Consider the following 57,671-nt stretch of genomic DNA (forward strand, 5'->3'; position numbering starts at 1 on the left):
CAAAACTCTGGCGCAGCTTTACCCCGCGCTGCAGAGCATCTATGAATTCCTGTGGCTGATTGGCGAGGCGATCTTCTTCTATCTGCCGGTCGGGATCTGCTGGTCGGCGGTGCGCAAAATGGGCGGCACGCCGATCCTCGGCATTGTGCTCGGCGTAACGCTAGTCTCTCCGCAGTTAATGAACGCTTACTTACTTGGGCAACAGGTGCCGGAAGTGTGGAACTTCGGCCTGTTTACCATCGCTAAAGTGGGTTATCAGGCGCAGGTTATTCCCGCCCTGCTGGCCGGTCTCGCACTCGGCTTTATTGAAACGCGCCTGAAACGCATCGTCCCGGATTACCTCTATCTGGTGGTCGTGCCGGTCTGCTCACTGATTCTGGCCGTGTTCCTCGCCCACGCGTTTATCGGTCCGTTTGGCCGCATGATTGGCGACGGCGTGGCCTTCGCGGTGCGTCACCTGATGACCGGCAGCTTCGCCCCGATTGGCGCCGCGCTGTTTGGCTTCCTCTATGCGCCGCTGGTGATTACCGGTGTGCATCAGACTACGCTCGCCATCGACATGCAGATGATTCAGAGCCTCGGTGGTACGCCGGTCTGGCCGATTATCGCCCTGTCGAACATTGCTCAGGCGTCGGCGGTCACTGGGATTATCCTGGTCAGCCGTAAACACAACGAGCGTGAAATCTCGGTGCCGGCAGCCATCTCCGCCTATCTCGGCGTGACCGAACCGGCGATGTACGGTATCAACCTGAAATACCGCTTCCCGATGCTGTGCGCGATGATCGGCTCAGGTCTGGCGGGGTTGCTGTGTGGGCTGAACGGCGTGATGGCGAACGGCATCGGCGTCGGTGGCCTGCCGGGTATCCTCTCTATTCAGCCGTCCTACTGGCAGATGTTCGCCCTGGCCATGGCGGTGGCGATTATCGTCCCGATGGCGCTGACCACGGTTATCTATCAGCGTAAGTTCCGTCAGGGCACGCTGCAGATTGTTTAACGTCTTCTTTCGGGGCGCAGTTGCGCCCCTTCGCATTTGCAGGAACGCATTATGAATACCCTTCCGCACTGGTGGCAAAACGGCGTCATCTATCAGATTTACCCAAAGAGTTTTCAGGACACCACCGGGCGTGGTACCGGTGATTTACGCGGCGTCACGCAGCGTCTGGACTATCTGAAAACCCTCGGCGTGGACGCCCTCTGGCTGACACCATTCTATATTTCCCCGCAGATCGATAACGGCTACGACGTGGCGAACTACACTGCCATCGATCCGGCCTACGGCACGCTGGATGATTTTGACGAACTGGTGAAACAGGCCCATGCGCGCGGCATCCGTCTGGTGCTCGACATGGTGCTCAACCACACCTCCACGCAGCACGCGTGGTTCCGTGAATCTCTCAATAAAGAGAGCCCGTACCGTGAGTTCTATATCTGGCGCGACGGTACGCCGGACGCGCTGCCGAACAACTGGCGCTCCAAATTTGGTGGCAACGCCTGGCGCTGGCACGCCGAGAGCGAGCAGTATTATCTGCACCTTTTCGCCCCCGAGCAGGCGGATCTGAACTGGGAAAACCTGCAGGTCCGCAGCGAGTTGAAAAAAGTGTGCGAGTTCTGGGCCGATCGCGGCGTGGACGGCCTGCGTCTCGACGTGATTAACCTGATCTCCAAGGACCAGGATTTCCCGGACGATAACCTCGGCGATGGCCGCCGTTTCTATACTGACGGCCCGCGCGCCCATGAATATTTGCAGGAGATGAGCCGGGATGTGTTCACCCCGCGCAACCTGATGACCGTGGGCGAGATGTCCTCCACCTCGCTGGAAAATTGCCAGCAATACGCCGCGCTCGACGGGCGCGAACTGTCGATGACTTTTAACTTCCATCACCTGAAAGTCGATTACCCGAACGGCGAAAAGTGGACACTCGCGAAGCCCGATTACGTGGCGCTGAAAACCCTGTTCAGCCACTGGCAGCAAGGGATGCATGGCGTTGCGTGGAACGCTCTGTTCTGGTGTAACCACGATCAGCCGCGCATCGTTTCGCGCTTTGGCGACGAGGGGGAATACCGCACCACCTCCGCCAAAATGCTGGCAATGGTGCTGCACGGCATGCAGGGCACACCGTACATCTATCAGGGTGAAGAGATCGGCATGACCAACCCGCACTTCGCCCGTATCACCGATTATCGCGATGTGGAAAGCCACAACATGTTCGCCGAACAGCGGGCAAAGGGGCGCGATGCAGAGGAACTTCTGGCGATTCTGGCGAGTAAATCCCGCGACAACAGCCGCACGCCGATGCAGTGGGATGCCACCCCGAACGGCGGTTTTACCACCGGCGAGCCGTGGATCGATCTGTGCGATAACGTCGCAACCCTCAACGTTGACGCGGCGCTCAGCGATCCCGACTCCGTGTTTTATACCTATCAGTCGCTGATCGCTCTGCGCAAATCGCTGCCGCTGCTGACCTGGGGCGACTATCAGGATCTGCTGCCGACGCATCCTTCCCTGTGGTGCTATCGCCGCCAGTGGCAGGGGCAGACGCTGATCGTGGTCGCTAACCTGAGTCATGAATGCCAGGCGTGGCAGCCGGACGCCCTCAGCGGCGACTGGCGCGTAGTGCTCAGCAACTACGCCGAAGTCGCCAGCCAACCCGCCGCGATGACACTGCGTCCGTTTGAGGCGGTGTGGTGGCTGCAGGCGTAGTACAAAATGCCGGGCAGCGCTGCGTTTGCCCGGCAATATTTTACTGTTTTTGTTGAATATTTAATCAGATTTTTCCTGCCCGGATTTACAATCGCTGTAGTGCCCGCCGTTTGTACTCTCGTCTTTTTACTTTGTTCTGAATCAAAAAAATCGCAAACATGTTTGATGCAAATCACTACATATAGAACTTAAAATGCACGCCGACCCAACATATTGTATTTATCGTCTACTATTCCAACAAGACAACGGCGACGACGCCGGCCGGAATTGTGGATAACAAGCGTCGGGAACGAGGGAAGTGACTGAGGCATCGGGACTTGCGTCCTGTGCAGCCTTCCCCACCTCTGTGGATAACCTGTTTTTAATGGAGTGATCATGACACCGCATGTGATGAAACGAGATGGCTGTAAAGTGCCGTTTAAATCAGAGCGCATCAAAGAAGCGATTCTGCGTGCAGCTAAAGCAGCGGGAGTCGATGACGCAGATTACTGCGCCACCGTCGCAGAAATCGTCAGTAGCCAGATGAATGAGCGCAGTCAGGTGGATATCAACGAGATCCAGACTGCGGTAGAAAACCAGCTGATGTCCGGCCCGTACAAGCAGCTGGCGCGCGCCTACATTGAGTACCGTCACGACCGTGACATCCAACGTGAAAAGCGTGGTCGCCTGAATCAGGAGATCCGTGGCCTGGTCGAGCAGACCAACTCTGCGCTACTGAATGAAAACGCCAACAAAGACAGCAAAGTGATCCCGACCCAGCGCGACCTGCTGGCCGGTATTGTCGCCAAGCACTATGCCCGTCAGCATCTGCTGCCGCGCGACGTGGTGCAGGCGCATGAACGCGGTGAGATCCACTACCACGATCTCGATTACTCCCCGTTCTTCCCGATGTTCAACTGTATGCTGATCGACCTGAAAGGCATGCTGACCCACGGCTTTAAAATGGGCAACGCCGAGATTGAGCCGCCAAAATCCATCTCTACTGCCACGGCGGTAACGGCGCAAATCATCGCCCAGGTCGCCAGCCATATTTACGGCGGCACCACCATTAACCGCATCGACGAAGTGCTGGCACCGTTTGTCACCGAGAGCTTTAACAAGCATCGCAAAGTGGCGCAAGAGTGGCAGATCCCGGACGCGGACGGCTATGCCCGCTCCCGCACCGAGAAAGAGTGCTACGACGCGTTCCAGTCCCTGGAATACGAAGTGAACACCCTGCACACCGCCAACGGCCAGACGCCGTTCGTGACTTTCGGTTTTGGTCTGGGGACCAGCTGGGAGTCGCGTCTGATTCAGCAGTCGATTTTGCGCAATCGTATTTCGGGCCTCGGCAAAAACCGCAAAACCGCGGTGTTCCCAAAACTGGTCTTCGCCATTCGCGATGGCCTGAATCACAAGTTTGGTGATGCGAACTACGACATCAAACAGCTGGCGCTGGAATGCGCGAGCAAGCGCATGTATCCGGATATTCTGAACTACGACCAGGTGGTGAAAGTCACGGGTTCGTTCAAAACCCCGATGGGCTGCCGCAGCTTCCTCGGCGTGTATGAAAATGAAAACGGCGAGCAGGTGCATGAAGGCCGCAACAACATCGGCGTGATCAGCCTCAACCTGCCGCGCATCGCGCTGGAAGCGAAGGGTGACGAAGCCGCGTTCTGGAGCCTGCTCGACGAACGTCTGCAGCTGGCGCGTAAAGCGCTGATGACCCGTATTGCACGTCTGGAAGGGGTGAAAGCGCGCGTGGCGCCGATCCTCTATATGGAAGGTGCCTGTGGCGTGCGCCTGAAAGCGGACGACGACGTTTCTGAAATCTTCAAGAACGGCCGCGCGTCAATTTCGCTGGGGTATATCGGCATCCATGAAACCATCAACGCCCTATTTGGCAATCAGCACATGTATGACAGCGAAGCCCTGCGCGCGAAAGGCATCGCTATCGTTCAGCGCCTGCGCGATGCGGTCGACCAGTGGAAAGACGAAACGGGCTACGGCTTTAGCCTCTACAGCACGCCGAGCGAAAACCTGTGCGACCGCTTCTGCCGTCTGGATACCGCCGAGTTTGGCGTGGTGAACGGCGTGACCGACAAAGGCTACTACACCAACAGCTTCCACCTCGACGTGGAGAAAAAGGTCAATCCGTACGACAAGATCGACTTTGAAGCGGCCTACCCGCCGGTGGCGAACGGTGGCTTTATCTGTTACGGCGAGTACCCGAACATTCAGCACAACCTGAAAGCGCTGGAAGACGTGTGGGATTACAGCTATCAGCACGTGCCGTATTACGGCACCAACACGCCGATCGACGAGTGCTACGAGTGCGGTTTCACCGGTGAATTCGAATGTACCAGCAAGGGCTTTACCTGTCCGAAATGCGGTAACCACGACGCCGCGCGTGTCTCCGTGACCCGCCGTGTCTGTGGTTATCTCGGCAGCCCGGACGCACGTCCGTTCAACGCCGGTAAGCAGGAAGAAGTGAAGCGCCGCGTGAAACATTTGGGGAATGGCCAGATCGGGTAATCCTCTGCCGCGCTGATGCCGGGTGAGCAAGAGCAGCCAGCGCGGGCATTGCGATAATTGAGAAGCGAAAATGAATTATCACCAGTATTACCCCGTCGACATCGTTAACGGCCCTGGCACCCGCTGCACGCTGTTTGTGTCCGGATGCGTTCACGAATGCCCTGGCTGCTACAACAAAAGCACCTGGCGTCTGAACTCGGGCCTGCCGTTTGACGACGAGATGGAAAACCGGATTATCAGGGATCTGAACGACACGCGTATCCCGCGCCAGGGGATCTCCCTCTCCGGCGGCGATCCGCTCCATCCGCAGAACGTGCCGCACATTCTGAAACTGGTGAAACGCATTCGAGAAGAGTGCGCGGGGAAGGATATCTGGGTGTGGACCGGCTACAAGCTGGATGAGCTAAACGACGCTCAGATGGAAATCGTCGACCTGATTAACGTGCTGGTGGATGGTAAGTTCGTGCAGGATTTGAAAGACCCGGCGCTGATTTGGCGCGGCAGCAGCAACCAGGTTGTACATCATTTACGATAAACCGTGGGCGGAGACGTTTTCCGCCCATCGCCTCAAAAACGACTCAAACTCTCCATCGCCACCGTTTTGAATTCTGCAAAATCACGGCAGCCGCACAGGCGCGTCATCGCCCGCTCGCGCAGGAAGGTGACGAAAATATCGTAAATCGCCATCGCCTCTTCGTATTCGCTTTTGCTGATCGCCAGCAGGAAAATCACGTGCGCCGTTTCGTCGCCCCACTTTATTCCCTGCGGAGCCAGTACGGTGTAGACCACGGTTTTTTGCGCCAGCAGCCCGAGGGAGTGCGGCAGCGCAATACCGTCGCCGAGCATGGTGCTGACGATGGCTTCACGTTCAACCACCGAGTCGAGAAACTCCGCGTCGACAAATCCTTCCTCACGCAGTTGCCCGCACAGTTCCTGGAACAACGTTTGCTGATCACTGTTTGAATCAATCACGCGGAAATGGTCGGCGTCGAAGTATTTTTCCAGCATCCACGGACGGGTGCGATCCACCAGCACCAGCTTGCCGATCTGCTCCAGCTGATAGTCGGTCGGGAACGGCGCGATCTGTACCACCGGTTTCGCTTTTTCACTGATGCGGGCGGTGGAGATCACGAAATCCTCGCTGATGCTTTCCGCCAGCTCGTACTCGCGCAGGGTGACGGTGCGCGTCACTTCCACCTGCGGGTATTTGCGCTGCAGCACCGCTTCAATCATGCGCGCCATCGCATTCCCGGCATCGCACACCAGCAGGACGCGCGGCTGACGCTGATAGCCGACGTTGTAATGCCTCTCCAGCCCGACGCCGATGTGCAGCACCAGAAAACCAATCTCGTTTTCGCTGATCACGTACGGCGTGTATTTCCCCCAGCCCGAGACCGCAGCCAGGGTCATATCCCACGCCATCGGATAGTGCTGTTTGATGTTATCCAGCAGCGGATTGGGGATCATGATTTGGTAACGCACGCGGGTGATCATGGTTTTAATATGTGTCAGCAGATCCGCGTGCAGCTGGGCATCGTTCAGCAGGTTGTAGTTATAGTGGGTGTTAATGTAGCGCAGGATATAGTTCACCAGCGCTTCGTCGTCGTCAGCGTTAATCGCGCTCGGGGCGATCTCCTGAATCTGGCGCGCAGCGATGTGGACGCAAAGCCAGTTTTCCTCTGACGGTGAGAGCACTTTATCCGCCAGCCGGGCGATGGCCGCAGCAATATCCCGCGCGGCATCACGCACGTTCTCTTCGACATCCTCGGCGTTAAATTCCGGCAGCGGATAGCCTTCGCTGATGCGGCGCACGGACACGGCACAATAGAGCCGTACAAACAGCTCGCCTTCATCCGTGAGACGAATGTGATGGCGCGTGAGAGTGTCATGCAGCACCATAACCAGCTGCTCCGGCACACCCGCATTCAGGGCGACTTCGGTCACCAGCGGATTGAGGCTGTCCTGCTGCGCCAGTTCCCAGAGCAAATCCGTCAGGCAGGCGCGAATCGACATCTCACTGCCGAACAGTTTCATGCCGTGGCGAGGGCGCGTTTCCAGCGTCAGGCTGTAGCGGTGGAACCACTCTCGCACCTCTACCATGTCGTTTTGCAGGGTCGCGCGGCTGACAAACCATTCATCAGCCAAATCTTCCAGCTTTAACGAAAAAGCAGAGGTGAGAAAACGCACCACCAGATAATGCACGCGCTCCTGTCCGGTGCGCGGGATCCGCAGCGCGCGCGGGCGAGAATCCTGCAACGACTGATAGCGCGCGGCATCGTCAATCTTGAGCTGATAGCCGTTGCCGCGGCTGAGAATAAACTGCGCGCCGTGGCCTGCCAACAGCGCGTTCAGGGCGGTGATATCCGCCCGCACGGTACGTGTGGATACCAACAGCCGCTGCGCCAGCTCGTCCTGCGGCAGCGTCTCGTTTTGCAACAGATCGAACAGTTGCGCTAAACGTTGGTTCGGAAATCGCACGTCTTTATCCTCTTACGGCTCATGGCCCGGTTGAAATGACCATCTGTGATGGGCTGCCGACCGGCGTGTAGTCCGGTTCGAAGCTTAGCTTGCCATCGGGTGCAACGCGAAAACGGGTGATGTTATCGCTGCGCTGATTCATAACGTACAGCCAGCGGCCCTGCTTATCCAGGGTCAGAGAGCGTGGGTAATCGCCACGGGTCCAGACATCCTCCTGATGCACCAGCGTGCCCTCGGCCGTTACCCTAAAGTGCGCGATGCTGTTATGCAAACGGTTCGCGACGTACAGCTGCTGGCCATCAGCGCTCAACGCCAGCCCTGCGGCAAAACTGGTGCCTTTATACTCTTTCGGCAGGGAAGAGATCGATTTGCCCTCTTTCAGCGTGCCGGTGGCCTGATCCAGAGCATACCAGGTCAGGGTCGAGGACTCTTCGTTGATCAGCCACAGGCCATCGCCTTTCGGCGTAAAGACAAAATGGCGCGGCCCGGCACCTTTAGACGAGGCGTTGATAAACGGCGGCTCGTTTGGAGTGAGCTTTCCGCTTTGCTTGTCAAAACGGTACTGATAGATCCGATCCAGACCGAGATCCGTCGAAAAAACATATTTCCCGCTCGGATCGGCGGCGATCATATGGGCGTGAGGGCCGTTATGATCACTTACGGCAAAGCTGCCTTCGACAGCCGCTTCCGGTTTCGCCGCACCGGGTTCGCCCTGATCCTGATGGGTGTCCGTCGCCTCTCCCAGACTGCCGTCAGCCTTCACGGGCAGCACCGCAATCGAGCCGCTGACATAGTTCGCCACCAGCAGATGACGCCCCTCTGGCGTCAGGGACACATACACAGGTCCCGCCCCGCCGGACGCCACCTGATTCAGCTCGGTCAGTTCACCGTTTGCCCCGATGCGTAACGCCTGAATCACCCCTTTCTCCGCTTCGCTCGCCAGATAGAGGGTTTTGCCATCGTGCGAAACCGTAAGCTGCGCCGCGTTGGGTAACTGGCTCACGAGGGTTTTCTCCCCGAGCGCGCCATTGTTGGGATCGACCGTAAAACGGTACAGCCCTTCGCCGTTCGGGTTGTAGGTGCCGACCCAGGCGTACTGGGGTTGTGCGACGGCGGCGGTGGCAAGCAGGGAGAGTGAAGCGACGAGCAGGTGATGGGTGTGCATGGCGGCTCCTGGTGTTGTGCGGTGTGATGCCCTCACCCGGCCCTCTCCGAAGGGAGAGGGTTCAGGCTAGGCGAGAACTACTTGACCAACGTCTTCGTCATTTCCAGCAGCGTGCGCACGTCCTCAGGACGAGTATCGCCGCTGGCCTTGTCGATAATCGAGCTATAAATATGCGGAATGATTTTGCTCACACCTGCGTCGAGAGCGATCTGCAGGATCTCCTCGAAGTTTTCCAGATCGATACCGCCGGTTGGCTCCAGCCAGAAATCGTGGCGGGCACAGGCTTCGGCAACGGCCTGGTATTCGTCACGGCATTTCAGGCCGCCCATCGGGAAGTATTTGATGGAGCTGCCGCCGAAATCTTTCAGCAGGGCAATCGCCGTCTCAACCGGGACGATACCATCCGGTGCCGCGCTGCTCTGCGGGCCGGTGGAGATTTTGACCATTCCGACGGTTCCCGTTGGCGAGACCAGACCGTTAACCACCGACGCATTCTGCCCCAGCAGTGCGCGGCTGGTCGCCACACCGGTGAACACCTGGTTGACGTGCTGCGGCTGCACCTGGCGAGAGATTTCGCTGACCATCGCCGACTGGTTCGGATCGCCCGCCCCGAGTCCGACGGAGAGGGCGTTGTCGATCAGCGCTGCATACTCGCGCATATCAGCGACGGCACTCGCCACATCAGGATAATTTTTGGAGAGCACGCCCACCAGCACATGGCCCTCTGCGGCTTCATAGATCGCGCTGGCGTTGGCTTTGGAACCGGCCAGCACGTTCAGGCACACGCGGTCACGATAGAAATTGGGGGTCAGTTTCATGCTTGTTTCTCCTGGCTTAAGACTTCGCGGATGCGGCGATAAACAATGTTCAGCTGATCGGCGCTGACGCTGCGCACATCCGCTTCGATAATCCCTTCGTTGGCCTTGTAGCCACGGAAATAGATCGCGTATTCGCCCTGCTTGAGCTGACTGACCAGCTCGCCGGTGCCCACGCCGGTGGTGGCTTCATCGAATTTAATTTCGGTACGAGCGATATCGCGGCCAGCGCTGTCCCATACCACGCGGGCCGTGACGCCGTTAAGCGTATTCAGCGCATCAATAAAGGGCGTCATCTTCGCCACCATCTCTGCCCCGCTCTCTTTGGTCGCCGTCAGATAATGTTCGATGGCGCAGGTAAGGCCCAGAATCCCCTCTTTGCCCACTTTCATCGCGCGGCCAATACCCGCGGTCTGGCGTTTGACCCACTCTACGTACTGGGTTTTGCCAATCACCAAGCCGCTGGTTGGCCCTTCGATCGCTTTCGCGCCGCTGTAGATCACCAGATCCGCGCCGGAACGATAGTAGGTATGAAGATCTTCTTCGGCCGCCGCATCGACGATCAGCGGCAGATCGTGTTTTCGCGCGACCACTGCGGCCTGCTCAACGCTGAGCATACTTTTCTGCACGCAATGGTGCGATTTGATGTAGAGGATCGCCGCCGTGCGCGGAGTGATCGCCGCCGCCAGCTGATCGGCGGAGCACTCGTTGGCGTAACCGGCTTCCACCAGTTTACCGCCGCCGAGCGCAACCATGGTGCCAACCGGTGCGCCAAAGTTGACGTTGTGGCCTTTCGGCAGCACGATTTCGTTGTTCTCAATCGGCGTAACGTGCAGGTTTTCCAGCAGCCAGTCGCTGTCCTTGACCAGCACCGCGGCTACGGATTGGGCAATCCCTGCTGACGCGCACGAGACCACCGTCGCCCCTTCCACGTCCAGCAGCTTCGCGATGTACTCTCCGGTTTTATTCACCAGATCTTTCATTTCGAAGTACTGGTTCATGCCGTCCATCGCCGCCTGCACCACTTCCGGGCGCGGCGTCGACACGCCCAGCGCGGTCATGCGGCCTGAGGTGTTAATCACCTGTTTTAAATTGTATTTCTCATAAATCGAAGGCATTTTCCGTACTCCCTTGTTCGGTCATATAGCCCTTGCCCGCGCGGATCGCGGCAAGCGGCACCAGAATATGTTCAGCCTGCAGGCTGTCGTTTTCCGCATCCACCAGCAGCGTGGGCTGGCGTTTAACGGTGAACAGCGTCAGGTCGGCATCCAGACCCGGCTGAATGCGGCCTTTATGGGCCAGACGCAGGCCATCGGCGGCGTTCGCGGTGACGCACTCGATCACCTGCGGAAGCGACATGCCGATTGCGAGGAATTTCGACATCACGCTCGCCAGGCTGCCCACCGGCCCATTAATACGGTTGCGGCAGTAAATGTCCGAGCTGATGGTGTGCGGCAGAATGCCCATCGCGATGGCGCGTTTCGCCACTTCAAAGCTAAAGCTTGCGGTACCGTGGCCCACGTCCAGTCGCACGCCGCGCTTGAGCGCACGGGTGACGGAGGCGCGCAGTTCGCCCTCTGGCGTCAGAATGCGGTTCGGTTTGCCGTTATAGCAGTGGGTGATGATGTCGCCGGAACTGAGCAGTTCGGCAATCTCGTCGAGATTCGGTGGATTGTTACCGATGTGGACCATCAGCGGCAGATCGCCGTTCTCTTTCTGAATCGCTTTCGCGCGCTCCAGCGGCGTGATGCCGTTTTCGCCGACCACGCTGCTGCTCATGCGCGCTTTCAGGCCGACGATGAAATCCGGGTAGCGTGCAACGGCCTGTTTCACCGCATCGGCGTCGATATTGGCCATGTTCGCCAGTTCGTTCTGGGCGATCAGCCCCACGCGGGAGATGTTCAGCAGGGCAAAAACCTCCGTTGAGGCTTTGCGGGTAATTTCGTAGAAGTCGTCCACGTCATCTGCGCCGGTACTGCCCGCGTCCACCACCGAGGTCACGCCCGTGGCGATGCCGACGCTGTCTGGCTCATCGTGGTAGATCGGAGAATTGGGATAGCAGTGAACGTGGGAGTCAATCCAGCCGGCGCTGACAAAGACTTCGCCGTTCAGCTCGACGGTTTTATGTGCGGGAGTGGAAATCTCGCCCAGCGCTGCGATTTTACCGTCCTGGATGGCGATATCGGTCAGGGTATCGTCGGTCAGGCGCGCACGGCGCAGGAGTAAATCAAACATGCGTATCTCCTGAAAGGACGGGCGCGTGAGCGCCCGTGGGAGTTAAAGGGCCACCGGGAACAGCGAACCTAAAATCATGGCGCCGAGGATCGCGCCGCCGGTAATCGGCTTCTGCCAGAGGTAAAACAGCAGCGCACCGACCAGCGAACCGATACCAATCGGAATAGAGGCGGTCATGGCGCTGAGAATAATCAACGGCCCGAGGAAGCGGCCAGAGGCGTTACCCGCGCCCATCATCACGTCAGCCCCGTAGGTGGAGTTGCTCTGATTGATGGTGAATTTACGCGCCAGAATGATCACGTAACCAATCGCCAGACCAATCACCAGGCCGGTCGCCAGCGAGGCGATAAAGTTGGTCACCGGGAACATGATCCCCGCGCCCAACAGCAGCGCCGGAACGCCGAGGCCCACGCCGGTCTGAATCGCACCGCCGATATCCAGGATCCCCACCAGGGAGCCTTCGATGATACGGGCGAACAGGAAGCTTGCGCCGAACGCCGCGACCGCACCGTAAACACCAGTGTCGATACCCGCTTTCAGCATCGCCACGAAAGCCACTTCGTTAAACGCGCCGATGCCGTACAGGTAGTACATGTGCGTCCCGGCGAAGACGCCGGAAGAGAGCAGGCCAACGAAGATCGGGAACGACCAGTCGGCATACCAAAAACCTTTATTCTGTTCCATGTCGAGGCTCCTGTTATTTGCCGCTGAGCGAGCTGTGGATCAGATCGAGCCAGTTCGGCACGGTCAGATGGAAGGATTCGATCATCTTCATGTCGAAGCCGCGGAAGAAGCCGCTCAGAACGAACAGCAGCACGATGGCGACCATCATCACTTTGGTGACGTGGTTCCAGCCGCTCTCCTCAACGCCCTTACCGATCAGAATACCCAGCACCAGACCCGGTACGGCGTTCCCCATAATCAGCTGCGCTGCGCCGCCAAACACGGTCGCCCAGAAGCCCGATTTTTTGCCCGCATCGATAGCCGCCAGCCAGAAAATCACAGGCATCACGGTGTTCACCAGCAGGTTCGCTGCCGGAACCAGCACCTTCACGGCGGTGACCTGCAGGGCAGCGGGAACGGACGAGGCGGTGAGGTTCAGGAAGGTGACCACGAACATGCCGATGATGCCGCAGGCAATCGCCATTTTGCGTGGGTCGTGCAGTGTTTCGCCCACGTTGCGGTTTTTCAGCATCAGCGCCGCCGCACCCCAGTTCGGGATGATGCGATGGTCAACGTCTTGAGTGAATGCCCCCGCAGCCACTGACGATGCCCAGGCGTTAAAGAAGAACCCCAGACCAAAGGAGAAGTGAGACGCAGGGTCCCCTTCACAGGAGTTCAGTTCCCCCAACGTACGAAACGCGCCCATACCCTGTGTGGTAGGCGCATGAAACATGCGTGCAGCCCCGGCGCCCACGCCGACGCCAACCAGGCCGCCGATGATGAGCGATTTTATTAAAATTATCAGGAACATTAGTCTGCCCTATTAGTAAGAATCAGCGTTGCGTGACAAAGTCCACCTTGTCGAGATTGATGGCGGTCACGTTGACGGTCACATCCAGCTCCACGCTGTAGGTGCGTCTTTCCCGGCGCAAAAAGAAGTACAGAAAAGCTTCCTTACGCACCGCTTCTTGCGCCTGAACAACCTGCACATCCTGTGGCTCAATACGCAGTAAGATATGCGGCGATGCTTTCATCACCGCGGCCTGAACGTGGTTTAGCGCGTCGGCAAAGGCGCGGGATTTCATCTCGCCTTTGCCTTTCACTCTCACCGTGGTGGTGAATTGCTCTTTCATGCTCAGGCGCCGTGCTTCTTCTGCCACGCCTGAACCAGACGCTCGCCCAGCTCTTCTTTATCCATAAAGCCGAAGCCCAGCACGTTGCAGCCTTCGTTAATGGCAGTGACGCCCTCTTCCACTGAACGCATGCCGTATTTCGCTTTGTAGCCATATTTGGTCTGTGCGGTGATTGCACCCGCGCCGCCGCTGCCGCAGAAAGAGATGCCGAAAGTGGCGTTTTCCGCTTTCATAACGTCGCCCAGTTTCATGTCTGCCGCCACGCCTGGCACGACAACCGCACGTCCGCCTGCTTTTTCAACGCCGATAGCCACTTTCTGGCCTTTGCCCAGACGATCGCCAATCACAACAGTAATTTGTTCCATGGTAGTGCTCCTTAAAGGTTGTCTTTCGCGACTTCGAAGTGAACGGAGAGCAGCCAGGCTTCTTCATCAGGAAGGTTGCCAAACTGCGCGACCACTTCGCGGGCAAGCCGCATTGAATCTGCAGAAATTTCGTCAAACAGGTCAGCTTCTACGTCCGGCAGCGGTTCGCCGGTCACGGACCGGTGCGCCATTGCGCGAACGTGGGACGTCAGCATCTGAACCTGGACGTCATTGGGAATGATGTTGTGATGGCGAAGCAGAGTGAATACCTGCTCCAGCATGGTGTCGGCGAGCTGTGCCGTCTGCGCTGCCTGTTCCCCAACGTCGTTCATTACCGCTCCGTTAATCACTCGTCTTACCCCGTTAATGGCTCTGGAATAAAACTAACGCTGGCGGTTATTTGTTTGTAGCGAGTTGTTTTCCACTTCGAAGTGGAAAGGAGAGCGGCACCAGTGATCTGTGCCACATAATTGCGGTGAATATGAATTATCAGCTGGATTTGCGTGATGAATATCACGCTATTCGGTGGTCAAACGGCAGGAAAGAGAACGAAAAAGTTTACGAGCAGGCTCGTAGAAATGTGAACTGGATAAGGTTTTCTTATGGGGATTCGGTAAAGTGCGCGTGGGTGCTTGAGACTGACCGTCTCATGCATGGGACGGAAAGTGGAAAGCCCCTATCTGAATTTAAATCAGGGTCGGGGCTGGAACAACACGTCTTACCACGTGAAGTAATGCCTTACCCGCTGCCAAGGAGGCATCCATGAAGCAGCAGAAACCGATTATCAGGGCTCTGATGATTGTTGCTTTGACAATAATCATCTTATCTCTGATAAACCGCAAAACGCTTTGCGAAATCCGTTTTCGTCAGGGTTCGCTAGAGTTAGTTGCGCGGATGGACTGCCGCTCCTGGAAGTAAGGAGCTAAATGCGGAGGCAGGGATTATGCCTCCGCTTCACGAGGATGGGCGTACAGCTCAGGCACCCAATTAACGATACTTTTTGTGGTACTCATTGCGGGTGGTGACAAAGCCGTCAGCCGCGGCCTGGGCCTCTTTGACTTTACCTTCGTTGGCCAGCTTCAGCGCACCGTCGATCTGACCGACCAGCACGTCAAAGCCGTGGCGGAAATCTTTCATCTCGGCGCTGTCGGGAGCTGCGTTTTCCAGCTTCGGCGGCGTCGCTTTTTGCGCGTCGAGCGCGGCGGCGCGCATTTTGGTTAATGCGTCTTTCATTTCCGTCGCATTATCCGTTTTTTGCACCACTTTCAGATTGGTGCTGAGGGTATCCATATTGTCTTCAAGATCGGCGGAGAAGGCAGCCGAACTCATGACCAGCGTTGAAGCGACGACGACGGCTAACAGGCTCTTATACATTGCTCACATCCTTTTTTATTATGAAAAAAGTCATACCTGCCGCATTCGGGGTGCAGGCACGCGCACACTCAACGCACCTGCTGCCCGAAACAGGACGGGTATTACTGACCGGCGATTTTCATCTCCGGCAACAGCACTGAACCACACTGTATATTGCTGCGCGTTTCAATATCGTTACCGACCGTAACAATATTGCGCCACATATCTTTTAAGTTGCCGGCGATGGTAATTTCGCTCACCGGATACTGAATTTCACCGTTTTCAACCCAGAGCCCCGCCGCACCGCGCGAGTAGTCCCCGGTAATACCGCTCACACCCTGGCCCATCAGCTCAGTGACCACCAGACCGGTGCCCATCTGCTTCAGCATCTGTTCAAAACTCAGACCCTGGCCTTCAATACGCCAGTTGTGGATGCCGCCCGCGTGACCGGTGCTTTTCAGCCCCAGCTTGCGCGCAGAGTAGTTGGTCAGCAGCCACTGCGTCAGCACGCCGTCTTTGATGATATCGCGACGCTCCGTGCGCACGCCTTCGCTGTCGAACGGCGTAGACGCCAGCCCTTTCAGCAGGTGTGGATGCTCTTCGATGGTCAGCCATTCTGGCAGGATTTGCGTGCCGAGCGCGTCGAGCAGGAAGGTGGATTTGCGGTACACCGCGCCACCTGCAATCGCACCAACCAGATGACCAAACAGGCCGGTTGCCACTTCATTGGCAAAAATCACGGGCGCTTTCATGGTGGAGAGTTTGCGCGGCGACAAACGGGAAAGGGTGCGTTTTGCGCACTCTTCGCCGACCCACTCTGGCGACTGCAAATCGCCCATCGCGCGGCCAATGGTGTAGGCGTAATCACGCTCCATGTCACCGTTTTCTTCTGCAATCACGCAGCTGGAGAGCGAATGGCGCGTCGAGCAGTAGCCCTGCAGCATGCCGTGGCTGTTGCCGAATACTTTGATGCCGTAGTGGCTGTTGAAGCTGCCGCCTTCGGTGTTCGTGATGCGTTTATCTGCTTTCAGAGAAGCTTGCTCGGCGCGGGCAGCGAACTCGATGGCTTCGTCCGGCGTCACTTCAGCCGGATGGAACAGGTCGAGATCCGGCGCGTCAAATGCCAGCAGCTCTTTGTCTGCCACGCCTGCGTACGGGTCCGGCGAGGTGTAGCGCGCAATATCCAGCGCCGCCTGCACGGTGCGGGCGATCGCATCCGGGCTTAAATCCGTCGAAGAGGCGCTGCCTTTGCGATTCTGGTGATAAACCGTAATCCCCAGCGCGCCGTCACTGTTAAATTCAACGTTTTCCACTTCGCCAAAGCGGGTGCTGACGCTAATGCCCGTGGTCTTGCTGACCGCCACTTCGGCGCCATCGGATTGGCCTGATGCCAGCATCAGTGCTGTGGATACCGCTTCTTCAAGAATCTTACGCTGCGCTTCAACTTGTGAGGTTACTTTCATCGCAAATGCCATACTGTAAGAGGGAGTTATCTGAAGTCTAACAGAGAACCGTTTTTCAGTGCGCGTCTTAACTGGTAACATTAGCCTCTTTTTTAAGGAGCCTGACATGACTAAGCAGCCCGAAGACTGGCTCGACGACGTTCCCGGTGATGACATCGAAGACGAAGATGATGAAATCATCTGGGTCAGTAAAAGTGAAATTAAACGCGACGCCGAAGAGTTAAAGCAACTTGGTGCGGAAATGGTAGAGCTGGGTAAAAACGCGCTGGATAAACTCCCGCTCGACCCGGATCTGCGCGGAGCCATTGAACTGGCCCAACGAATCAAAAAAGAAGGCCGCCGCCGTCAGCTGCAGCTGATCGGTAAAATGCTGCGCCAGCGCGATGTAGAACCGATTCGCCAGGCGCTGGACAAGCTGAAGAACCGCCACAACCAGCAGGTTGCGCTGTTCCATAAGCTGGAACAGATCCGCGACCGTCTGGTCGACAATGGCGACGACGCAGTCGCAGAAGTGTTGAACCTGTGGCCGGACGCCGACCGTCAGCAGTTACGTTCGCTTATCCGTAACGCGAAGAAAGAGAAAGAAGGGAATAAGCCGCCGAAATCTGCGCGCCTGATTTTCCAGTATCTGCGCGAGCTGGCTGAGAACGAAGGTTAAATTTTTGCCGGATAACGCTGCACTTATCCGGCCTACGTCCCCGTAGGCCGGACAGCGGTTACTCTACTGCTCTACCGCTTCTGCTTTCTTCGCCAGACCATCCAGCAGTTTCTGATGTATCCCACCAAAACCGCCGTTACTCATCACCAGAATGTGATCGCCCGGCTGTGCCGTTTTCACGATCATATCGGCCAGCGTGTCTACGTCCGCATGCCAGTGCGCAGGCTGCACACAGGCTTCAGCAACTTCCGCGACCTGCCACGGAATATGCTGCGGTTGCAGCAGGAAGACTTCATCCGCACGGCCTAACGACGGCGCGAGATCGTCTTTGCAGATCCCCATTTTCATGGTGTTCGAGCGTGGTTCCAGCACCGCCAGAATACGCGCCGTACCGCCCACTTTGCCGCGCAGGGCAGCCAGCGTAGCGAGGATTGCCGTGGGGTGATGGGCGAAATCGTCGTACACGGTCACGCCGTTGGCTTCGCCGCGCAGTTCGAGACGACGACGGGCATTGATGAACGAATTGAGCGCATTCGCGGCATCGGCAGGCAGCACACCTACGTGACGCGCGGCGGCAATCGCCATCAAACCGTTATGCATGTTGTGTTCGCCGACCAGCTCCCACTTCACTTCACCCACTTTCTCACCGTCCAGCAGCACTTCCCATTCGGAGGCGTCGGTGGTCAGTTTTTTCGCCTGCCAGTGGCCCTGCTCGCCCACCAGCTCCTGCTCGCTCCAGCAGCCCATCGCCATCGTCTGTTTCAGATTGATGTCGTTTTCCGGGTAGATGATGCGGCCCTGTCCCGGCACGATTCGCACCAGGTGATGGAACTGTTTCTGAATGGCTTTCAGATCGTCAAAGATATCCGCGTGATCGAACTCAAGATTATTGAGGATCAGTGTGCGCGGGCAGTAATGTACGAATTTGGAACGCTTATCAAAGAACGCGCAGTCGTATTCGTCCGCTTCAATCACAAAAAACGGGCTGTCGCCCAGACGCGCGGAGACGTCGAAATTCCCCGGTACGCCGCCGATCACAAAGCCCGGCTTGTAGCCGCAAGCTTCTAAGATCCAGGTCGCCATACCGGCGGTGGTGGTTTTGCCGTGCGTACCGGCAACGGCCAGCACCCAGCGATCGCGCAGTACGAAATCATGCAGCCACTCAGGGCCGGACATGAATGGAATGTTGCGTTCCAGCACCGCTTCCACACACGGATTACCACGGGTCATGGCGTTGCCGATAATCACCAGGTCAGGCTCAGAATCGAGCTGACTGGCGTCATATCCTGAAATCAGGTCGATACCCTGCTTCTCAAGCAACGTGCTCATCGGCGGATACACATTGGCGTCCGAACCTGTCACCTCATGGCCTAAAGAGCGCGCCAGCATCGCCAGTCCGCCCATGAATGTGCCACAAATCCCCAATATATGAATGCGCATACGTCACTATCCCTCTTCTGTGTGGCGCACATTTTACTCACATGTCAGCGCCAGAGAAACGCATTTCAGGTAAATCCGTATTTTGCTGGCGCGATTCACCTCTGCGCTAATATTTGAATGTTTGTTAAGATTGTTGGACTTCAGGCTTTATACGCAACATACGATCGCTTTACTCACATACGATGCAGGGAAAGTGTTATGAAAACGTTAGGTGAATTTATTGTCGAAAAGCAGCACGAGTTCTCTCATGCTACCGGTGAGCTCACTGCTTTGCTGTCGGCAATAAAGCTCGGCGCGAAGATCATCCACCGCGATATCAACAAGGCCGGTCTGGTCGATATCCTGGGTGCCAGCGGTGCCGAAAACGTGCAGGGCGAGGTTCAGCAGAAGCTCGATCTGTTCGCGAATGAAAAACTGAAAGCGGCACTGCGCGCACGCGACATCGTCGCAGGGATCGCCTCCGAAGAAGAAGATGAAATCGTTGTTTTCGAAGGATGCGAGCATGCTAAATATGTCGTTCTGATGGACCCGCTGGATGGCTCCTCAAACATCGACGTTAACGTTTCTGTCGGCACGATTTTCTCTATCTATCGCCGCGTGACCCCGGTCGGTACGCCGGTCACTGAAGAAGATTTCCTCCAGCCGGGCAGCAAGCAGGTCGCGGCCGGGTATGTGGTTTACGGCTCTTCCACCATGCTGGTTTACACCACCGGCTGCGGCGTTCACGCCTTTACATACGATCCGTCACTGGGCGTGTTCTGCCTGTGCCAGGAGCGTATGCGTTACCCTGCGAGTGGCAGCACCTACTCCATCAACGAAGGTAACTACATCAAATTCCCGAACGGCGTGAAGAAATACATCAAGTTCTGCCAGGAAGAAGATAAGTTAACCCAACGCCCCTACACCTCGCGCTACATCGGCTCTCTGGTGGCGGATTTCCACCGCAACCTGCTGAAAGGCGGCATCTATCTCTACCCAAGCACCGCCAGCCACCCGGAAGGGAAACTGCGCCTGCTGTACGAATGCAACCCAATGGCGTTCCTGGCCGAACAGGCCGGCGGCAAGGCGAGCGACGGTAAAGAGCGCATTCTGGATATCATTCCGGAAAGCCTGCATCAGCGCCGCTCGTTCTTTGTTGGCAACGATCATATGGTCGAAGACGTTGAGCGTCTGATCCGCGAATACCCGGACGCATAACGTTTTTAACATGGGGAGCGTTGCTCCCCCTTTTTTCATTTATATATTTTACCGTATAAATGAATATAAAAATGGCGCTTTAATCTTCCCGCCCTCTCGCGCATTATTCTGAACAGTTAACTATTTATTCAGAGGAGCGCCCGACGCGATGCAAAATTATTCTCGTGCAAACACCGGTATTGATTTAAACCTCATTCCCGTTTTTATTGAGATTGTCCGATGCGGCAGCATGGCGAAAGCCTCTGTGCGTCTTGAGATGTCCCGCCCCGCCGTCAGCCTCGCGTTGAAACGTTTTAATCAGCTTTTTGACGAGCCATTATTTATTCGTAAAGGCTTATATCTTGAGCCAACGCCAAAAGCGTTAGAATTGACAAATTCGCTGGAAAATTTAATGGCTGATATTCATGAAAATATTGGTGCGGTGAATACTGCGGAAGCATAAACCCTGACGCGTTATACGCCAGGGTTTATTATTATCAGGCCGTTTGCGCCGACAGTTTAAACGATGACATCGCTTCAATCAGTTCGCGCGACTGCTCTTCAAGGGAACGCGTCGCGGCGGAAGATTGTTGTACCAGCGCGGCATTTTGCTGCGCTGTCTCATCCATCTGATTGACGGCAATATTCACCTGCTCAATACCTCGACTCTGCTCAAGCGACGCGTTGGCGATCTCACGCATCAGTTTGGTCATGCGCAGCACTTCCGTTGCAATCTCATCCATCGTCTCACCGGCCTGTTGCGCCAGCTCGCTCCCTTCGCTGACGTGAGTCTGCGAATCGCTGATGAGAGTGCGGATCTCTTTCGCCGCATCGGCGCTTCGGCTGGCGAGATTACGCACTTCCCCGGCCACCACCGCAAACCCACGTCCCTGCTCGCCCGCACGCGCCGCTTCCACCGAGGCGTTAAGCGCCAGGATGTTGGTCTGGAAGGCGATGCCGTCAATCACACTCAGAATGTCGGCGATGCGCGCAGAGCTGCCTGAGATATCGCGCATTTTTTCAATCACATAGCACACCATTTCGCTGCCGTGATCGGCGGTATCCGAGACGCGTTTCGCCAGCTGATGCGCCTGCTCGGCGTTATCGGCGTTTTGCTTCACGGTGGCGGTGATCTCTTCCATGCTGGCCGCCGTTTGCTCAAGGGAGGTTGCCGTGGATTCCGTGCGCTGGGCTAGATCCAGGTTACCTGCCGTCAGTTCCCGGCTGCCCGTGTCAATCTGCGAGCTGGCATCACGCACGCGCATGACGGAGCCCATCAGCGACTGGCGCATCTCTTCGATAGCCGCATTCAGGCGGTTAAACTCCTGACTGGTCGGCGCGTTCAGGCTGTGAGTCAGATCGCCCGCCGCCACATGTTCAAGCTGGGCGATAGAAGCCAGAAGCGGCTTGAGCAGCATATGGCGCAGGGACAGCCACGCCAGCACAATGATCCCGGCGGTCAGCAGCGCGGCGATCACGATCAGCAGCATCACCCGGTTTTTGCTCGACTGCACCGCTTTCACTTCCGATTTCCCGCGCTTTTCGCTCCACGACTGGAACGCCTGCATATCGTTATCAAACTGGCGCGCGACCGGAATCAGCTTGTTCTCCAGCAGATCGTAATAGGCATCGGCGCTTTGCTGGTTAAGGGCAGCCACCATCGGGGTGATCCCTTCGGCGTTATAGGTGGCAAAACTCGCCGCCACCTTATCCAGCAGTTGCTGCCCTTTCGGATTATCAATGCCGCCGTCGATCACCCCTTTCAGCGTTTTTTGCGCCTGGGCAACTTCGCGATTGATGTTCTGCACGGATTTGGCGGCATCATCCAGCATGCCGATCTCCATCAGCCGAACGGCCTGACCCGCCTCATTGCGCGCACGCAAAATCAGCGTGTAACCCGCGTTGAGCTGCACCATCTGTTCACCCTGAAGGTGATTGATGCGCTGTAAAGAAGAGGAACTCTGTGTGAGGGCATAAATGCCAATGCCGCTGACAATCAGCAGCAGAAGGGTCATAACGGCCAGTAACGAAAGCAAGCCGGTACGAATCGATAGCGTTTTCAGCATGATGTTATTTCCGGTAGCGAGATATTTCTGGACAGAAATAAAGGTTATCGACCGCTACCGGAAAAAGTTTACACTTCAAGCAAATTCAGGGTGTTATCTGTTGAGCGGTGTGGTGCTAACGCGCGTCACAGGCGAGCTGAGGCGGTTTTCCCACAGCACCGTCAGGCCTCGCTGCAGCGCGATAAAGATGAACAACAAAATGCCAATCGCGATTTTGGTCCACCAGGAACTCAGCGTGCCGTCGAAGTTGATGTAGGTCTGAATAAGCCCCTGGATCGCCACGCCAAACAGTGTCCCAAGCACTGTCCCCACGCCGCCACTCAACAGCGTGCCGCCAATCACCACCGATGCAATCGCATCCAGCTCTACGCCCACGCCCGCCAGCGCGTAGCCCGCCTGGGTGTAGATGGAGAAGACAATCCCCGCCAGCGTCGCCAGCCCCGTCGAGAGCATATAGATGCGAATGGTCGTGCTGCGGGTGGAGATCCCCATCAGATTCGCCGAGATCGCGCTGCCGCCGATGGCGTACACCTGGTTACCAAAACGGGTGCGATGGGCGAGGAAAATGCCGATCACCACCACACCTAACATCAGCAGGCCCATCGCGCTCAGACGCCCTCCGCCGGGGATTTTCCACGCCAGGCTTGAGAGCGTGTCGTAGATCGGGTGGTTAATCGGAATTGACTCTTCCGACACCAGATAGCTCACGCCGCGCAGGAAGAACATCCCGGCGAGGGTAATGATAAACGCCGGGATCTTCAGGGAATCGATCAGCAGTCCCATGAACGCGCCAAACGCGCAGCCCATCGCCAGCACCAGCGGGAAGGCCAGCAGCGGCGAGATCCCCCAGAAACCGATCGCTTTGGCGAGGAATACGCCGGTAAAAGCGATCACCGAGCCGACGGAGAGATCGATCCCGCCGGAGAGGATCACGAAGGTCATGCCGACAGCGATGATCCCGAGAAAGGCGTTATCCGTCAGAATGTTGCAAATCACGCGCGTGGAGGCGAAACCGGGGAATTGCGTCAGGCAGTAGAGATAGCCCAGCACGAAGACCCCCAGCGTGATCATGAGCGGTAAATTACGTTTTATCATGGCCGCGAATCCCCTTGATGATGCTAATAAAGCGCGACGACTGAACAATCAGCACGCAGAGCACAACCACCGCTTTCACCACCTGATTCAGCTCCGGCTGGAAGCCCGAAAGCAGAATACCGGTGTTCATCCCCTGGATAATCAGCGCGCCAATCACCGACAGCAGCAGGTTAAAGCGCCCACCCATCAGCGATCCGCCGCCAATCACCACCGCCAGAATGGCGTCCAGCTCCAGCCACAGCCCGGCGTTGTTGGCATCAGCGCCGCGAATATCGGCGGCGACGATGATCCCGGCAATCGCCGCGCAGACACCGCTCAGCACATAGGTCAGCATCACCACCATACGGGTGCTGACGCCCGCATTTTTCGCGGCGCGAATGTTGATCCCGACCGCTTCGATAAACATCCCCAGCGCCGTTTTGCGGGTAAACAGCCAGAATACGATCAGCGTGACAAGGGCGATGATCACCGGCGTCGGGAACAGCAGCAGCTTGCCGCTGCCGATCCACGCCAGCGACGGTGAGTCAAAGGTGACGATCTGCCCGGAGGTAATCAGCTGCGCCACGCCGCGCCCGGCCACCATCAGAATTAAGGTTGCGACGAACGGCTGAATTTTGAGAAGCGAAACGAGGATCCCGTTCCACAACCCCGCCAGCACCCCAGTGCCCAGCGCCGCTAAAATCACCACAGGCAGACTGTGCCCGGCGACCGTCATCGAGGCGGCAGTCGCGCCGGCGATAGCCATGGTCGCCCCCACAGAGAGATCAATGCCGCCGGTGGCAATCACCAGCGTCATACCGATCGCCAGCAACGCCACCGGTGCCGCGCGGTTTAGGATATCGATGGGGCTACCGAACAGCCGCCCATCCTGCAAAATGATCTGGAAAAAGTGCGGCGCAACGAGGCTGTCCACCACCAGCACCAGTAGCAGCGCCACAATTTGCGGCGTGCCGGTAGGCCAGCTGAAGCGGCGCCTGGACTCGCCAGGCTTCGGAAGAGAACGGGACATCACGATTGACTCCTTATGCCGCGATGGCATTCATGATCGCCGGAACGGAGAGTTCATCCAGCGGGATCTCTGCCACCTGCTTGCGATCGCGCATGATAATCACGCGATCGGCATATCCCACCAGCTCTTCAAGCTCGGATGAGATAACCAGCAGCGCCAGACCGTCGGCGCAGAGCGTTTCGATCAGGCGAATAATTTCCGCGTGCGCGCCAACGTCGATACCGCGTGTCGGCTCATCGAGGATCAGGAACTGCGGTTTGGTCAGCAGCCAGCGGGAGAGCAACACTTTTTGCTGATTGCCGCCGGAGAGAAACTCAATCGGCTGTTCAGGGCTGGGAGTACGAATACCCAGCTGGCGGATAAAGCGTTCGGCGATGGCGATCTGCTCGCGCTTCGGAATGGGCCGTAGCCAGCCGCGCTGCGCCTGTAACGCCAGAACGATATTTTCGCGCACCGAAGCAGCGGCAATGATGCCGTCGGTTTTACGATCTTCCGGGCAAAAACCGATCCCCAGACACGAGGCCTGATGCGGCGATCGCAGAGTTTGCGGTTTGCCTTTGATCATCGCGCTGCCGCTGTCGGCGGGCTTGATGCCGAAGATCACCTCGGCGGTTTCGGTGCGACCGGACCCCAGCAGGCCCGCCAGACCGACAATTTCGCCGGGACGCACTTCCAGGTTGAACGGCGTGATGGTCCCTTTTTTGCCGAAATCTTTGAAGGCGGCGACGGGTTTGTCGCTCAGCAGTGTGCGGCCCGCGCGTTGCAGCGCATGGGTGTCCAGCTCGCGACCCAGCATCATTTTGACCAGTTCGATCTGCGGCAGCTCGCGGGTGTCGCGGCAGCCGACAAAACTGCCGTTGCGCAGAACCGTAATACGATCGCTGACCTGATAGACCTGATCGAGGAAGTGGGTAACGAAGATCAGGCTGACGCCCTGATCGCGCAGCTGGCGCATCAGGGTGAAGAGCATTTCCACTTCCTGGGTATCGAGGCTGGCGGTGGGTTCATCGAGGATCAGCACTTTGGCAGAGAGATCGATGGCCCGGCAAATGGCGACAATCTGCTGCATCGCTACGGAAAAGCGGTTCAGCGGCTCGCGCACGTCGAGGGAGAAACCGTAGGATTCCATCAGCCGGGTGGCACGCGCCTCCATCTCTTTTCGGCGCAGCAGGCCAAACCGACGCGGCTCACGGCCAATAAACAGGTTATCCGCCACCGACATGTTCGGCAGCAGGTTCACTTCCTGGTATACGGTCCCGATGCCCAGCTGCTGGGCGTGAGCGGTATTTTTCGGTGAAATGGCGTTGCCTTCCAGCCAGATGCTGCCGCGATCGGCGTGATATACCCCGGTTAAGGCCTTGATCAGCGTCGATTTCCCGGCGCCGTTTTCACCGAGCAGCGCCATAATCTCACCGCGTCGCAGGCTGAAATCGACGTTATCCAGCGCTTTCACGCCGGGGAAGAATTTGCTTAATCCTTCGGTTCGGAGGATTTCCTGGTGTTGTTCAACGGTCATGGTTCCCCCTGCATCAAGCTGGATGACGCTACGCTTATCCGGCCTACAAAAGCGTGTACTGTAGGCCGGGCAAGCGCAGCGCCACCCGGCTTTTTTCCTGGCTTAAAGGCTTAGTAGCCCATGTTTTTCTTCTTCTCTAACTCTTCTTTCGCCGTATCTGGCAGATAGAGGGTCGATTTGGTGATGGTCAGCTGTTCAGGTTTGGTGCCGTCTTTCTTGAATTTCTCAAGGGCATCAAACGCCGGGCCAGCCATGTTTGGCGTCAGCTCGACGCTGGCATTCGCTTCGCCGTCGATCATCGCTTTGTAGATATCCGGTACGCCGTCGATAGAGCCGGTGAGAATATCTTTGCCCGGTTTCAGGCCCGCTTCTTTGATCGCCTGAATCGCACCGATCACCATGTCGTCGTTATGGGCGTAAACCATGCAGATGTTTTTGCCGTTGTTTTCCGCTTTGATGAAGCTCTCCATAACCTCTTTACCTTTACTGCGGGTAAAGTCGCCGGACTGAGAACGGATGATTTTGATGTTTGGCGCTTTGGCGATGGCTTCCGCAAAGCCTTTCTTACGGTCAATCGCCACGCTCGCGCCGACGGTGCCTTGCAGTTCGACGACGTTACACGGCTTGCCATCCACCTGCTTAATCAGCCAGTCGCCGATCAGCTGCCCTTCGAGCACGTTGTTGGCGGTGACGGTGGTCATATAGAGAGATTTGTCTTTGACATCAATGGAACGGTCGAGCAGGAATACGGGGATTTCAGCGTCTTTGGCTTCTTTCAGCACCGGTTCCCAGCCCGTCGCCACCACCGGCGCGATGAAGATGGCGTCAACGCCCTGGGCGATAAACGAGCGCACCGCTTTAATCTGGTTTTCCTGTTTTTGCTGGCCATCGGCGATTTTCAGCGTGATGCCGCGCTTTTGGGCTTCGCTTTTCGCGACATTGGTTTCCGCCGCTCGCCAGCCTGATTCCGAGCCAACCTGCGAAAAACCGACGGTTAATGGTGCGGCCATCGCCATAGACGACATGGCTGCCGAAACTGCTGTGACAAGAAGTAAGCGCTTCCACATAATGATGCCCTCGTAGCCCAGGTTATTGTTGGTCAAAAGATGTTCTGCGAAAAAACTATAGCCAATGGGCGATGTAACGGATTGCGTTACATCACACTTCAGAAAAGTGAATAAAACGTTAATCACAAGTTTGTAATCGCTTTCATTCGCCCATTAAATATGCGGCTGAGTTTATGGATTTTCCTGTCATGGAAAGGGTCTGAAAATGGCACCAGGATGCGGATGAGAATGAAAACAGGCGGAGACTTTCGGCGCGAGTTGGCTATAATACTCGCCACTTGTTTAGCATACATATAGGACACTCACATGAGCTTACTCAACGTCCCTGCGGGTAAAGAACTGCCGGAAGACATCTACGTTGTTATCGAAATCCCGGCCAACGCAGATCCTATCAAATACGAAATCGACAAAGACACCGGTGCGCTGTTCGTTGACCGTTTCATGTCCACTGCGATGTTCTACCCGTGCAACTACGGTTACATCAACCACACCCTGTCTCTGGACGGTGACCCGGTAGACGTGCTGGTTCCAACGCCATACCCACTGGCCCCAGGTTCTGTGGTTCGCTGCCGTCCGGTTGGCGTTCTGAAAATGACCGACGAAGCCGGTGAAGATGCGAAACTGGTTGCGGTTCCGCACACCAAGCTGAGCAAAGAGTACGATCACATTAAAGATGTGAACGACCTGCCAGAACTGCTGAAAGCGCAGATCACTCACTTCTTCGAGCACTACAAAGATCTCGAAAAAGGCAAATGGGTTAAAGTTGACGGCTGGGACAACGCAGAAGCAGCGAAAGCTGAAATCGTTGCATCCTTCGAGCGCGCTGCTAAGAAGTAATTCTTACGCCCAATGCTAAGCCCCGCGAGTCGGGGCTTTTTTGTGCCTGTCATTCCATATCCCCTTAACAATTAACCGGTTATTGTCCTACCAGAAAAGGTAGCCGTTGTTCACACAACTCAATTGATAATGAGAGTAGATATCATTATCATTTTCACTTCGTAAATAAATGTGAATAAACGTCAATGACCCTACACAATGTGAAGACCCTCAAAGCCTCCGCCGCACTCGCGGTTACTGCTGCTTTTATGCTGACCAGCGTGTCTGGTTACTCGGCCCCCCTGCCAGAGAAAAACTTTATCGCCCAGCCCGTGGGCCACGGTGTCTACGAACTGGCCTACGACGGAGAGGCAAAGGTGCTGTTTGCCGCCAGCGCCCCCTCTTTTGATAAAGACAAAACCAACGGCAAAATCTACAAGCTGGACCTGGAAGATCTGACCGGCACGGGCGTCATTGAAACCACGCGCCGCGCGTTTGCAACCGTGCTGGACGAAGAGAGTCAGACGCTTTACGTGGGCAATACCCTCGAAGGCTCCGTGACGCTTATCGATACGCGCACCGGCAAAGAGCTGGCCGTGATTCAACTCGCCGACACCAGCAATCCGAAAGATATCGCCCACACCCGCGAAATGGTGCTCGATAAACAGCATCACCGCCTGTACGTCACCGGCGTGGTGGAGAAAGGCATCGTCTGGGTGGTGGATACGAAAAAGCGTCAGCTCATCAACACGCTGACCAATATGGGTGAGTACCCGACCGGGCTGGCGCTGGACGCGGAGAAAAACCGTCTGTACGTGGTGAATGGCCGCAACGAACTGATCGCTGTTGATACCCAAAGCGATACCATCGTCAGCCGGTTCAGCGTCGAACCAGAGAAAAAACACTTCTTTCTGAATATCGCCCTCGACAGCAAAAACAACCGCGCCTTCCTCACCGACCCGGATTTACCGAAGGTGCTGGTGGTGGATATCACTACCGGCAAGGTGCTCCAGCACATCGACGTCACCAACTCGCTGGCGGTGCTCTATAACGAAAAGCGTCACGAAGTTTACGTCACGCACCGCAACGCCAAGCTCATCAGCATTATCGACAGCCAGACGTACCAGCTGAAAAACAGCATTGCGACCAATGCGATGCCGAACAGCCTCGCCCTCTCCTCCGACGGTAACGTGCTGTACGCCAGCATTAAACAAGACGAGAAAGTGGCAAAAGAGAAACCGGATTACGTCATCAAAATCACGCTCGATAAGCTCTGATTTCATCATCCACCACACCTTGCGGCGTAAGACCGCAGGGTGTTTTTTTATTTTTCCTTTTGGGTTTATGGCTATGAAAACGCGTCAATTTATTACGTTCACAGGCATGGTGGCGTTAACCGGCACACTGGTTTTACCCGCGCAGGCAGATGATGAAATGGTGGTCACCGCCACCGGCTTTTCACAACAGAAAAAAGAAGCGCCCGCGACGATTTCAAGTATCGATCGCAAAACGCTGGATATTCAGCCCGACCAGACCATCGGCGACGCGATTAAAAATATCCCCGGCGTGTCGGTCTCTAACGGCGGCAGCGATATGGCCAACGGCAGCATCATGATGCGCGGTATGGATTCGAGCTACACGGCGTTTATGGTCAACAGCGTGAAGCAGAACACCAGCGAATCGCGCCCCTACGGCCAGGATATCGGTGCCGAAGCAGGCTTTTTACCGCCAATGGAAGCCATCGAACGCATCGAAGTGATTCGCGGCCCGATGTCATCCCTGTACGGCTCTGACGCCATCGGCGGCGTGGTGAACGTGATCACCAAAAAACCCTACGGCGTGGCCGACTGGACCGGCGCTATCGCCGCCAATACCTGGCTGCAGGAGCATAAAGATCTGGGCAACACCAGCCAGCTGAACCTGTTCGCGATGGGACCGCTCATCCAGGACAAACTCGGCCTGAGCATTGCCGCCGACGGGCTGGATCGCCGCGATGACGAGCGCCAGAACTACTTCGGCAAGCACAACCGTAAATCCGTCGATGCCACCCTGGGCCTCAAGGCCAGCGAAAATAACCTCTTTGACCTGAATGTGGTTGTTGGCGAGCAGGAAAAAAATCGCACCAAAAAACGCGGTACGCCGTGGATGTGGAAATTCGATCGCGACGCCGTGACGCTCACCCACACCGGCTGGTATGCGGATGACACCATTGCCACCACTAACTACATCAACTACGAGAAAGGGCGTTCGAAGTACCTGCTCGATAACACCTCGCCGGAGTACGTGCAGACGGAAAACTACGTCGCCAACTCGCAAACCACTTTTACCTTCGATAACCATAAGCTCACCGTCGGCGCGAACTTCACGCGCGAAGAGCTGAACGACCACTTCTATGAGTCGGGCAAAACGCTGCCGGGCGTCGAGCCGGTCACCAAAGTGACCCGCAACGGCTGGGCGCTGTTCGCGGAAGATGGCTGGACGATTAACGACTTTACCTTGACCACCTCCGCGCGCGGCGATTACGACAGCTACTTCGGCGCGCACATCACGCCAAAACTGTACGGCAACTGGGCGATTTCTGACGCCTGGGCACTAAAAGGCGGGATCTCCGCTGGCTATAAAAAACCAGAGCTGCGCGCCACCTCCGATCAGTTTGTCACGCCGCACGGATCAACGCCGCCGTACCCGTTCCTGACCGTGGGTAACGACGATCTGAAACCGGAGAAAAGCCTCAACGCCGAAACGGGCCTCTACTGGACCGGGGAAGCCGTATCGCTGGACGGCACCGTCTTCTACACCCAGTTTAAGGACAAAATCTCCGAGCAGACGATTTGCGAAACCACCGCCACCAACCAGTGCGAAGTGAACGGCTATAAAGCGGATTCCGTCGATAAATACTTTAACGTCAGCAAAGCGGATGTTTACGGTATCGAGCTGAATGGCGACTGGCAGATCACTCAGGATCTGAAAGCGAATGCGAACTACACCTACAACCACAGCGAGCAGAAATCCGGCGTGAATAAAGGCTTCGCGCTCAACGACTATCCGCGCCACATGGCGAACCTGTCACTGAACTGGGCGGCAACGCAGTCGCTGGATCTGTGGAGCAACGCGAACTACCGTAGCAGTAACCGGGACAGCAACAGCGGCACGAAGTATGAGGCTTACACGCTGGTCGATATCGGTGCGCGCTACAAGCTGAATAAGAATACGCAGCTGCTGGCGGGGATTTACAACCTGTTTGATGTGGATCCGAAACGCGAAACGTCGTGGGGAGAATACGGGCAGCTCGAAGGGCGCCGGTATAATCTTGGCGCGCGCATCGAGTTTTAAGGGTACCAAAAACAACGCCACCCGAAGGTGGCGTTGTTTTTATCAGTACTGGTCTCTGTCTAACCAGTTACCGCTTTCAATCAGTTTCAATCCATCGACCGGACGCTGGTACACGTACATCCATGCACTGCCATACGGGGTCTGGATCAACTGGCGTGCATATTCACCGCCCCTGGTGCGCAAGGCATCAAGTTCGGCAAGTGTAGCGTTATCAATACGATAAACCTCACCCTGTACCGTCCCGTTCCCCGGAACCGCGCCTGGATAGTGGCCCAGACTGTACAACTGGTAGTTCTCGATATTGTAATTTCCCAGCAACTGGGCGTTCGTCATCCAGTGACTGTTGCCCTGCCTGGTTCGTAAACTGCCGTATACAAATATTCGCATTGCTAAAACTCAAACTGATAGAGCAAATCGAGCGCCTGGTCTACGCCAGACACCGCTTCCAGATATAGCTTAGGCATCAGCCGATAGCGTAGCGTGAGAGTTGCCAGTGAGTCAAAGATCCCCACGCCATATTTCACCTGTAGACCCGGCAGTACATAGCCGCTGACCACCACCTGCGAAGAGTCACCGACCCCCTGGGTGTCCAGCGCCAGATTACTTACGCCAAACGTCTCGCCGATTTTACCCACAACCTGACCACTTTGTGCAACCCCCAGGCCGACTAACATTGAGGTCATCGCCGCACTATCGCTCTGCTGGCTGTCCAGACCCTGCCCGCGCAGCAGATAAGAGAGCGCTTCCTGCTGCGACATCGCCGGATCGGAGAAGATCTCCGCCTTCGGCTCGTCGGCCGTTCCGGTGACGCGCACCCCGGCAATCACATCGTTTTCGGTCGACTCTGGGTTACGAATCGCTTCGATATTGAGCAGCGGCTGGTCCGGCGGGCCGGAGAACAGCAACTCGCCTTTGCGCACAATCAGATCCTGGCCGTAGGCGTGGAAACGCCCTTCCGGAATGTTAATTTGCCCGTTCAGGCCCAGCCCTTGCTGATCCTGCGCCACTTTCAGATCACCCGTCAGTCGCGCCTTCAGGCCAAACGCATCGAGACGCACGTTGTTGCCGACGTGAATGATCAGGTTACTGTTAATCGGAATCGCGGCGCTTTTGGTTTCGACCGGCTTCAGATCGTTATTCAGCATCACCTCATCACTGGAAACGCCGACGGCGCTTTCCGGCACGTCGTGAACCACGATGCGCGCCCACGGCACATCGACACGGCCATCGAGGGTAAACAGGCTCGGCGTCGCCTCGAACACCACATCCGGCGACACGTCGAGGCGCACCATTGGTGGCACCGTGATACGCACCCGGCTGCCTTTCGCCGCCACGCGCGCACGCCAGTTATCGATCTGGCTCCAGTCGGCGTCACCGCTCAGGTTGATTTGCCCTTGCTGCGTGCGCACCACCCCGGCCAGCGTCGAGCTCATGCCGTTGAAGTTCATTGAGATCTGGCTCGGCTGCATATCAAACGGCATAAAGTTACCGTCGATATCCACACCGTTGAGCTGCATCTGGCCAAACAGCTGCGGGCTTTCGGCGTTGCCCGCCAGACGCAGATTGGCGCTGAGCATCCCCGCCGCTTTTTCGCCGCGGGAGAAGATCGGGTTCACCATCGCCAGGTTCATATTGCGAATATTGACGTTACCGCCCAGATTACGCCGTCCCTGCGGGTCGGTGATCTGCACCTGGCCGTCAAACTGTCCATTGTTGGTCAGGCGAATCAGCCAGCCCAGCTCCGCACGGTTGTTATGCAGATCCGCCGTCAGGTTCAGCGTCTCGAACGCCACCGGCAGCGGCGCGTCGTTCACCGTCTGGGTCACTTTTACGTTGCGCCCGGAGAGGGTCACGTTACCTTGCGGCAGCCCTTCTTTGGTGGTGTCCCAGGACACATCGGCTTTACCGCTAAAGACGCCGCTCGCGTCGGTAGTTTCTGGCATAAACGGCTTCAGCATCGCGAGATCGAAGCGGTTCAGATTCACCACCGCACGCCCTTCCGCACCGGCATCAATGGTCTGTGGCACGCAGAGTTCGGCGTTCGGGTTGGTCCAGCAGTGTGGCCCGATGCTGATTTTCTGCTCGGCGTTGCGGTAATCCAGCGCGATGGAGCGGGACAGCGTCAGTGGCCCTACCGGCGTGCTGAACCGGGTATTATCCAGAACCCCTTTCCAGCGCTCCTCTTTGCGGTCGAAACTCCCCGTCAGATGCAGCTGGCCGGAGACCGGCTCGCCCTGCACGCGCAGCTGGAGATCGTGCTGCTTCTCGCTGCCTTTTGCGTCCAGCGTGACCAGGCTGATATTCACATCCGGCTGGGAAATCCGCTCGACGCGCAGGTTCAGGTTACCCGCGATCTGATCGGTGGATTTGACGTCGCCTTTCACCAGAACGCGTGCGACGGACAGCTCCTGCCAGCGCAGATTGTTGGCGGTGATATCCGCCAGCAGCTGCGGCGCGTCGACGGTGCCACGCACTTTCACTAAGCCTTTCGCAGTGCCGCCGAGGCCCGGCAGGGCATTGTCGAGATTTGGCGCGTCGATGGTGGCATCCAGATTGAGATCTTTCACGCCCAGCTCGCCTTTGATATCGGCGGTGTTGCGTCCGAGCGCCACGTGCAGTTTCGGGATGATCCACTGCAGATAGCTGTTCCCGCGCAGAGAGCCTTCGACGTTCACTTTATTCTGCTTCACGTTGCCGGTGATTTTAAGCTCCGGCACCTCCATCTGCCAGCTTTCGCCGTACAGACTGCCGCGCGTTTTGATCGTCCCGTCGAGTTTCGACGGCCAGTCCGGCACCTCTTTGGCGGTGTTAATACCTTTGAGGTTCAGCTCGCCGCGCCAGCTGATCGCTTTCTGCCAGTCGAGCAGCGCCGTCAGTTCGGTTTTGCCTTCCAGCGCCGCCACGGAGAGTTTATCGAGGTTAATCTGCTGTTCGTTACCCTTCGCATCCAGAGTGATATCCGCAGGCGGTAACCCTTCGCCTTTCACCGATGTGCGGAACGACAGGGTGTAATCGGTCATTTTACCGCTCAGCTTGAGCTTCAGCTTATCGGCCTGGAACTGTTTTTCGCCGGTAAACGGCCAGTAAAGCTGTTCGCTCACCACCTCCAGATTCAGCGGTAAACCCGCTTCCGCCAGCTGAGTCTGCCCGCGCAACACCATATCTACCGGGCCGGAGAGATTCACGCCAAACTCAAGCTTCTCGCGCAGCGCACCGCCCACTTTCAGCTTCACCTTCTCGCCTTTGAGCGGGTCGATATTCAGGGCGCTGTTGAGGGTGATATCCACCGGCCAGTTGTCGCGCAGCAGCGCCTGCCCGGTCGCGTTCACGCTCCCCTGATTGGTATCAATATCCAGCGCATCGAGCTTCATGGTGCCGTCGATGCTGCTCACTTTCAGCAGCATGTTGAACACGGTCAAATCCGTGTCGCCCGTCAGGCGCAGCTGTTCGCCCTTAAACTCTTCGATATTCAGATTGAGCGGCAGATGAACGTCGGTCATCTCCGGCAGAACCGGCTTCGAGAAGAGATCTTTCAGGGTTTCGCCGAGCGGTTTCTCTTCCGGCTGCGGGTTCTGAATTTTCGGTTCGACGATCTCTTCCTGTGCCACTTTCGCCACTTTTGGCAGGGCGATCAGTAGCCCCTGCAGAGAGGTCGGCGTCAGGGTCAGGTTTTTCTCCTGCCAGCGCAGGCCGGAGGTGAAGTCCATCACCGAAACGGTGGTGTCGTCGATCTTAATATTGACGTTATTGAGCGCCACGCGGTACAGCGCAATCGGATAGGGAGTGGAGAGGTTCAGCGGGCTGCTGTCCTCCTCCTCGACAGGGGCAGATTTCGGCATTTTGTCAGAATCTATCGCCACGTTAACGTCTTTTAACGACAGATCGTTGACGCACAGGCTGCTGTCGCGCAGACAGCTGAGCTTAACCGCAAGGTGAAACTCACCCGCGTTCACCGCCACGCCTGGCTGCTGGTAGCGGATATTCTTCAGACGCAGATCGCGCCAGCCACCCGTCACCTGGCCGATCTCAAGCCCTGGCACCCAGCGGTTAGCCGCGTTAAACAGCAGATGCAAGCCAGTGGTAGTGCCCACCAGGAATGCCACCGTGCCGAGCAGCAGCACGATAAAAATCAGAACGCCGAGGCTGATCTTCTTCCATAAACTCATAATTCAGGCCCCAGACCGATGTAAAACTGTAAACCGTGTTCGTCTTTGTCGCCGACCGGAACGGCGAAATCGAGCTTGATCGGCCCGACCGGCGATTGCCAGCGCACGCCCACGCCCGCACCGGTTTTGAAATCGCTTTTGCGAATATCGCTCACCGCTTCACCGCCGTCGACAAACATCGCCCCCCACCATTTGCCGCTGACGTTGTACTGGTACTCCAGCGAGCCGGTCGCCAGTTTGGAGGCCCCCATCAGCTGGCCTTTGTCATTTTTCGGGGAGATCGATTTGTATTTGTAGCCGCGAATACTGCGGTCGCCACCCGCGAAGAAACGCAGGTCTGGCGGCACACGTTCGAAATCGCCGGTTTCAATCCAGCCGAGGTTTCCGCGCGTCACAAAGCGGTGTTTGTCATAGAACGTGCGGATCCAGACGTTTTGCGCCTGTACTACCGAGAAATCGACGTCCGATCCCCAGGCGGTATTGGAGTAATCAATCGAGTAACGCTGGGAATCGCCCCAGGTCGGCATCAGGCCGCCGCGCGAGCGGGTACGGCTGATCATCACGCCCGGATAGAGCAGCATGGTGGTGTTGGTGACGTTTGCCTGGGTAAAGTGGTCGAGACTCCAGCGCAAATTAATCGCCCGCTGCCAGCCGCTGGAGAGGTCCCAGAAGCGCGACAGCGCGAGGGTGGTGGAGTCAGACTCCGTATCGTTTAAATCGGTACGCTTAAAGCCGCCCTGCACCAGGTAATACTGCTCCAGCGGGTTCTTCAGCAGCGGCATTTTATAGCTGAAATCGAGCTGCTGTTCCGGCGCGGAGATACTGGCGCTGGTGGTCAGGCTGTGGCCGTAGGAGTTCATCCACGGCTTTTTCCACGTCGCTTTCACGCGCGGGCCGACGTCCGTTGAGTAACCGACACCGGTTTCGATGGTGTTTTCGGTACGCGGTGAAACCACCCCGTGCAGCGGTAACACTTTGGTTTTGCGCGCCTTGTCGAATTCCGGCGCAACAACCACGGAGTTAAACCAGCCGGTCGCCGACAGGCGGCGGTTCAGCTCTGCCAGATCTTTTGACTGGTAGTAATCGCCCTCTTTGAAAGGGATCAGGTTTTGCAGATACTCGTCGCGGATTTGCGAGCCTTCGAAGGTCACGTCGCCAAAACGGTAGCGTTCGCCGCTATCGTAATCGATATCCCAGAACGCCTGGCGGCGGTCGAGGGCAACGCCCAGCTGGCTTTTATTGAACTGGCTGTCGAAGTAGCCCTTACGCAGCGCGACGCTGGTAAGCTCTTTTTTGAAGTGGTCGTAGTCGCCGTGGTTCAGCACGGTGCCGACTTTCGGGCGCGTGCCCAGCAGATCCAGATAATCACGGTCAGTACGCGCGCCGCCGCGCAGCACCACGTTGGTGCCGCCGATCAGCACCGGCTCGCCCTTGGAAACGCGGGCAATTAACACCTGACGGCCCTTGGCCGGTGGTGGACGTAAATCGAAATCAATGGTGGGTTCGTAGTAGCCCAGCGCTTTTAACCCTTCGCGGATCGCGTCATCTACGCGCGCGCGAAAGCGCCGGTCCGGCGTCACTTCGTCACTCTCAATCGTTGACAGCTGTGCACGCACGTTTTTTTCCAGCGTCCCGGATAACCCCTCAACCTGCAAACGGACATTCGCCGCGCTGGCGACCCCGCTTGTCAGCAATAAACTGACCAAACAAAACTGGCGGATCTTTGGCACGTTCTCTCCTGAATATCCTTGTTTCCACCCCTGGAAGCAATTGATGTACCGCTCCGCGGCGTATCACGGCATAAAGCCCAAAACCCAATAAGAGGGTTGAAAAATGGCCGAGAGGCCTAATATTTCTTATGTTTAAATCTAGACTCATTCAGCGTATTTATTGTGTTCAATTAAACGCTCCATGACAACCTTAACTGAAACATCGCTGCCCCGGAGGCCCTACCGTGAGTTTATTCGACAAAAAGCATCTTGTTTCTCAAGCAGATGCACTGCCGGGACGTAATACGCCAATGCCGGTCGCTACCTTACACGCTGTGAACAATCATTCAATGACTAACGTCCCGGACGGGATGGAGATCGCCCTCTTCGCCATGGGCTGCTTCTGGGGCGTCGAGCGTCTGTTCTGGCAACTGCCGGGCGTCTACAGCACGGCGGCGGGTTACACCGGCGGTTACACCCCGAATCCGACCTATCGCGAAGTCTGCTCGGGCGATACCGGCCACGCAGAAGCCGTGCGCGTGGTGTACGACCCGGCGATCATCAGCTACGAACAATTATTGCAGGTTTTCTGGGAAAACCACGATCCGGCCCAGGGGATGCAGCAGGGTAACGATCACGGCACGCAATACCGTTCCGCCATTTACCCGCTGACGCCGGAGCAGGACGCTGCCGCGCGCGCCAGCCTGACCCGCTTCCAGGAGGCGATGAATGCTGCGGGCGATAAGCGTCACGTCACCACCGAAATCGCCAACGCCACGCCGTTCTACTACGCGGAAGATGACCACCAGCAGTATCTGCACAAAAACCCGTACGGCTACTGCGGGATCGGCGGGATTGGTGTCTGCCTGCCGCCACAGTTAGCCTGATTACTGATCCAGCGCCACGCGAGCCGCGTGGCGCGTGGCATTACTGACCGACCCAAAATCCATTACTTTGCCCTGCAACAGCAGGTTAAACACTGACGCCTGCGGCCGGTTCAGCCGCGTCTGAAGCAGGTGCACCGCCTCAATCCCCAGCTCACGACACGGCACCGTGACGCCCGTCACCGGCGCATCCAGCCGGTTTTGCAGATTCCAGGTGAAATCGGTGGTGATAATAGAGATATCCTCCGGCACGCGCAGACCGCGACGCTGCAACGCCCTGAGCACCCCTTCCGTCATACTGGTGCTGTTGGGGAAAATCACCTGCGGCCACTGGGTTTTATCGTGCCCGGCCAGCCAGTCGTCAAGGGCGCGCTCGGCCTCCTCCGCCGTAAACCATTCGGTTACCAGCAAATCGTTTTGCGGATCGAACGGCACATGAAAATGGCGGTACGCCTCTTTAATGCCGTCGAGACGCGCGTAGAGCGTCTCCCGACGCAGGCAGGTCATGGTCAGAATTCGGCGGTGGCCCTGCTCGAAGAGATGGCGCATGGCGGTAAACCCGATGGCGCGATGATCGGGCGAAACAGAATCGAGCGCCATTTCCCGATCGATGGAGTTAATTAAAACGCAGGGTTTATTCAGGGTGGTGGCGAGTTTAAAGATGGTGGAATCATCAGTGCCGATAATAATGATCGCGTTAATATTTTTATGCCCGGCTTTTTCGAGAAATAATTTTACGTCCGCACGCTGTTCTTCTAATCCGCAATAACTGATCCAGACATCATGGGGCGCACTGGCTTCGGCAATGCCTTTCGTCACCTCAAGATAAAAAATATCCCCGCGTCCCTGAAAGGTGCGTTCAGGGGCAAACACCGCAATGCCATTAATCAGCAGCCGCCCGCTCGCCATGGACGCCAGCACGCCAAGTTCCCGCGCGCAGCGCACGATGGCCTCGCGGGCCTTGTCGCTGGTATAGGATTTGCCGCTTAAAACCCTGGAAACGGTGCTGACGGAGTAGCCCGTCAACGCCGCAATTTCGTCCATTTTTAGCTTGCCCGGCATAGTGTGACCTCGCTCGCATTCAGTTTTTGCAATTATTTGCAGAAACAGCCTGTTGATTTTAAAACCAAATTTACCGGGCGTAGGTGTTTACTTATGCGCCTTGCGAGTATTCTCACAAAAACACATTGTCGCTGCAGTTCGCCTTTCCTATTTTCCCCTCATCACTCTTTTTAACGACTTAAGGTGTGACATGGAAAAGGTACGGTTTGGCATTATTGGTATCGGCAATATCGGCACGGTTCATGCGCGCTATTTGTTAGCGGGTGTCGTTAAAGATGCCTGTCTGACGGCGGTCTGCGATAACGATCCGGAGAAACATCACGCCATTCGGCAGCTCGTCGGCGAGTCCGTCGCGCTCTTTCATGAGGCCGAAGAGCTGCTCACCAGCGGGCTGATCGACGCAGTCATTGTCGCCACGCCCCACTACGATCACCCCCGGCTTTCCATCATGGCGATGCGCCACGGCATTCATACCCTGTGCGAGAAACCGGCGGGCGTCTACACCGCACAAGTGCAGGAGATGAACGCCTGCGCACGCGAGTGCGACGTAGTGTTCGGCATCATGTACAACCAACGCCCTAACCCGCTGTATCAGAAAGTGAAAGATCTGATCGACAGCGGCGAGCTGGGCGAAATCCGCCGCTCTAACTGGATTATCACCAACTGGTACCGCTCGCAGAGCTACTACAACTCCGGCGGCTGGCGCGCCACCTGGAAGGGCGAAGGCGGCGGCGTACTGCTTAATCAGGACCCGCATCAGCTCGATCTCTGGCAGTGGCTGGTCGGAATGCCGGTGCGGCTGCGGGCGTTTTGCCAGTTCGGTAAACATCGTCAGATTGAAGTGGAAGACGAGGTGACCGCCTATGCCGAATACGCCAATGGCGCGACCGGAGTATTTATCACCACCGTCGCTGAAACGCCGGGAACCAACCGGCTGGAGATCACCGGCGATCGCGGCAAAGTGGTGGTCGAAGAGGGAAAACTGCGCTACTGGCGGCTGCGGGAATCCGAAACCGACTTTAACGCCCGCTGGCAAAACAGCTTTGGCGAGCCGGAGTGCTGGGAGGTTTCCATCCCGGTCGCTGCGGAGTGCAGCGAACACCACGTCATTACCGCCAACTTCTGCGCCGCCGTGCTGCGCGGCGAGCCGCTGATTGCGCCCGGGCTTGAGGGGATCAACGGCCTGACGCTCTCCAACGCCATGCATTTATCAACCTGGACGGACGACTGGGTCACGCTCCCGCTCAATGAAAAACAGTACCTGCGCCTGCTGCAACAGCGCATCGCCACCTCTGTGGACAAAGAGACCACCAGCCGCACCCTGGATGCCTCAGGCACCTGGTAACACCGGAGAAAAAAACGATGTTAAAAATCGCCATCGTGGGAACAGGGAACATCTCGCATAACCATATTCAGAGCTATTTGCAGTTCGGCCAGCGCTGCACCATCGTGGCGCTGGTGGACATCTACCCGGAAAAAGCGCACGAGAAAAAAGCGCGCTACGGCCTGAATGACGCGCGCATCTATGAAAGCCACCAGCAGATGCTGGCCGCCGAAGCGGATATTGATATCGTCGACGTCTGCACGCCGCCCTACGTCCACGCCGAAATCAGCATCGACGCCCTGAACGCCGGGTGTCACGTCCTGTGTGAAAAACCGATGGCCGCATCGCTTGAGGAGTGCGACGCGATGATTGCCGCGCAACAAGCCAGCGGGAAAACCCTGTCGATTATCGCCCAGAACCGCTTTACCGACGCCTTCTGGCGGCTGAAAGCGGCGCTGGATTCCGGTCTGGCGGGCAAAATCTGCCACGCGCAGGTGGACTCGTTCTGGTGGCGCGGCCACTGCTATTACGACCTGTGGTGGCGCGGCACCTGGGAGAAAGAGGGCGGCGGCTGCACCCTCAACCATGCGGTTCACCACATCGACGCCATCCAGTGGATGCTGGGCTTTCCGTCGGAAGTGGTGGCGATGATGAGCAACGTCGCCCACGACAACGCCGAAGTGGAAGATCTGAGCGCCGCGATTTTCAAATACCCCAGCGGCGCACTCACGCAGCTCACCGCTTCCGTGGTGCACCACGGAGAAGATCAGAAGATTGTGATTCAGGGTGAGAAAGCGCGGATCTCCGCACCGTGGGAGGTGTTCGCCAGCGTCAGCGCCGACAACGGTTTCCCGCAGGCCACGAACGATACGACGCGCGAAACGCAGCTGAATGCGGTATTTCACGAGACGCCCAAACTCGAGTGGACGCTGCACACCGGGCAGATCCACGACCTGCTGCGCGCGGTTGAACAGCAAACCGCTCCGCTGGTCGATGGCGTACAGGGCAAACGCTCCCTTGAACTCATCACCGCCATCTATAAATCGTCCATCACCGGAAGTGTGGTCCGACTGCCCATCTCCTGCGACGACCCGTTCTATCGCACCGGTGGCACCAACGTGCTCGCCCCGCGCTTCTATCAAAAATCCGCCAGCGTCGCCAATTTCAGCGAAACCGGCGCCATTCCATTAGGCAAAAATCTGGACCAGGGGATCTGACCATGAATAAACATGACGGTATGAATTACGCGCCCGTGGGCAAACCACAGCCGGTGGTCCAGCCCGGTGAATTTGTCTTTGCGGCGGCGGCTCTCGATCACGGCCATATCTACGGCATGTGCAACGGGCTGATGGAGGCCGGGGCGACGCTGAAATGGGTCTACGATCCCGATCCCGCGAAAGTGGATAAATTTGTGCAGCTGTATCCGCAGGTGAAGGTCGCCGACTCGCTGGAGGCGATTCTTGCCGACAGCGACGTGCAGCTGGTCGCCGGGGCGGCGGTTCCGTCCGAGCGCTGCGCGCTGGGGCTGAAAGCCATGGCCGCCGGTAAAGACTATTTCACCGACAAAGCGCCACTGACCACGCTGGATCAGCTCGATGATGCCAAAGCGATGGTGGCGAAAACCGGGCGTAAATACGCGGTCTACTACAGCGAGCGTCTGCACGTCGAAAGCGCGGTGTTTGCCGGGCAACTGGTGAAACAGGGGGCGATAGGTCGCGTGGTACAGACCCTCGGCACGGGCCCGCACCGCGAAGGGCAAGGCCGCCCGGACTGGTTCTACGAGCGGCGCTATTTCGGCGGCATTCTGTGCGATATCGGCAGCCACCAGATCGAGCAATTCCTGTTTTACACCGGCAACCACGAGGCCACGGTGGTCGCCAGCCAGGCACGAAATTTCAACCATCCGCACCACCCCAATTTTGAAGATTTCGGCGACGCGATGCTCAAGGGTGAAAACGGGGCCAGCGGCTACTTCCGCTGCGACTGGTTTACCCCCAACGGGCTGTCAACCTGGGGCGATGGCCGTCTGACGCTGCTCGGCACCGACGGGTATATCGAAATCCGCAAATATGTCGATCTCACGCGCGGCGAACAGGACGTGGTCTATCTCGTCAACAACGAGGGCGAATTCCGCTATCCGGTGGCGGGCCAGGTCGGCTTCCCGTTCTTTGGTGAGCTGATCCTGGACTGCCTGAATCGCACCGAAAACGCGATGACCCAGGCGCACGCCTTTAAAGCGGCCGAGCTGTGCGTGAAAGCGCAGATGCTGGCAAACGCGGCGGATTAACGAGAGGTGCGGATGAAAACGCTCAATGTAGCCCTTATCGGCGGCGGTGCGATCCATAGCTGCCACGTCAATGCCCTGCGCCAGATGCCTGGCGTGACCCTGCGCGCGCTAGCGGATATCAACAGCGAAGTCGGTTTGAAGCTGGCGATGGCGTATCAGTGCCGCTTTTATCAGGATTATCAGGAGATGCTGCTGGATGACGAAATCGACGTGATTCACATCTGCACGCCGCATTTCGAACATAAACGGATGATTCTGGCGGCCCTTGCAGCAGGAAAGCATGTGTTCTGTGAAAAGCCGGTGGGGATGAACGGCGGCGAAATTACTGAGATCGCGCACGCCGCGCAGAATGCGGCAGGGCTGCTTGGCGTGTGCTATCAGAACCGGCTCAACCCCACCAGCCAGCGCATCCGACGGGAGCTGGCAGAGGGGGAGATGGGCAAGATGCTGAGTATCAAAGCCGTGCTCACCTGGTCGCGTTCGGGCGCTTATTACACCGAAAGCCCCTGGCGCGGGCGTTTTGCCACCGAGGGCGGGAGCTTGCTGATCAATCAGGCGATTCACACCCTCGATCTGATGCAGTGGTTTGCGGGCGGCGTGACGCGCCTGAAAGGGGTCGTCGACAGCGGCGAGCTGGCCGACGTGACGCAAGCCGAGGACAGCGCGATGGCGACGCTGCACTTCACCAACGGCGCGCGCGGCCTGTTTTACGCCACTAACTGTCACACCACCGACTCGCCGCTGCTGCTCGAGATTCACTGCGAAAACGGCACCTTGCAGCTGTGCGATAACGCCCTGTGGCGGTTGTGCAACGGCGTGCGGGTGAAACTGGTAAGCGACGCATCGCCAAACGGTGTCGCAAAAAGTTACTGGGGTTTAGGCCACCAGCACGCGATTGGCAATTTTTATGCTGCCATCCAAAACCCGGAAAAAGCGGATTACACCGATATTCGCGAAGCCGGAAAATCAATCAACCTTGTGGAGGCCATTTATCGTTCATCCCAGATTCGGCAATGGATTGAGATTAATCAGCAGTGAATAAAAATCGGCCAGAATAAATCTGGTTCATAATAACCCTACTCTGAGTATCAATATTATGGTCAAACCAACTGAACGCAGGGTTGGTTATGGTGTGGCGCTTGGCTACGGCATAACCGATCTGTTTGGCGGAGGCGCTTTCGCCATTATTGGCACCTGGCTGTTATTTTTTTATACCACCTATTGCGGACTGAGCGTGCTCGAAGCCGGTTCTATCTTTGCTATTGCGCGGGTCATTGACGCCGTATTAAGCCCGATTATGGGTTATATCACCGACAATTTTGGCAATACCTGGCTCGGGCGGAAATTTGGTCGCCGCCGCTTCTTTTTATTATTAAGTTCACCGCTGATGTTTTTATATGCCCTGCTGTGGGTAACAGATATGGGCTACTGGTATTATCTCGGCACCTATTTGTCGATTGAATTATTGTCGGCGATGGTGCTGGTGCCGTGGGAGACGCTGGCGGCTGAGATGACCAACCGCTACGAAGAGCGCAGCCGCTTGTCCGGAGTGCGGATGATCTGCTCCCAGCTCGGCGGTTTTCTGGCGGTGTCCGTGCCCGGCGTGATTATGCATTTCACCGGGAAAGATAATCCGTTTACTTATACCCTCACTGGATTGATCTTCTCCTGCGTCTTTTGTCTCGCGGTATTTATTACCTGGCGCACCACCTGGGAGGCGAAAGATGTACATCAGGAGTCCGATTTTAAAATTGAGACCCACCGCAGTAGCGGTTTACTCAATCACCTGAAATATCTGGTACTGGATCTCTTCTCCGCCTTCCAAATTCGCGCCTTTCGTTTACACATCATCATCTATATTTTCTCGTTTACCGCGATGGATGTGTTCGGTTCAGTTTTTACTTATTACGTGGTTTATTGTCTGAGCCAGGACGCAGCGGCGGTTTCCGGCTGGCTCAGTATCGCCGCGTTTGCCTCGGTGCCGGGCACTTACGGATTTATGCTGCTGTTAAACCGGCTGAATATTTCTCCGTCCGCGGCGCTGCGAATCGCTTACGGCTGTATATTCTTCGTGCTGGCGTTCTTGTTCGCCGTCTATTACACGCAAACCCAGGTCCCTGCTCTGCTGTTCTCGGCGGTCTTTATTCTGCTTGGCGCGGCGCGTGCCGGGTTGTATTACATTCCGTGGAACATCTACAGCTTTATTCCTGACATCGACGAGATGGTTACCCAGCAGCGCCGGGAGGGGATTTTTGCCGGCGTCATGGTGCTGACGCGTAAAAGCACCGTCGCGCTGGCGATCATGCTGATCGGCGTGGTGTTGCAGGAGTCCGGGTTTGTGAAAGGCAACGGCGCGCAGCCTGAATCGGCACTGTACGCCATTATCGGCCTGATGCTGTTCGCCACCTCCGCGCTGCTGGCGGTGAGTTTCATCACTACCTATAAATTCACCCTAACGCGCGACACCCACAAACTGCTGCTCAAAGAGATCGCCCGTCGCAAGCTGGGCGGCGATTACCGCGACTGCGATGCGCGTACCCGGGTGGTCATTAAACAGCTCACGGGCTATGAGTACGACGAGGTCTGGGGCGGTAACGCCGCACGGCGACCGGTGGATAATGTCAGTTTGTCCTGATTGAGGGAGCCGGGCAGCACACGCCTGCCCGGCCTGTTTTTGCCAAAAATGTGACCTCTGGCGGATTTACACACGTTTACGCTATACTACCCGCTGAAATAATCGGCTCAACGCTACGAGCCGATGTTCAATGTGTCTTCACACAAACGAAATCAACTTCCCTTCCGAGGATCTGGCGAGAAGCCGGATAAACTATGTTAAACAGTATTTTAGTAATACTTTGTCTTATTGCCGTCAGTGCATTTTTCTCGATATCTGAGATTTCGCTGGCCGCCTCCCGCAAGATCAAACTTAAACTGCTTGCCGACGATGGCAATCTCAATGCACAACGCATCCTGAAAATGCAGGAAAACCCCGGTATGTTCTTTACCGTGGTGCAAATCGGTCTGAACGCCGTCGCCATTCTCGGCGGTATCGTGGGTGACGCAGCCTTTTCTCCGGCCTTCTATAGCCTGTTCTCGAAGTACTTCTCGCCTGAACTGTCCGAGCAGCTGAGCTTTATTCTCTCCTTCTCGCTGGTGACCGGCCTGTTCATCCTGTTCGCGGATTTAACCCCGAAACGCATCGGTATGATTGCGCCAGAAGCTGTGGCTTTGCGCATCATCAACCCGATGCGCTTCTGCCTGTACGTGTTCCGTCCGCTGGTCTGGTTCTTCAACGGCCTGGCAAACACCATTTTCCGCCTCTTCAAACTGCCGATGGTGCGTAAAGATGACATCACGTCTGATGATATTTACGCGGTGTTTGAAGCCGGTGCGCTGGCAGGTGTTCTGCGTAAGCAGGAGCATGAACTGATCGAGAACGTGTTTGAACTCGAATCCCGTACCGTGCCGTCCTCCATGACCGGGCGCGAAAACGTGATTTGGTTCGATCTGCACGAAGACGAGCAGAGCCTGAAAAACAAAGTGGCCGAGCATCCGCACTCCAAGTTCCTGGTCTGTAACGAAGATATCGATCACATCATCGGCTACGTCGATTCAAAAGACCTGCTGAACCGCGTGCTGGCTAACCAAAGCCTGGCGCTGAACAGCGGCGTGCAGATCCGCAATACCCTGATTGTGCCGGACACCCTGACGCTCTCCGAAGCGCTGGAAAGTTTCAAAACTGCGGGCGAAGACTTCGCGGTGATCATGAATGAATACGCACTGGTGGTGGGTATCATTACGCTGAACGACGTGATGACCACCCTGATGGGTGACCTGGTCGGCCAGGGTCTGGAAGAGCAGATCGTCGCGCGCGATGAGAACTCATGGCTGGTGGATGGCGGCACGCCGATTGAAGACGTGATGCGCGTGCTGGATATCGACGAATTCCCGCAGTCGGGCAACTACGAGACGATTGGCGGCTTTATGATGTTTATGCTGCGTAAAATCCCGAAACGTACCGACTCGGTGAAGTTCTCCGGCTATAAGTTTGAAGTGGTGGATATCGACAACTACCGCATCGACCAGCTGCTGGTGACACGCATCGATAACAAACCGACCGTGCTGGTGCCGAAGCTGCCGGACGCGGAAGAGAAAGCCTCGGCGTAAGTGCCCCACAAACATCAACGGCTCCCAATGGGAGCCGTTTTTATATACTGCTTTAACTACTGCATAGCACGTGGTTAAGCCATCTCAGTTTGCAGACGCATAACCTGGCGGTTGACTTCGGACATCACAGAATAGTGCTGTTTGTCCTTCACTTTCGGGATAAGAATTTTGCCCTTATCAAATTCGAAAGCGCCAACATCCTTGATGTACAACCGTCCTCGGAACAGGATCTTCACGTACTTCGCCACCTGAAGCGGGTTGTAGCGTTGGAAAATTTTCATTCTTGTATCTCCTGCGAATCATACGCTCTTGCGGCGCCACAATCGGGCCGACTGTCCTGAGCGCAAATTTATTGCTCAATGACTATAGACCAGAAAAACGTTGATACCCAGTATGCATAAGTTTATTTACCGTTTGATTACAAATATTCAGAACATTCTTTGCATAGCATTTCTAAAAGCAGTATAAGCCTTCGTTTTTTTACGGATATGTGCGTTCGCCCGCAAACTGGCACTCGGATTGCGGGTAAAGCCGATTGATCGCACTTATGATTAAACCGTAAGACCAAGTGGTCGGATCACCTGCAACTATAAGGAAACACCATGACCCTTCGTAACATCCTGGCCGCAGCCTGCCTGTTACTGCCGCTGATGGCTTCCGCACACAACATTGAAAAGGGACAACGTGTGCCACCAGTCGGTATTGCCGATCGGGGAGAATTGATTCTCGACAATGATAAGTTTAGCTATAAACCCTGGAATAGCGCGCAGCTCGCGGGCAAAGTGCGAGTGGTGCAACATATTGCCGGTCGTACCTCGGCAAAAGAGAAAAATGCCACCCTCGTGGAAGCGATTAAGACAGGCAAATTCCCGCACGACCGCTACCAGACCACCACCATCGTGAACACCGATGACGCGATTCCAGGCTCGGGCATGTTTGTGCGCAGCAGCCTGGAGAGCAATAAAAAGCTCTATCCGTGGTCGCAGTTTATTGTCGACAGCGATGGCGTGACGCGTAAAGCCTGGGGTCTGGAAGAGGAGAGTTCAGCGATTGTGGTGCTGGATAAAGATGGCCGCGTGCAATGGGTGAAAGACGGCGCGCTGACGCAGGAAGAGGTGCAGCAGGTTGTCGCCCTGCTGCACAAATTGCTCGGTCAGTAAATCGAGACCCTAAAGCCCGGATTTAAGAACGACTCGCGCGGGGTGTAGTCCAGTGGCTTGCCCTGCCAGTCGTGAACGTGTGCGCCCGCGGCAGACGCCACCGCATGGCCTGCCGCCGTATCCCAGACGTTGGTTGGCCCAAAACGCGGATACAGTTGCGCCTGCCCTTCCGCCACCAGGCAGAATTTCAGCGACGAGCCAATCGACGTCGTCTGGTGCTCGCCGATTTGATGCAGGTACTCCTGCAGCTCAGCGTCACTGTGGGAACGGCTGATGACCACCAGCGGTGGTCGCGCGTCGCGCACCTGGATGGGCTTGCGCGTACCGCTCTCCTCTTTCCACGCCTTGCCTTCTGCGGCACTGTACATCACTTTCAGCACCGGCGCGTAGACCACGCCCAGCACCGCTTTCCCGTTTTCAATCAAGGCAATATTGACGGTAAACTCACCGTTACGCTTGATAAATTCTTTGGTGCCATCCAGCGGGTCCACCAGCCAGTAGCGCTGCCAGTGCTGGCGCACATCCCAGCTCTGCGGATCTTCTTCAGACAGCACCGGGATATCCGGCGTCAGGGCCTGAAGTCCTTTGAGGATCACCTCGTGGGCCGCGAGATCGGCCGCTGTCACCGGAGAGTCATCCGCTTTGCTGACAACGTCCATCGGCTTTGTGCCATCGTAGACCTGCATAATGGCATCACCCGCATCCCGTGCGAGCTGACAAATTTTATCTAACATTATCCACCTCTTCGTTATCGCAGTGGTCATAACTTATTGTTTTAGTTATATCGTATTGTTAACAATTCCGCTATCTGTGAAGCAATTCTGGTTTCACGACGCTTTTTTCTGGCAGGATTCACACTTCTGTAAGCAACAAAATATACATACATATTCTTTTGTGGCTTGGATCGTAAAAAGGACTCCTCTGATGATTAAGTTTAGCGCAACGCTCCTGGCAACGCTGATTGCCGCAAGCGTGCAGGCCGCGACGGTAGATCTTCGCATTCTGGAAACTACCGACCTGCATAGCAACATGATGGATTTCGATTACTACAAAGATACCCCGACCGAAAAATTCGGACTGGTACGCACCGCAAGTTTGATTAACGCCGCGCGCGGCGAGGTGAAAAACAGCGTGCTGGTCGATAACGGCGACTTAATTCAGGGTAGTCCGCTCGGCGATTACATGGCGGCGAAGGGGCTGAAAAAAGGCGATATTCACCCGGTTTATAAGGCGTTGAATACCCTGAATTACGCCGTCGGTAACCTCGGAAACCACGAGTTTAACTACGGGCTGGATTATCTGCACATGGCGCTCGCTGGCGCAAAATTCCCGTACGTTAATGCCAATATCATCGACGTTAAGACCCAAAAGCCGCTGTTTACGCCCTATCTGATTAAAGAGACTGAGGTCGTGGATCAGGACGGTAAAAAGCAGACGCTGAAAATCGGCTATATCGGGTTTGTGCCACCGCAGATCATGACCTGGGATAAAGCCAATCTCTCGGGCAAAGTGACCGTTAATGACATCACCGAAACCGCGCGCAAGTACGTTCCGGAAATGCGTGAGAAAGGGGCTGATCTGGTGGTCGTGGTGGCGCACTCCGGGCTGTCTGCCGATCCGTATCAGGCGATGGCCGAGAACTCCGTCTATTACCTCAGCGAAGTACCGGGCGTTGACGCCATTCTGTTTGGTCACGCGCACGCGGTCTTCCCAGGCAAAGATTTCGCCAGCATTAAAGGTGCCGATATCGAGAAAGGAACCCTCAACGGCGTGCCGTCGGTGATGCCCGGCATGTGGGGCGATCATCTGGGTGTGGTGGATCTGGTGCTGAATAACGATGGCGGAAAATGGCAGGTGACCCAGTCGAAAGCCGAAGCGCGCCCAATCTACGATGCGGCGGCGAAAAAATCGCTGGCGGCCGAAGATAAAAATATCCTGAACGTGCTGAAACACGATCACGATGCGACCCGCGAATTTGTCAGCAAGCCGGTCGGGAAATCCTCCGACAATATGTACAGCTACCTGGCGCTGGTGCAGGACGATCCCACTGTTCAGGTGGTGAATATGGCGCAGAAAGCCTACGTTGAGCGCTTTATTCAGGGCGATCCGGACCTGGCAAAACTGCCGGTACTTTCCGCGGCGGCTCCGTTTAAAGTCGGCGGGCGTAAAAACGATCCGGCCAGCTACGTTGAAGTGGAAAAAGGTCAGCTCACCTTCCGCAACGCGGCGGATCTCTACCTCTATCCGAACACGCTGGTGGTGGTAAAAGCCACGGGGAAAGAGGTGAAAGAGTGGCTGGAGTGTTCCGCCGGTCAGTTTAACCAGATCGACGTTCACAGCAGTAAGCCGCAGTCGCTGATCAACTGGGACGGTTTCCGCACCTATAACTTCGACGTGATCGACGGCGTGGAATACCAGATCGACGTATCACAGCCGGCGAAATACGACGGCGAGTGTCAGACGGTGAACCCACAGGCGGAACGTATCAAGCATCTGACCTTCCAGGGTAAACCGATCGACCCGAACGCGGTATTCCTGGTCGCGACCAATAACTATCGCGCGTACGGCGGCAAATTCGCCGGGACCGGCGATAGCCATATCGCGTTTGCATCACCGGACGAGAACCGCTCGGTGCTGGCGGCGTGGATTGGCGAGCAGTCGAAAAAGGATGGCGCGATCCATCCGGCGGCAGACAATAACTGGCGTCTGGCCCCGATTCAGAGCGCGTCTAAGCTGGATATTCGTTTTGAGACATCACCGTCTGACAAAGCGGCGGCGTTTATTAAAGACAAAGCGCAGTATCCGATGAGCAAGACCGGAACCGATGATATCGGATTCGCGATTTATCAGGTGGATTTGAGCAAGTAAACGTATTTACCCGGCCTGCACAATGGCAGGCCGGGTAAAGGTTAGCGCCGTGCGGCAATCACGCCGCACGATCCTCGCGATGAGCCAACACCTGCGGCGTATTTATCTCGATCCAGTCCACCAGCGCGGCGACCTTCTCGCTCACCTCAACGCCCAGCGGCGTGAGGCTGTACTCCACGTGCGGAGGCACCACCGGATACGACACACGATTCACAAATCCATCCTGCTCCAGCGCCTGTAATGACTGCGCCAACATCTTCTCGCTGACGCCACCCATTTTACGACGCAGGTCGCTAAAGCGATGCGTGCCCTGGCGCAACGCCACCAGAATCAGCACGCCCCAACGGCTTGTAACGTGTTTGAGCACTTCACGGGACGGACACTGCTCGGCAAACAGGTTGCCGTCGCGCATTTGCTCGCTGAGGGTAGGGATTACTGTTTTCATACTGATCTTTTCACACATACTAACTAAAAGTTAGTTATATTATGCCACATCAAAATCCCGCCCACCAGAGCCGCAGCTTCATGCCCCAGCCGCTGGTGTAACCCGTGGTAATGGATTTGACCTCTCCGCGCGAGACGATAAGCACCGTCGGGGTCACCTGCACCTGCCAGCGGCGAGCGAGCTGGCCCTTAGGGTCGTTGACCGTCGGCATCCCGTAGCGTTTTTTCGCCAGCCAATGGCTCAGCGTGGCATCGTCACCGGAACGCAGCGCCACGCTGATGACGTTTCTCCCCTCCTCTGCCATCTCTGCCACCGACGGCGTGGTGTAGCGGCATACGCCACACCAGGTCGCCCAGACATACACCAGCAGCGGTCTGTCGTGACTGCGCTGCGCCAGATCCACCGATTCGCCGTCCAGCGTCTGCAGCGGCGTGCTAATAAAGGTCTCTGGAAGCGCAGGTTTGCGGAACTGATCGGTGATCAGCACTGCCGCGAGGGCAATCAGCAGCCAGACAATACCCTCACGCAGCCAGCGCAGTGCTTTACTGCGCATCTGGCTTCGCCAGCTCTTGCTTCACCAGCGCCTCCAGGTCGTCGTAGGGAATAGCGCCCGGCACCAGGGTTTTGCCAACCAGGGTCGCCGGAGTGCCCTGCACGCCCAGCACCTGAGCAAGAATCAAATTCATCTGCAGGGTTTCGCCGCTTTTCTCATCGGCCTTGATGGCGCCCGTACCCGTTTTCTGCTGTGCAGCCAGGATAGAAGCCTCGTCGTGATAGCCTTTCTTCGACATCAATCGCTGGTGCAGCGCCCAGTACTGCTGAGGCTGCTGTCGCCAGGCCGTCAGCGCAATTCGCGCAGATTGGGCCGAGCTTTCACTGCGAAACGGCAGCAGTTTCACCACCAGTTTGACGTCCGGAAATTTATGCACAATCTTCTCAAGCTCCGGGTCAAACTGCTTGCAGTAAGGGCAGTTATAATCGGTAAACGACACCAGCGTCAGGCGTGGTTTTTCCGCGCCCATCGCTGGCGTGTCAGGATCATTCCAGAGCAAATTCTCCAGATCGGGTTCAGCGGCAAAACTCAGGGTCGAAAAACAGAACAGCATGATCAAAGTTAAAATACGCATTGTTAGTGTCCTTTGGCGTTATTCAGGGTCTGAAGGAGATCGTCACGATCCAGCAGCGGCGGCAATATGCGGCCTTGCTCCAGTCCGGGGCCATAAATTTGGTTGAAGGGGACGGCGGCACTCTGACGCGCGCGAAGGAACTGGCTAATCGTCTCGGATGGACGGCTCCAGTCGCCGCGCAGCGCAACCACATCCGGTTCACTGAGGGCGTTTTGCACCTCGTCGCGTAGCAGCACGTTGTATTTGTTCGCTTTGCAGGTCACGCACCAGTCGGCGGTGACATCGACGAAGACCCGTTTGTTGTCGGCCAGCGCGGCGGTAATCGCCTGTTCGCTGAGCGGCTGCCAGACGATGCGATCCTTCGCCAGCCCCGATTGACCGGCGCCGATGAGCGGAAGGGAAATACCGAGCGACACCATCGCGGCCAGGGCACTCCACAGCGCCACCCGCCATCCCCAGCGCCATAGTGTGGCGATCAGCAGCGTGATGACGATGAACGCGCCTAACGCCTGCGTCGGCACTCGCCCAATGTGAACGGCGAGCAGGCTGGCAAGCCACAGCCCTGACGCGAGCATCATCAGGCCGAGGATTATCCGCACGACTTTCATCCAGCGTCCCGGACGCGGCAGGCGCAGCGCCAGCCCTGGCCAGGCAGCGATCAACAGCCACGGCAGGCTCATGCCGATCCCCATTACCAGGAATATCCCCCACAGCAGGGACAACGGCGCGACCAATGCCACCGAAACCGCCGTGCCGAGAAACGGCGCGGTGCACGGAGTTGCCAGCAGCGTCGCAAAGGCCCCCTGGCAAAAATGGCCCACCAGACCATTGCCGCCCCGCGTGGCGAGAAACGTAGAGACACCGGAGGAGAGCCTGATTTCAAACAGCCCCAGCAGGCTGGCGCTGAACCCCACCATCACCAGCACCATCGCGGCGATAAACCACGGGTTCTGGAACTGGATGCCCCAGCCGAGCGCCTGATTGCTGAGACGCAGCGCCGTCATCATCAGCGCCAGCGCGAGGAACGAGGTCACGATTCCGGCGGCCGAGGCCATAAACTGCTGACGCACCACGCGGCGATGAGTCGACGAGGCCTGCACGACACTGCCCAGTTTCATCGCCAGTACCGGCAGGACGCACGGCATGATGTTGAGGATCAGCCCTCCGGCCAGCGCCATCAGCAGAATCCAGGCCAGGCTAAACGGGGCGTCACCGGATGGCGCGTCGCCCACCGTCACCTGACTCTCCTGCGCCTGGCCGCTGTCGGCGAGGACCAGCGACAGGGTTTTGCCCCGCAGATCCGGTGCGCTGTCTCCCCAGCCGTCGCTGACGGGCAGCGTCGCGGTCAAGGTCTGGCCGTCAATCCGGTATACCGGCTTGCCAAAATCCGTGTCGGCCAGGGTGTCGATAAACAGCTCGGGCTTTTGCCAGCCCGCCTCGCGAGTGGCGGTGATACGAAGCTTTTCGTCACCGAAACCGGCGCTTAGATCGGAAGTGAGCCCTTCCTTGAGCGGCAGCGTACCCAGCGCGCGGCTGAAATCGTAGCTAAATTGCGGATCGGCGGGCGCACTGAGATCCAGCGCAAAGGGGTAGTCCGTCAGGATGCAGACGTTGCTGCAGGTGGAGAGCGTGAGCACGCCCGTCAGTTTCTCCGGCATTGCGCCGTGCAGGGTGATCGGAAACGACACGCTGCCGTCGTAGCCCTGCGTGGTAATGCCTGCCACCTCGAAACGCTGCGGCACCGGCCAGCGCCAGTCCATCTCCAGCGGTGTGTTCCAGCTTATCGTCGGGGCGATGCCGCCCTCTCCGGGCGATCGCCAGTAGGTTTTCCAGCCTTTTTCGAGACGGACATCCAGCAGCAGGCGCGTGTCGTGCCCTTGCCGGGCATCTGCCCGCACGCGAACGCTGGCGTGATCATTATCCGCGGCGCGAAGCCAGCCGCTGTCGGCGGCCTGACTGACGGGCAGCCATAGCCAGAACAGGCAGAGCACAAGCTGCCTTAAAAATGCATACATTTATTTTCTCCATAAATAATTAATTAACCTGAATTAGCAGGCAATCAATCATTCACGGAATACGCAGAGTCGCAGATGCACCCGCAATCGGGGCGGAGAGATGACGCGAGGCGGCCAGCGGCGCACCGGACGATGGGGTACGGCGGCCAGCACCGCCAGGACCAGGGTGATGGCAAACAGCGCGCCTTCAAACATGATCGGCGGTGTTGCCAGCAGGGATTTGGCACTCAGCTCGCAGGGGGTGACCGGGGAATCGCTGTCGCCAGTCTGCTCTACCGTTTGCTGAGCCACGGAAGCGGCGTTCATCACCAGCGCATGCAGCCCCGCCATGCGCTGGGTGGTGCAGACAAGCACCACCAGACATGCCAGAGCGACAAGAAGAAAAGCTTTACGCTGACGGGGGATCATAGACGCCTCAATCAAATTCAGGCGGATATCTTAGCGGCAAAAAAGGCGCTGTGCTGTAAAGAAACGTCGTGATGACAAATTTAACACTTACCTTTTTGTACGTACTTACTAAAAGTTAGTAAGAGTGGTAATGTTCCTTCATACCATGCAAACAACGAGGAAATAACTCATGATCGCAATTACCGGCGCAACCGGCCAGCTTGGCCAACACGTTATCAACAACCTGCTTAAAACCATTCCTGCCAGCGAGATCGTGGCGATTGTACGTAACCCGGCAAAAGCCGATGCCCTGAGCCAGAAAGGCATTACCGTTCGCCAGGCGGATTACACCGACCAGGCCGCGTTTACCACCGCCCTGAGCGGCGTGGAGAAACTGCTGCTGATCTCCTCCAGCGAAGTCGGCCAGCGTGCGACCCAGCATCAGAATGTTATCAACGCGGCAAAAGCGGCGGGCGTGAAATTTATCGCCTACACCAGTCTGCTCCATGCGGATAAGTCGCCACTCGGCCTGCGCGATGAACACATCGCCACCGAAAAGGCGCTGGCTGAGTCCGGCATTCCTTACGCCCTGCTGCGTAACGGCTGGTACACCGAAAACTATCTTGCCAGCGCACCACCGGCCCTGGAGCATGGCGTGTTTATCGGCGCGGCGGGTGACGGCAAAATCGCCGCAGCCACACGCGAAGATTATGCCGCTGCAGCGGCGAAAGTGATCGCGGAAGAGGGTCATGCAGGCAACGTGTACGAACTGGCTGGCGACACGGCGTGGACGCTGAGCGAACTGGCTGCCGAACTGAGCAAGCAGAGCGGAAAACCGGTGACCTATCAGAACCTGAGCCAAGCCGATTTCGCCGCCGCGCTGAAAAGCGTGGGCTTACCGGCCGGGCTGGCGGATATGCTGGCAGATTCCGATGTCGGTGCCTCGAAGGGCGGTCTGTTCGACGACAGCCGTACCTTGAGCAAACTGATCGGTCGCCCGACCACGCCGCTGGCTGAGAGCATCAAAGGCATTCTGTAATTGTTAAGCGGTGGTTAATTTTAGTGGCATCCCCGTGGGTCATCTCTGATAATGAAAAGATGACCCACCTGGAGGCTCACCGTGCAAGGCGTACCCGAACAGTTCATCGATGAGAGAGACAGCGCGCGCTTTCGCCATCTGGCGCAGGTGCCGGGCGTCGAACTGTATCATGCGCATATCTCACGTTACGCCTTTGAACCTCACACCCACGAAGCCTTCGGGATCGGCGCGATAGAAGCCGGAGCCGAACGCTTTCGCTATCGTGGCGCGCAGCATGTCGCGCCTGTTCACTCTGTTGTCACCATGAACCCCGACGAGTTGCACACCGGCGAGGCCGCCACTGAAGACGGCTGGCGCTACCGGATGGTCTATCTCGATCCCGATCTGCTCGAAGAGGTGACCGGCATTCGCCACTGGTGGTTTAGCGACGTCACGCGCCACGACCCGCTACGTTCGCAGCAGATCTGTCAGCTGATTTACGGACTGTGGCACACGGACGATCCGCTGGCCCAGAAGGGCTTACTGCTGGATCTGATCGAGACATTTCAGCCGCTGGCGCGCCATGCTCCGGTCATTCAGGAAGGGGCGCATCGCTTCGAGCGGGCGCGCGAGTATCTGCACGACAACTATATGCATCCGGTGACCCTGGATGAGCTGGCGCGCGTGGTCTCGCTGAGTCCGTACCATTTCCAGCGCCAGTTCAAAGCGCACTTTCACGTGACGCCGCACCAGATGCTGATGGCGATCCGCCTGTGGCGCGCCAAAGCGTTTCTCACCCTCGGCATGCCGGCCGCTGAAGTGGCCGCCGCGACCGGGCTGACCGATCAGTCTCATCTCACCCGCGCCTTTACTCATCGCTACGGCATTACCCCCGTTCGCTATCAGAAGCAGGTCGTACGGCGCTAATGCGCAATCTCATACAATATTCCCGGCGGACCTCTTTCTACACTGTGCGCAGGTTTCTCTGACGTGGATGGCAAAATGATTAGCGGCGTGTTGTATGCCCTGCTGGCGGGTTTGATGTGGGGATTAATTTTTGTCGGCCCGCTCATTGTGCCGGAATACCCGGCAATGTTGCAGTCGATGGGGCGCTATCTGGCGCTGGGGCTTTTCGCCCTGCCGCTGGCGTGGATTGGGCGCGCTCGCCTGCGTCAGCTAACTCGCGGCGACTGGGCCACCGCCCTGGGCCTGACCATGATGGGCAATCTGATCTATTACGTTTGTCTGGCCAGCGCCATTCAGCGCACCGGCGCGCCCGTGTCGACCATGATTATCGGCACCCTGCCGGTGGTGATTCCGGTGTTCGCCAACCTGCTCTATAGCCATCGCGACGGTAAACTGGCGTGGTCGAAAATGCTGCCTGCGCTGGTGTGTATCGCCATCGGTCTGGCGTTCGTCAACATCGCCGAGCTGCGTCATGCGCGTGTCGATGAGTTTGACGGATGGCGTTACGGCTCGGGGATTTTGCTGGCGTCGATCTCCGTGGTCTGCTGGGCGTGGTACGCCCTGCGTAACGCCCGCTGGCTGCGGGAAAACCCGGATAAGAATCCGATGATGTGGGCCACCGCCCAGGCGCTGGTGACGCTGCCGGTATCGCTGCTCGGCTACGTGGCATCTTGCTGGTGGCTGGGGCTTCAACAGCCGGAGTTTGCCCTGCCGTTCGGGCCGCGTCCGTGGGTGTTTGTCGGCCTGATGGTGGCGATTGCGGTGCTGTGCTCGTGGGTAGGTGCCCTGTGCTGGAATATCGCCAGCCAGAAATTGCCGACGGTGATTCTCGGGCCGTTGATTGTTTTCGAAACCCTGGCCGGGCTGCTTTATACCTTCCTGATGCGCCAGAGCGTGCCGCCACTGTTAACGGGGTGCGGGATTTTGCTGCTGGTGGTGGGGGTGGTGATTGCCGTCAGAGCGAAGCCGGAAAAACCGACGGTGGTGACGGTTTCGCATGTTTGACACCACGCCCGGAAAGCGTC

At 57.0% G+C, this 57,671-nt stretch carries 52 protein-coding genes (1 of these 52 running past the window's edge); 23 read left to right on the forward strand and 29 right to left on the reverse strand.

Annotated features, from left to right (window positions below):
* The 4 genes from treB to nrdG form a co-directional block, all read left to right on the forward strand.
* Positions 1-994 carry the 3' portion of a PTS trehalose transporter subunit IIBC gene (gene treB / locus ABIE11_RS15305; protein ID WP_429184862.1) on the forward strand. It extends 425 nt beyond the left edge of the window, so 994 of the gene's 1,419 nt are visible here — the last part of the coding sequence; the start codon falls outside the window, past its left edge; it ends in the stop codon at positions 992-994.
* Positions 995-1,045: 51 nt separating this feature from the next.
* A complete protein-coding gene (gene treC, locus ABIE11_RS15310; protein ID WP_429184817.1) occupies positions 1,046-2,701 on the forward strand; it encodes an alpha,alpha-phosphotrehalase in 1,656 nt (551 codons plus the stop codon).
* Positions 2,702-3,076: 375 nt separating this feature from the next.
* Positions 3,077-5,215 (forward strand): anaerobic ribonucleoside-triphosphate reductase, encoded by a 2,139-nt coding sequence (gene nrdD / locus ABIE11_RS15315; protein ID WP_429184818.1) that lies wholly within the window; start codon positions 3,077-3,079, stop codon positions 5,213-5,215.
* 70 nt (positions 5,216-5,285) lie between these two features.
* Positions 5,286-5,750, forward strand: coding sequence for an anaerobic ribonucleoside-triphosphate reductase-activating protein (gene nrdG, locus ABIE11_RS15320; RefSeq protein WP_123429588.1), 465 nt, complete (start codon positions 5,286-5,288; stop codon positions 5,748-5,750).
* Positions 5,751-5,782: 32 nt separating this feature from the next.
* Here nrdG and ABIE11_RS15325 read toward each other — a convergent pair whose 3' ends face one another.
* From ABIE11_RS15325 to ABIE11_RS15370, 10 genes are all read right to left on the reverse strand, one after another.
* Positions 5,783-7,693 (reverse strand): BglG family transcription antiterminator, encoded by a 1,911-nt coding sequence (locus tag ABIE11_RS15325; RefSeq protein ID WP_429184819.1) that lies wholly within the window; start codon positions 7,691-7,693, stop codon positions 5,783-5,785.
* Positions 7,694-7,712: 19 nt separating this feature from the next.
* Entirely contained in the window at positions 7,713-8,858 is a 1,146-nt protein-coding gene (locus ABIE11_RS15330) for a lactonase family protein (RefSeq protein ID WP_429184820.1), read from the reverse strand.
* Between the two features lie 77 nt (positions 8,859-8,935).
* Positions 8,936-9,676, reverse strand: coding sequence for a 2-dehydro-3-deoxy-phosphogluconate aldolase (gene dagF, locus ABIE11_RS15335; RefSeq protein WP_429184821.1), 741 nt, complete (start codon positions 9,674-9,676; stop codon positions 8,936-8,938).
* Positions 9,673-10,791 (reverse strand): DgaE family pyridoxal phosphate-dependent ammonia lyase, encoded by a 1,119-nt coding sequence (locus ABIE11_RS15340; RefSeq protein ID WP_100777832.1) that lies wholly within the window; start codon positions 10,789-10,791, stop codon positions 9,673-9,675. The genes dagF and ABIE11_RS15340 overlap by 4 nt, the downstream gene beginning before the upstream one ends.
* Positions 10,775-11,908, reverse strand: coding sequence for an amidohydrolase/deacetylase family metallohydrolase (locus ABIE11_RS15345; RefSeq protein ID WP_429184822.1), 1,134 nt, complete (start codon positions 11,906-11,908; stop codon positions 10,775-10,777). The genes ABIE11_RS15340 and ABIE11_RS15345 overlap by 17 nt, the downstream gene beginning before the upstream one ends.
* Before the next feature lie 42 nt (positions 11,909-11,950).
* On the reverse strand, positions 11,951-12,592 hold the full coding sequence (locus tag ABIE11_RS15350) for a DUF4310 family protein (RefSeq protein ID WP_095280544.1): 642 nt from the start codon (positions 12,590-12,592) through the stop codon (positions 11,951-11,953).
* 13 nt (positions 12,593-12,605) lie between these two features.
* Entirely contained in the window at positions 12,606-13,382 is a 777-nt protein-coding gene (locus tag ABIE11_RS15355) for a DUF4311 domain-containing protein (protein WP_095280543.1), read from the reverse strand.
* Between the two features lie 22 nt (positions 13,383-13,404).
* A complete protein-coding gene (locus ABIE11_RS15360) occupies positions 13,405-13,704 on the reverse strand; it encodes a DUF4312 family protein (RefSeq protein WP_100777834.1) in 300 nt (99 codons plus the stop codon).
* 2 nt (positions 13,705-13,706) lie between these two features.
* On the reverse strand, positions 13,707-14,069 hold the full coding sequence (locus ABIE11_RS15365) for an SFCGS family glycine-rich protein (protein ID WP_100777835.1): 363 nt from the start codon (positions 14,067-14,069) through the stop codon (positions 13,707-13,709).
* Between the two features lie 11 nt (positions 14,070-14,080).
* Positions 14,081-14,419 carry a glycine dehydrogenase gene (locus tag ABIE11_RS15370; protein WP_100777836.1) on the reverse strand — a complete coding sequence of 113 codons (339 nt, stop codon included), beginning with the start codon at positions 14,417-14,419 and terminating at the stop codon, positions 14,081-14,083.
* A gap of 412 nt (positions 14,420-14,831) precedes the next feature.
* On the opposite strand from ABIE11_RS15370, the gene ABIE11_RS15375 reads away from it, so the two are divergent.
* A complete protein-coding gene (locus tag ABIE11_RS15375; RefSeq protein WP_100777837.1) occupies positions 14,832-14,987 on the forward strand; it encodes a Hok/Gef family protein in 156 nt (51 codons plus the stop codon).
* 69 nt (positions 14,988-15,056) lie between these two features.
* Here ABIE11_RS15375 and cybC read toward each other — a convergent pair whose 3' ends face one another.
* Positions 15,057-15,443: a cytochrome b562 gene (gene cybC, locus ABIE11_RS15380; RefSeq protein ID WP_100777838.1), complete on the reverse strand. Its 387-nt coding sequence runs from the start codon at positions 15,441-15,443 to the stop codon at positions 15,057-15,059.
* Between the two features lie 101 nt (positions 15,444-15,544).
* The gene (gene pmbA / locus ABIE11_RS15385; protein WP_429184823.1) at positions 15,545-16,897 is read right to left on the reverse strand and encodes a metalloprotease PmbA; all 1,353 of its coding nucleotides are present in this window, start codon (positions 16,895-16,897) and stop codon (positions 15,545-15,547) included.
* A 94-nt stretch (positions 16,898-16,991) separates the two neighbouring features.
* Between pmbA and yjgA the strand changes: the two genes are divergently transcribed.
* A complete protein-coding gene (yjgA, locus tag ABIE11_RS15390; RefSeq protein ID WP_095280536.1) occupies positions 16,992-17,543 on the forward strand; it encodes a ribosome biogenesis factor YjgA in 552 nt (183 codons plus the stop codon).
* Between the two features lie 63 nt (positions 17,544-17,606).
* Here yjgA and mpl read toward each other — a convergent pair whose 3' ends face one another.
* Positions 17,607-18,983 (reverse strand): UDP-N-acetylmuramate:L-alanyl-gamma-D-glutamyl-meso-diaminopimelate ligase, encoded by a 1,377-nt coding sequence (gene mpl / locus ABIE11_RS15395; protein WP_102104471.1) that lies wholly within the window; start codon positions 18,981-18,983, stop codon positions 17,607-17,609.
* A 198-nt stretch (positions 18,984-19,181) separates the two neighbouring features.
* Here mpl and fbp point away from each other — a divergent pair, with 198 nt between their 5' ends.
* Both fbp and ABIE11_RS15405 read left to right on the forward strand, forming a co-directional pair.
* Positions 19,182-20,180 carry a class 1 fructose-bisphosphatase gene (fbp, locus tag ABIE11_RS15400; RefSeq protein WP_100777841.1) on the forward strand — a complete coding sequence of 333 codons (999 nt, stop codon included), beginning with the start codon at positions 19,182-19,184 and terminating at the stop codon, positions 20,178-20,180.
* A 148-nt stretch (positions 20,181-20,328) separates the two neighbouring features.
* A complete protein-coding gene (locus tag ABIE11_RS15405) occupies positions 20,329-20,622 on the forward strand; it encodes a helix-turn-helix domain-containing protein (protein ID WP_100777842.1) in 294 nt (97 codons plus the stop codon).
* 34 nt (positions 20,623-20,656) lie between these two features.
* On the opposite strand, the gene ABIE11_RS15410 is transcribed toward ABIE11_RS15405, so the two are convergent.
* The 5 genes from ABIE11_RS15410 to ytfQ all read right to left on the reverse strand — a co-directional run bounded on the left by ABIE11_RS15410 (position 20,657) and on the right by ytfQ (position 26,912).
* The gene (locus ABIE11_RS15410; RefSeq protein ID WP_102104470.1) at positions 20,657-22,225 is read right to left on the reverse strand and encodes a methyl-accepting chemotaxis protein; all 1,569 of its coding nucleotides are present in this window, start codon (positions 22,223-22,225) and stop codon (positions 20,657-20,659) included.
* A gap of 93 nt (positions 22,226-22,318) precedes the next feature.
* Positions 22,319-23,320 carry a galactofuranose ABC transporter, permease protein YjfF gene (gene yjfF / locus ABIE11_RS15415; RefSeq protein ID WP_429184824.1) on the reverse strand — a complete coding sequence of 334 codons (1,002 nt, stop codon included), beginning with the start codon at positions 23,318-23,320 and terminating at the stop codon, positions 22,319-22,321.
* Entirely contained in the window at positions 23,307-24,332 is a 1,026-nt protein-coding gene (ytfT, locus tag ABIE11_RS15420) for a galactofuranose ABC transporter, ATP-binding protein YtfT (RefSeq protein WP_102104468.1), read from the reverse strand. The genes yjfF and ytfT overlap by 14 nt, the downstream gene beginning before the upstream one ends.
* 10 nt (positions 24,333-24,342) lie before the next feature.
* Positions 24,343-25,845, reverse strand: coding sequence for a galactofuranose ABC transporter, ATP-binding protein YtfR (ytfR, locus tag ABIE11_RS15425; RefSeq protein ID WP_129035706.1), 1,503 nt, complete (start codon positions 25,843-25,845; stop codon positions 24,343-24,345).
* Positions 25,846-25,955: 110 nt separating this feature from the next.
* Positions 25,956-26,912 carry a galactofuranose ABC transporter substrate-binding protein YtfQ gene (ytfQ, locus tag ABIE11_RS15430; RefSeq protein ID WP_095284160.1) on the reverse strand — a complete coding sequence of 319 codons (957 nt, stop codon included), beginning with the start codon at positions 26,910-26,912 and terminating at the stop codon, positions 25,956-25,958.
* Between the two features lie 306 nt (positions 26,913-27,218).
* On the opposite strand from ytfQ, the gene ppa reads away from it, so the two are divergent.
* The 3 genes from ppa (at position 27,219) to ABIE11_RS15445 (ending at position 31,061) form a co-directional block, all read left to right on the forward strand.
* Positions 27,219-27,749, forward strand: coding sequence for an inorganic diphosphatase (gene ppa / locus ABIE11_RS15435; protein ID WP_064324598.1), 531 nt, complete (start codon positions 27,219-27,221; stop codon positions 27,747-27,749).
* A gap of 185 nt (positions 27,750-27,934) precedes the next feature.
* On the forward strand, positions 27,935-29,005 hold the full coding sequence (locus ABIE11_RS15440) for a YncE family protein (protein ID WP_429184825.1): 1,071 nt from the start codon (positions 27,935-27,937) through the stop codon (positions 29,003-29,005).
* A 73-nt stretch (positions 29,006-29,078) separates the two neighbouring features.
* Positions 29,079-31,061, forward strand: a complete 1,983-nt coding sequence (locus tag ABIE11_RS15445) for a TonB-dependent receptor domain-containing protein (RefSeq protein WP_429184826.1) — start codon at positions 29,079-29,081, stop codon at positions 31,059-31,061.
* A gap of 42 nt (positions 31,062-31,103) precedes the next feature.
* On the opposite strand, the gene ABIE11_RS15450 is transcribed toward ABIE11_RS15445, so the two are convergent.
* The 3 genes from ABIE11_RS15450 to tamA are packed head-to-tail and all read right to left on the reverse strand — an operon-like array spanning position 31,104 to position 36,957.
* Positions 31,104-31,448, reverse strand: coding sequence for a gamma-glutamylcyclotransferase family protein (locus ABIE11_RS15450; protein ID WP_095280525.1), 345 nt, complete (start codon positions 31,446-31,448; stop codon positions 31,104-31,106).
* A 2-nt stretch (positions 31,449-31,450) separates the two neighbouring features.
* Positions 31,451-35,227, reverse strand: coding sequence for an autotransporter assembly complex protein TamB (tamB, locus tag ABIE11_RS15455; RefSeq protein WP_429184827.1), 3,777 nt, complete (start codon positions 35,225-35,227; stop codon positions 31,451-31,453).
* On the reverse strand, positions 35,224-36,957 hold the full coding sequence (tamA, locus tag ABIE11_RS15460; RefSeq protein ID WP_100777850.1) for an autotransporter assembly complex protein TamA: 1,734 nt from the start codon (positions 36,955-36,957) through the stop codon (positions 35,224-35,226). Before tamA ends, tamB begins: the two co-directional genes overlap by 4 nt.
* A gap of 224 nt (positions 36,958-37,181) precedes the next feature.
* On the opposite strand from tamA, the gene msrA reads away from it, so the two are divergent.
* Positions 37,182-37,823: a peptide-methionine (S)-S-oxide reductase MsrA gene (gene msrA / locus ABIE11_RS15465; RefSeq protein ID WP_100777851.1), complete on the forward strand. Its 642-nt coding sequence runs from the start codon at positions 37,182-37,184 to the stop codon at positions 37,821-37,823.
* Here the strand turns inward: msrA and ABIE11_RS15470 are convergent, their stop codons facing one another.
* A complete protein-coding gene (locus tag ABIE11_RS15470) occupies positions 37,824-38,882 on the reverse strand; it encodes a LacI family DNA-binding transcriptional regulator (protein WP_100777852.1) in 1,059 nt (352 codons plus the stop codon).
* 190 nt (positions 38,883-39,072) lie between these two features.
* Between ABIE11_RS15470 and ABIE11_RS15475 the strand changes: the two genes are divergently transcribed.
* From ABIE11_RS15475 to ABIE11_RS15500, 6 genes are all read left to right on the forward strand, one after another.
* On the forward strand, positions 39,073-40,227 hold the full coding sequence (locus ABIE11_RS15475) for a Gfo/Idh/MocA family protein (protein ID WP_429184828.1): 1,155 nt from the start codon (positions 39,073-39,075) through the stop codon (positions 40,225-40,227).
* A gap of 17 nt (positions 40,228-40,244) precedes the next feature.
* Positions 40,245-41,423 (forward strand): Gfo/Idh/MocA family protein, encoded by a 1,179-nt coding sequence (locus tag ABIE11_RS15480; protein ID WP_429184829.1) that lies wholly within the window; start codon positions 40,245-40,247, stop codon positions 41,421-41,423.
* Between the two features lie 2 nt (positions 41,424-41,425).
* On the forward strand, positions 41,426-42,493 hold the full coding sequence (locus ABIE11_RS15485) for a Gfo/Idh/MocA family protein (protein ID WP_429184830.1): 1,068 nt from the start codon (positions 41,426-41,428) through the stop codon (positions 42,491-42,493).
* A gap of 12 nt (positions 42,494-42,505) precedes the next feature.
* Positions 42,506-43,531: a Gfo/Idh/MocA family protein gene (locus ABIE11_RS15490; RefSeq protein WP_429184831.1), complete on the forward strand. Its 1,026-nt coding sequence runs from the start codon at positions 42,506-42,508 to the stop codon at positions 43,529-43,531.
* Positions 43,532-43,589: 58 nt separating this feature from the next.
* Complete coding sequence (locus ABIE11_RS15495; RefSeq protein ID WP_129035698.1) at positions 43,590-45,128, forward strand: MFS transporter; 1,539 nt, start codon at positions 43,590-43,592, stop codon at positions 45,126-45,128.
* Positions 45,129-45,322: 194 nt separating this feature from the next.
* Positions 45,323-46,660: a hemolysin family protein gene (locus ABIE11_RS15500; protein WP_100777858.1), complete on the forward strand. Its 1,338-nt coding sequence runs from the start codon at positions 45,323-45,325 to the stop codon at positions 46,658-46,660.
* Between the two features lie 74 nt (positions 46,661-46,734).
* Here ABIE11_RS15500 and ABIE11_RS15505 read toward each other — a convergent pair whose 3' ends face one another.
* A complete protein-coding gene (locus ABIE11_RS15505; protein ID WP_012015808.1) occupies positions 46,735-46,941 on the reverse strand; it encodes a DUF1107 domain-containing protein in 207 nt (68 codons plus the stop codon).
* A gap of 321 nt (positions 46,942-47,262) precedes the next feature.
* Between ABIE11_RS15505 and ABIE11_RS15510 the strand changes: the two genes are divergently transcribed.
* A complete protein-coding gene (locus ABIE11_RS15510) occupies positions 47,263-47,820 on the forward strand; it encodes a YtfJ family protein (RefSeq protein WP_100777859.1) in 558 nt (185 codons plus the stop codon).
* Here the strand turns inward: ABIE11_RS15510 and cysQ are convergent.
* Positions 47,814-48,554: a 3'(2'),5'-bisphosphate nucleotidase CysQ gene (gene cysQ / locus ABIE11_RS15515; protein ID WP_100777860.1), complete on the reverse strand. Its 741-nt coding sequence runs from the start codon at positions 48,552-48,554 to the stop codon at positions 47,814-47,816. The genes ABIE11_RS15510 and cysQ overlap by 7 nt on opposite strands.
* 190 nt (positions 48,555-48,744) lie before the next feature.
* On the opposite strand from cysQ, the gene ABIE11_RS15520 reads away from it, so the two are divergent.
* Complete coding sequence (locus ABIE11_RS15520) at positions 48,745-50,688, forward strand: bifunctional 2',3'-cyclic-nucleotide 2'-phosphodiesterase/3'-nucleotidase (RefSeq protein WP_429184832.1); 1,944 nt, start codon at positions 48,745-48,747, stop codon at positions 50,686-50,688.
* A 58-nt stretch (positions 50,689-50,746) separates the two neighbouring features.
* On the opposite strand, the gene ABIE11_RS15525 is transcribed toward ABIE11_RS15520, so the two are convergent.
* The 5 genes from ABIE11_RS15525 to ABIE11_RS15545 are packed head-to-tail and all read right to left on the reverse strand — an operon-like array spanning position 50,747 to position 54,683.
* Entirely contained in the window at positions 50,747-51,133 is a 387-nt protein-coding gene (locus ABIE11_RS15525; protein ID WP_429184833.1) for a winged helix-turn-helix transcriptional regulator, read from the reverse strand.
* Between the two features lie 49 nt (positions 51,134-51,182).
* Positions 51,183-51,686, reverse strand: coding sequence for a protein disulfide oxidoreductase (locus ABIE11_RS15530; protein WP_429184834.1), 504 nt, complete (start codon positions 51,684-51,686; stop codon positions 51,183-51,185).
* The gene (locus ABIE11_RS15535) at positions 51,676-52,260 is read right to left on the reverse strand and encodes a DsbA family protein (RefSeq protein WP_429184835.1); all 585 of its coding nucleotides are present in this window, start codon (positions 52,258-52,260) and stop codon (positions 51,676-51,678) included. The genes ABIE11_RS15530 and ABIE11_RS15535 overlap by 11 nt, the downstream gene beginning before the upstream one ends.
* A gap of 2 nt (positions 52,261-52,262) precedes the next feature.
* On the reverse strand, positions 52,263-54,275 hold the full coding sequence (locus ABIE11_RS15540; RefSeq protein ID WP_429184836.1) for a protein-disulfide reductase DsbD family protein: 2,013 nt from the start codon (positions 54,273-54,275) through the stop codon (positions 52,263-52,265).
* A gap of 48 nt (positions 54,276-54,323) precedes the next feature.
* Positions 54,324-54,683, reverse strand: coding sequence for a copper resistance protein (locus ABIE11_RS15545; RefSeq protein WP_102104453.1), 360 nt, complete (start codon positions 54,681-54,683; stop codon positions 54,324-54,326).
* 169 nt (positions 54,684-54,852) lie between these two features.
* Between ABIE11_RS15545 and ABIE11_RS15550 the strand changes: the two genes are divergently transcribed.
* The 3 genes from ABIE11_RS15550 to ABIE11_RS15560 all read left to right on the forward strand — a co-directional run bounded on the left by ABIE11_RS15550 (position 54,853) and on the right by ABIE11_RS15560 (position 57,651).
* The gene (locus ABIE11_RS15550; protein WP_429184837.1) at positions 54,853-55,701 is read left to right on the forward strand and encodes an SDR family oxidoreductase; all 849 of its coding nucleotides are present in this window, start codon (positions 54,853-54,855) and stop codon (positions 55,699-55,701) included.
* An 81-nt stretch (positions 55,702-55,782) separates the two neighbouring features.
* Complete coding sequence (locus ABIE11_RS15555; protein WP_102104451.1) at positions 55,783-56,607, forward strand: AraC family transcriptional regulator; 825 nt, start codon at positions 55,783-55,785, stop codon at positions 56,605-56,607.
* Between the two features lie 75 nt (positions 56,608-56,682).
* Complete coding sequence (locus ABIE11_RS15560) at positions 56,683-57,651, forward strand: DMT family transporter (RefSeq protein ID WP_429184863.1); 969 nt, start codon at positions 56,683-56,685, stop codon at positions 57,649-57,651.
* Positions 57,652-57,671: the final 20 nt, after the last annotated feature.

The organism is Lelliottia sp. 489 (genome assembly GCF_050435885.1).
Classification (GTDB): Bacteria; Pseudomonadota; Gammaproteobacteria; order Enterobacterales; family Enterobacteriaceae; genus Enterobacter; species Enterobacter nimipressuralis.

Coding starts and splice junctions, on each gene's coding strand:
- treC (WP_429184817.1), top strand. CDS start 1,046: ATGAATACCCTTCCGCACTGGTGGCAAAACGGCGTCATCTATCAGATT.
- nrdD (WP_429184818.1), top strand. CDS start 3,077: ATGACACCGCATGTGATGAAACGAGATGGCTGTAAAGTGCCGTTTAAA.
- nrdG (WP_123429588.1), top strand. CDS start 5,286: ATGAATTATCACCAGTATTACCCCGTCGACATCGTTAACGGCCCTGGC.
- ABIE11_RS15330 (WP_429184820.1), bottom strand. CDS start 8,858: ATGCACACCCATCACCTGCTCGTCGCTTCACTCTCCCTGCTTGCCACC.
- dagF (WP_429184821.1), bottom strand. CDS start 9,676: ATGAAACTGACCCCCAATTTCTATCGTGACCGCGTGTGCCTGAACGTG.
- ABIE11_RS15340 (WP_100777832.1), bottom strand. CDS start 10,791: ATGCCTTCGATTTATGAGAAATACAATTTAAAACAGGTGATTAACACC.
- ABIE11_RS15345 (WP_429184822.1), bottom strand. CDS start 11,908: ATGTTTGATTTACTCCTGCGCCGTGCGCGCCTGACCGACGATACCCTG.
- ABIE11_RS15350 (WP_095280544.1), bottom strand. CDS start 12,592: ATGGAACAGAATAAAGGTTTTTGGTATGCCGACTGGTCGTTCCCGATC.
- ABIE11_RS15355 (WP_095280543.1), bottom strand. CDS start 13,382: ATGTTCCTGATAATTTTAATAAAATCGCTCATCATCGGCGGCCTGGTT.
- ABIE11_RS15360 (WP_100777834.1), bottom strand. CDS start 13,704: ATGAAAGAGCAATTCACCACCACGGTGAGAGTGAAAGGCAAAGGCGAG.
- ABIE11_RS15365 (WP_100777835.1), bottom strand. CDS start 14,069: ATGGAACAAATTACTGTTGTGATTGGCGATCGTCTGGGCAAAGGCCAG.
- ABIE11_RS15375 (WP_100777837.1), top strand. CDS start 14,832: ATGAAGCAGCAGAAACCGATTATCAGGGCTCTGATGATTGTTGCTTTG.
- cybC (WP_100777838.1), bottom strand. CDS start 15,443: ATGTATAAGAGCCTGTTAGCCGTCGTCGTCGCTTCAACGCTGGTCATG.
- pmbA (WP_429184823.1), bottom strand. CDS start 16,897: ATGGCATTTGCGATGAAAGTAACCTCACAAGTTGAAGCGCAGCGTAAG.
- yjgA (WP_095280536.1), top strand. CDS start 16,992: ATGACTAAGCAGCCCGAAGACTGGCTCGACGACGTTCCCGGTGATGAC.
- mpl (WP_102104471.1), bottom strand. CDS start 18,983: ATGCGCATTCATATATTGGGGATTTGTGGCACATTCATGGGCGGACTG.
- fbp (WP_100777841.1), top strand. CDS start 19,182: ATGAAAACGTTAGGTGAATTTATTGTCGAAAAGCAGCACGAGTTCTCT.
- ABIE11_RS15405 (WP_100777842.1), top strand. CDS start 20,329: ATGCAAAATTATTCTCGTGCAAACACCGGTATTGATTTAAACCTCATT.
- ABIE11_RS15410 (WP_102104470.1), bottom strand. CDS start 22,225: ATGCTGAAAACGCTATCGATTCGTACCGGCTTGCTTTCGTTACTGGCC.
- yjfF (WP_429184824.1), bottom strand. CDS start 23,320: ATGATAAAACGTAATTTACCGCTCATGATCACGCTGGGGGTCTTCGTG.
- ytfR (WP_129035706.1), bottom strand. CDS start 25,845: ATGACCGTTGAACAACACCAGGAAATCCTCCGAACCGAAGGATTAAGC.
- ytfQ (WP_095284160.1), bottom strand. CDS start 26,912: ATGTGGAAGCGCTTACTTCTTGTCACAGCAGTTTCGGCAGCCATGTCG.
- ppa (WP_064324598.1), top strand. CDS start 27,219: ATGAGCTTACTCAACGTCCCTGCGGGTAAAGAACTGCCGGAAGACATC.
- ABIE11_RS15440 (WP_429184825.1), top strand. CDS start 27,935: ATGACCCTACACAATGTGAAGACCCTCAAAGCCTCCGCCGCACTCGCG.
- ABIE11_RS15445 (WP_429184826.1), top strand. CDS start 29,079: ATGAAAACGCGTCAATTTATTACGTTCACAGGCATGGTGGCGTTAACC.
- ABIE11_RS15450 (WP_095280525.1), bottom strand. CDS start 31,448: ATGCGAATATTTGTATACGGCAGTTTACGAACCAGGCAGGGCAACAGT.
- tamB (WP_429184827.1), bottom strand. CDS start 35,227: ATGAGTTTATGGAAGAAGATCAGCCTCGGCGTTCTGATTTTTATCGTG.
- ABIE11_RS15470 (WP_100777852.1), bottom strand. CDS start 38,882: ATGCCGGGCAAGCTAAAAATGGACGAAATTGCGGCGTTGACGGGCTAC.
- ABIE11_RS15475 (WP_429184828.1), top strand. CDS start 39,073: ATGGAAAAGGTACGGTTTGGCATTATTGGTATCGGCAATATCGGCACG.
- ABIE11_RS15480 (WP_429184829.1), top strand. CDS start 40,245: ATGTTAAAAATCGCCATCGTGGGAACAGGGAACATCTCGCATAACCAT.
- ABIE11_RS15485 (WP_429184830.1), top strand. CDS start 41,426: ATGAATAAACATGACGGTATGAATTACGCGCCCGTGGGCAAACCACAG.
- ABIE11_RS15490 (WP_429184831.1), top strand. CDS start 42,506: ATGAAAACGCTCAATGTAGCCCTTATCGGCGGCGGTGCGATCCATAGC.
- ABIE11_RS15495 (WP_129035698.1), top strand. CDS start 43,590: ATGGTCAAACCAACTGAACGCAGGGTTGGTTATGGTGTGGCGCTTGGC.
- ABIE11_RS15500 (WP_100777858.1), top strand. CDS start 45,323: ATGTTAAACAGTATTTTAGTAATACTTTGTCTTATTGCCGTCAGTGCA.
- ABIE11_RS15505 (WP_012015808.1), bottom strand. CDS start 46,941: ATGAAAATTTTCCAACGCTACAACCCGCTTCAGGTGGCGAAGTACGTG.
- ABIE11_RS15510 (WP_100777859.1), top strand. CDS start 47,263: ATGACCCTTCGTAACATCCTGGCCGCAGCCTGCCTGTTACTGCCGCTG.
- cysQ (WP_100777860.1), bottom strand. CDS start 48,554: ATGTTAGATAAAATTTGTCAGCTCGCACGGGATGCGGGTGATGCCATT.
- ABIE11_RS15520 (WP_429184832.1), top strand. CDS start 48,745: ATGATTAAGTTTAGCGCAACGCTCCTGGCAACGCTGATTGCCGCAAGC.
- ABIE11_RS15525 (WP_429184833.1), bottom strand. CDS start 51,133: ATGAAAACAGTAATCCCTACCCTCAGCGAGCAAATGCGCGACGGCAAC.
- ABIE11_RS15530 (WP_429184834.1), bottom strand. CDS start 51,686: ATGCGCAGTAAAGCACTGCGCTGGCTGCGTGAGGGTATTGTCTGGCTG.
- ABIE11_RS15535 (WP_429184835.1), bottom strand. CDS start 52,260: ATGCGTATTTTAACTTTGATCATGCTGTTCTGTTTTTCGACCCTGAGT.
- ABIE11_RS15540 (WP_429184836.1), bottom strand. CDS start 54,275: ATGTATGCATTTTTAAGGCAGCTTGTGCTCTGCCTGTTCTGGCTATGG.
- ABIE11_RS15545 (WP_102104453.1), bottom strand. CDS start 54,683: ATGATCCCCCGTCAGCGTAAAGCTTTTCTTCTTGTCGCTCTGGCATGT.
- ABIE11_RS15550 (WP_429184837.1), top strand. CDS start 54,853: ATGATCGCAATTACCGGCGCAACCGGCCAGCTTGGCCAACACGTTATC.
- ABIE11_RS15560 (WP_429184863.1), top strand. CDS start 56,683: ATGATTAGCGGCGTGTTGTATGCCCTGCTGGCGGGTTTGATGTGGGGA.